This is a genomic window from Streptomyces sp. MBT53 (assembly GCF_016654115.1).
GTDB lineage: Bacteria > Actinomycetota > Actinomycetes > Streptomycetales > Streptomycetaceae > Streptomyces.
In genome coordinates, this window is the sequence record NZ_JAEQAZ010000029.1 from 56,792 (window position 1) to 109,858 (window position 53,067).

The window sequence follows — 53,067 nt, forward strand, 5'->3', positions numbered from 1 at the left end:
CGGTCAAGCACAAGTGCGCGGACATGCTCGTGCAGGTGGAGCTGGCCGAGGCCGCCTCCCGGGAGGCGGCGCGACTGGCCGACGAGGGCTCCGCGGAGTTCCCCGTCGCCGCTGCTGTGGCGCACGCGTGCTGCTCACGGGCGTACATGTTCGCGGCCATGGAGAACATCCAGGTCCACGGCGGTATCGGGTTCACCTGGGAGCACCCGGCGCATCTGTACTTCCGGCGTGCGAAGTCCTCGCAGCTGCTGTTCGGCGGGCCCGCCGTGTACCACGAGCGGCTGCTGGACCGGCTCGGGATCTGAGCCTGGGTATGCGTGAAGACGAAGGCCTCGGGGTAGCCCCGAGGCCTTCGTCTTCGGCTTGGGTCAGCCCCGGGCCGCCTCGCCCAGCAGCGCCTTCGCGATGATGACCTGCTGGATCTGGCTCGTCCCCTCGTAGATGCGGAAGAGGCGTGCGTCGCGGTAGAAGCGCTCGACGGCGACCCCGCGCATGTAGCCCGCGCCGCCGTGGACCTGGACCGCGCGGTCGGCGACCCGCCACACCATCTCGCTGGCGAAGTACTTGGTGCAGGACGGGCCGATCTTGGTGTCCGTACCGGCGTCGAACGCGCGGGCGGCCTCAAGGACCGTGGCGCGGCCGGCGTAGTAGTCGGTCATGGAGTCGGCGATCAGGCCCTGTACGAGCTGGAAGGAGCCGATGAGCTTCCCGGACTGGCGGCGGGTGCGGGCGTACTCGACGGACTCGTCGACCAGCCGTTCGGCCATGCCCACGCACAGGGACGAGATGTGCACCCGCCCGTGCGCGATACAGCCCATCGCCGTGCCGAAGCCCCGGTTCAGCCCGCCCTCGCCGCCGACGAGGGCGGACGCCGGTACGCGCACGTCGTCGAAGTACACGTCCGCGGTCCACGCGCCGAACTGGCCCATCTTGTGGTCCTTGGGAGCCACGGTGAGGCCCGGGGTGCCGGCCGGGACCAGGAAGGTGGAGATGCCGCGGGTGCGCGGGGCGTCGGGATCGGTGCGGGCGAAGACCATGAAGACGTCGGCGAGCGGGGCGTTGGTGATGTACCGCTTCGCGCCGTTGATCACCCAGGCGTCGCCGTCCAGATGAGCCCTCGTGGTCAGGGTCGAGGGATCGGAACCGGCCTCCGCCTCGGTGAGCGCGAACGACGCCAGGACGTCGCCCGAGGCGATCCTCGGCAGCCAGTCCGCCTTCTGCTCCTCGGTGCCGCCGACCATCAGGACATGTCCGGCGATGCCGTTGTTCGTGCCGAACATCGAGCGCAGGGACGGGGTGGTGTACCCCAGCTCGAACATCAGTTGGGCTTCCTCGTACATCGACAGCCCGAGCCCGCCGTACTCCTCGGGCAGCGCGAAGCCGAACAGGCCCATCTTCTTGGCCGCCTCGCGGATCTCCGCGGGCATCTCGTCCTTCTCGTCGATCTCCGCTTCGAGCGGCACGACGCGTTCGCGCACGAAGCGCCGGACCTCGGACAGCACCGCGCTGAAGTCAGCCGCGTCCATGTCGACTCCCTATTGCTCTTGGCTATCTGTTTGTGTCTCGTCCGGCTTCCGCTCCGGCCGATAGCACACGGCCAGCAGCGCGGCGGCGCTCGCCGTGCCGACGCCCAGGGCCAGCAAGGCGGGCCCCGCGCCCGCGCGTTGGCGGCGCAGGACTCCGTCCAGCGAGTACCTGCCGGGGCCCAGCGCCGCCAGGGCGACGGCCGCGCCGCCCACGACACCGACGTACTCCCAGCCGCCCTTGAAGACGAAGAAGCCCTTGCCGCGATGGTCGGTTCGGGCCGCCACGGTCATCAGACCGACCGCTGCCGCAGCCGGGAGGGGGTTGGCCGCGCCCAGCGCGATCCCCACGCCGGCCGCCATCTCCGTCCCGGCCGCCATGCGCGCGTGCACCTGCGCGGGCCGCAGACCGAGCGCCTCGAACCAGCCCGTCGTGCCCTTGAGCCCGCCCGGCCCGGCGACCTTGTTCCAGCCGTGCGCGAAGAGCATCGGGCCGAGCGTCGCCCGCAGGACGAGCGCGGCGATGTCATGGCCCCGTGCCCTCACTGGCCGACTCCGGTGGCCCGCCCCGCAGGCGCGACGCCGTACAACTGCGGTACGGCCTCCACGAGTTCGTCGTAGGTGAGCGCCTGTCCCGATGCGCTGGGGTGTACGCCGGCGACGGTCCAGCCCTGGAGCCGGTTCAGCCGGTTGCCCTCGATGCGCAGGACCTGGCCGGTCAGCCAGGCCGCGCTGTCGGAGGCCAGGTAGACGACGACGCCCGAGGCGTTGGCGGGGTCGCGCGGGTCGAAACCGTCGACGGCCCGCAGCGATTCACCGACGGACAGGCCGTCCGTCATCCGTGTGGCCGCGATCGGTGAGATGGCGTTGGCGGTGACGCCGTACTTGCGCATCTCCAGGGCGGTGAGGACGGTGAGCCCGGCTATCCCGGCCTTCGCGGCGCCGTAGTTGGACTGCCCCTGGTTGCCGAACAGGCCTGTCCCCGAGGTCGTGTTGATGACGCGGCCGGTGACGCGCTCACCCCGCTTCGATGCCTCGCGCCAGTACGCGCACGCGTGTCGAGTGAGGGCGAAGGTGCCCTTCAGATGCACCGCGATCACGGCGTCGAACTCCGCCTCGGTCATCGAGAACAGCATGCGGTCGCGCACGATCCCCGCGTTGTTCACGACGATGTCCAGGCGTCCGAACTCCGCGACCGTGTCCGCGACCAGGGTCTCGGTCGCCGACCAGTCCGTCACCGAGGCGTGGTTGGCGACCGCCTGCCCGCCCAGCTTGGTGATTTCGGCGACGACCTCGTCGGCGGGGGAGTCGCCGGTGCTCTCGCCGTGCACGCCGGAGCCGAGGTCGTTCACCACCACGGTCGCGCCGGCCTCGGCCAGCGCCAGGCAGTGCGCCCGGCCAAGACCGCGGCCGCCGCCGGTCACGACGGCGACCTTGTCGTCGAGGATGCCCACCTGCTACCTCCCGGTTGTGTCGAGTTCGCGGAGTACGTCGTCGGTGTGCTCGCCGAGCGTCGGCGCCCCGCTGCGTGGTTTGTCGTCAACGCCCCAGAAGCTGACGGGTGTTGCCACGGTCCGTAGCGGTGGCGCGTCACCCATGCCGGGCTGTTCGACGAACGCCCCCACCGCCTCGGCCTGCGGATCGGCCGCGACCTCCGCGAGCGTCTGCACCGGCGCCCACCACACGCCCTCGGCGTCGAACCGCGCCGCCCACTCGTCCAGTGGTCGCCGAGCGAACTCCTCGTCGAACTCGGCGATCAGTTCGCGTACATGGCCTCGCCGTGCTTTGCCGGTCGCGAACCGTTCGTCCGTCTCCAGATCCGCGCGGCCGAGCGCCTTGACGACGCCGGGCCAGTGCCGGTTGCCCTCCAGGCCGACCAGCCAGAACCAGCGGTCGTCGGCGGCCCGGTAGGAGTTGTAGAGCGGCGACTCGTGCTCGGTGCGGTGGCGGGTGCGGCCGCGCCTGCCGAAGAAGTTCTGAAGGGCGAGGTCGTTTCCGTTGGCGTAGGTGCCGGACCGCAGCAGCGACACGTCCACCACCCCGCCCTCGCCCGTGCGTTCGCGGCGCAGCAGCGCGGCCAGGACACCGGCGACCAGGTTCGCCGCTGCCGTACGGTCACCAAGTCCCGGTCGGATGCCCGGTGGTGGCTCACCCGCCGGATTGAGCATGGCGGCGATGCCGGGCCGTGCCCAGAAGGCGGAGACGTCGTAGCCGGCCCGGTCGCGCTCCGCGCCCGTCCAGCCGTAGCCGGTCAACGTGCCGACGACCAGGCGGGGATGGCGGGCGCGCAGCTCGTCCGGGGCCAGGCCCAGGCGTTCCAGCGCGCCGGGGCGGAGGTTGGTGACGAAGACGTCGGCGCGCTCCAGTAGCCGTTCCAGTACGCCCTTTCCGTCCTCCGAGCGCAGGTCGAGGACGATCCCGCGCTTGCCGCGGTTGTCGGTCTCGAACGGGGGCGCGCTGTCGATGTCCTGGCCGACATGCCGGAGCGTGTAGCGGTTGGGGTCGCCGGTCGGCGCCTCCACCTTCACCACGTCCGCGCCCCAGTCCGCGAGCATGGTGGCCGCGGCCGGAGCCGCCACCCACATGCCCAGTTCGACGACCGAAATGCCCTCAAGTGGCCGCACAACCCACCTCCCTGTCTGTCGGTCCGCCCGCTAGTTGCCCTGGAAGTCGCCGGGTCGGCGCTCCCGGAAGGCCTTCAGTCCCTCGACCCGGTCCTCGGTGGAGAACAGCACCGAGACGGTCTCTCGCTCGTAGGAGATCGCCGCCTCCAGATCCATCCCGAGGCCGTAGTCGATCAGCCGTTTACCCGCCGCGAGTGCCAGCGGCGCCCCGGCCGTCAGCGCGGCGGCGAGTGCCTCGGCGACGCCCAACGCCTCGCCGGGCCCGGCGAGTTCGTTGACCAGTCCGAGCGCGTGGGCCCGTTCCGCGTCGATGGGTTCGCCGGTGAGGATCATCTGCTTGGCGATCGCGGGCGGGATCAGACGCGGCAGCCGCTGTGTGCCGCCCGCGCCCGGCAGCACGCCGAGCTTCATCTCGGGCAGGCCCAGCCGCGCGCCCCGCTCCGCGACCCGCAGGTCGCAGGCGAGCGCGAGTTCGAGGCCGCCGCCGAAGGCGAACCCGTGGACGGCCGCGACCGAGGGCTTGGGGAAGTCCTCCAACAGCGCGTACGCGTCGGTGAGTCGCTGGACGAAGGAATGGAACTGCCGGGGTGCCGTGAACGACTCGATCTCACCGATGTCGGCCCCGGCCGAGAAGGCCCGGCCCGCGCCGGCCACGACCAGGGCGCGTACGTCGTCGTTGTCGCGCAGTTCGTTCAGCGCACGCGTGAGCCGGTCCACGGTCCCGGAGCCGATCGCGTTGAGCCGCTCGGGCCGGTCGAGGGTCAACACGGCGATTCTGTCCCGGAGTTCGACACGCAGCACGGTGCTCACCTCAGACCATCGTGAGGCCGCCGCTGACCGAGAGCGTCTGCCCGGTCATGTAGGCGGCGTCGTCGGACGCGAGGAAGGCCACCACACCGGCGATGTCGGCGGGCTGGGCGACGCGGCGCAGCGGGATCGCCCGTACGGTCGCGTCGTACATCTTCTGGCTGTACTCGGCGACCTGCCCGAGCAGCGCGGTGTCGGTGGGTCCAGGGCAGACGCTGTTCACGGTGATGCCGTGCCGGGCGACCTCGCGGGCGAGGGCCTTGCCGAAGGCGATGACACCGCCCTTCGTCGCGGAGTACACGACCTCGCCGGAGGAGCCGACCCGGCCGGCGTCCGAGGCGATGTGGACGATCCGGCCGCCGCCGCGCTCGATCATCGGGTCGAGGACGGCCCGGGTCATCGTGATCGTCCCGCGCAGATTGACGGCGATGATCCGGTCCCAGGTCTCCTCGGCGCTGTCGACGAACCGGCCGATGACGTCGACGGCCGCGTTGTTCACCAGGACGTCCACCGGGCCGAGTTCGGCGGTCACGCGGTCCACGGCCGTGCGTACGGCCGCGCTGTCGGAGATGTCCGCGCCGACTCCCGTGGCGCGCACGCCGTACCGCTCCGCGAGCAGGCCCGCGACCTTGCCGGCCGCCTCCGCGTCGAGATCGCAGACGGCGACCGCGGCTCCCTGGGCGGCGAGCCGGTCGGCGATCGACTCGCCGATGCCGCGGCCCGCTCCGGTGACGAGTGCCACCTTGTCCCGTACGCTCACGCGCCCTCCCTCGCTCGGCTGCCGATACAGCGCTATCGTATAACTACTTCAGCTAAATAAGCGAGATGCCTGAGTGGAGTAGAGCATGCGCCGAACGATCTTCACCGAGGAGCACGAGCTGTTCCGGGAGACCGCCCGCTCCTACTACCTGCGGGAATGCGCGCCGTACGCCGAGCAGTGGGAGCGGGACGGGCAGGTGAGCCGGGCCGCGTGGGCGGCGGCGGGCAAGGCCGGACTCATCGGCTGGCAGTTCCCGGAGGAGTACGGCGGCCAGGGGATATGGGACTTCCGCTACAACGCCATCATGGCGGAGGAGATGGCGGCCACCAGCTCGGTCGGCATCGGGCTCGGGCTGCAGAACGACGTCATCCCGCCCTACCTGACGAACCTCACCACCCCTGAGCAGAAGGCCCGTTGGCTGCCCGGAGTGACCAGCGGCGAGACGATCTGCGCGCTCGCGCTCTCGGAGCCGGCCGCCGGTTCCGACCTCAAGGCCATCCGCACCACCGCCCGCCGCGACGGCGACGAGTGGGTGATCGACGGCTCCAAGACCTTCATCACCAACGGCATCCTGGCCGACCTGGTCGTCGTCGCCTGCAAGACCGACCCCGACGCCGGGCACAAGGGCATCAGCCTGATCGTCGTCGAACGGGACACGGAGGGCTTCGAGCGCGGACGCAAGCTCGACAAGGTCGGCATGAAGGCGCAGGACACCGCCGAACTCTTCTTCCACGAGGTCCGCGTCCCCGCCGAGAACCTCATCGGGCAGGAGAACCGCGGTTTCTACCACATGATGGGCAACCTCCCCACCGAGCGCCTCGCCATCGCCGTCTCCTCGCTGGCGGCCGCCGAGCGGGCGTACGAACTGGCGCTGGACTACGCCAGGACCCGTACGGCGTTCGGGCAGCCCATCGGCGAGTTCCAGGCCAACCGCTTCGCCCTCGCCGACATCAAGGCGAAGCTGGGCGCCGCCCGCGTCTACGTCGACGGCTGCATCATGGGCCTGTTCCAGGGCGAGTTGACGGCCGAGGAGGCCGCGGCGGCCAAGTACTGGACCTCGGAGACCGGCTGGGAGGTCATCGACCGCTGTATGCAGTTGTTCGGCGGCTACGGCTACGTCAACGAGTACGAGATCGCCCGGATCTGGCGTGACAGCCGGGTGCAGCGGGTGTTCGGCGGGACCTCGGAGATCATGCAGGAGATCATCGGGCGCTCGCTGGGCCTCTGATACCAGCCGAACTCATTGACTGGCTTGGATAAATAGGTTAGCTATTTAAGCGAGATGTGCGAGATGTGGGATGCGGCTCAAGGAGGCAACCGTGGTCACGGTCGACGTGAAGCTGCACCAGGACAGAGCCAAGCACGACCTGCCGCGCCCCCGACTGGTCATCGGCGGCAAGGACGTCACCGACACGAGCGGCGGCCGGTACGAGCACCGCAACCCGGCGACCGGCCTCGTCCAGGCGCACATCCCGCTCGCGGGCCCCGCCGAGGTGGACCGGGCCGTCACCGCCGCCCGCCAGGCCTTCGAGGTGTGGGGCACCATGCGCCCCGCCGAGCGACGCCGCCTGCTCACCCGCTTCGCGCAGCTCCTCCGCGACCACATCCCCGACTTCGCGGCGATCTGCCCGCTGGAGAACGGCATCTGCGTCGGCGGCTGGGCTTCGAACGTCGGACCGCACGTCGCCGAGTGGACCGAGTACTACGCCGGCTGGGCCGACAAGATCGAGGGCATGGTCGGCGCGGCCTACAGCCCGCACGAGAACGTCGAGTACACCCTCGCCGAGCCCTACGGCGTCATCGGCCACATCATCACCTGGAACTCACCCGCACTGTCCCTGGCGATGAAGGTCCCGCCCTCGCTCGCCGCCGGCAACACCGTGGTCATCAAACCGGCCGAGTCCACGCCGTTCTCCGCGCTGCTCTTCGCCGACCTGGCCCGCGAGGCGGGCATCCCCGAGGGGGTTGTCAACGTCGTCACCGGACTCGGCGACGCGGGATCGGCCCTGGTCACCCACCCCGGCGTGGACAAGATCTCCTTCACCGGAGGACCCGCCACCGCACGCCGCATCATGGCCGACGCCGCGCTGAGCCTCAAACCCGTCCTGTTCGAGCTCGGCGGCAAGTCTGCCAACCTGCTCTTCGCCGACACCGACCTCGACACCGTGGTGCCGTACTGCGCGGCCTTCGCCATGAGCAACACCGGCCAGGGCTGCGCACTGCCGACACGGCTGCTGGTCGAGCGGTCGATCTACGACGAGGTCGTCGCGCGCGTCGCCGGTGTGGTCGCCCACCTGCCCGTCGGCGACCCGCTCGACCCGACGACGTACATCGGACCCCTCATCGACGAAGCCGCCCGGGACCGCGTCCAGGGCGTGATCGACAAGGCCGTAGAAGGCGGTGCGGGGCGGCTCGTGCACGGCGGTGAACGCATCGACGCCGACGGGTACTTCGTCTCCCCGACCGTCTTCGCCGACGTCGACAACCGCAGCGACCTCGCCCAGCAGGAGATCTTCGGCCCGGTCCTGGCCATCACCCCCTTCGACACGGAGGACGAGGCCGTCGCCCTCGCCAACGACACCGAGTACGGCCTGTCCGCCTACATCCAGTCCCGTGACATCGGGCGCGTGAACCGTCTGGTGCCACGTCTGAAAGCCGGGACGGTCTACGTCAACCCGGGCCCGAACCCGATCAGTTCGCCCGCCACGCCGTTCGGCGGCGTCGGGACGAGCGGGTTCGGCCGGGAGGGCGGCAAGGCGGGTCTCGACGAGTTCGTCCACGTCAAGGATGTCGGCATCAGCCGCGTCTGACACCCGTCTTCCGAAAGCCCTGGGAGCCAAGAGCATGCATTCCGCCCGCCGCCTGACGTTCGGCGACACCATCCGCGAGCACCGACGGTCCTTCCCCGAGGGCATCGCCCTCGTCGACGGCGAAGTCCGGCTGACCTGGCCGCAGTTGGACGAGCGCACCAACCGTCTCGCCAACGCCCTCACGATCGCCGGGGTCGGCCCCGGCGACCGCGTCCTGTGGCTGGGACAGAACTCCTTCCGCATCTGGGAACTGCTCGGCGCCGCCGCGAAGATCGGCGCCATGGTCTGTCCCGGCTACTGGCGCTGGGCCGCCCCCGAAATGGCCTTCGCCGTCGAGGACTTCGACCCCCGGGTGGTGATCTGGCAGGACGAGGAGATCGGCGACACGGTCGGCAAGGCGCGGGCCGAACTGGGCAGCGACCACCGGGCGTTGTGGCTGCGACACGACTCCGAGGGCCCCGGCTCCTACGAGTCCTTCCTGGCCTCCGGCGCGGCCGAGGACCCGGCCCTCGACATCGACCCGGACTCCGCGCTCCTGGTCATCTACACCGCGGCGATCTCCGGACGCCAGTCCGGCTCGATGCTCTCGCACCGCAACCTCCTCGCCATGGGAGCGAGCGCCGCCTGGATGGGAGACATCGGGACGGAGACCGCCTTCCTCGGCGCCGGACCGATGTTCCACATCGGCAACTACCAGTTCTGGGGCGTCCCGGCCTTCGTGCACGGCGGCAAGAACGTCGTCGTCCGCCGGGTCGTCGCCGAGGAACTGCTCCCGCTGCTGGCGGCGGAACGGTGCACACACGCGTACCTCATGCCCCCGACGATCGCCCAACTCGTCGCCCTCAACAGGGAAGCGGGCCACGACCTCTCGCACCTGCGCGCCAGCGTCGCCGCCCCCCTGTGGCAGGGCACGGTCCCCACCGACACCAGCCGCTTCACCCGCAACGGCGGCGGCGAGGGCCGCGGCTACGGCCAGACCGAGGTGACCGGCTTCGCCGTGACCGGCGCCTACGGCGGCACGGGCACCGGCAACGCCGGACGCCCCGGCCCCTTCACCGCCGTACGCATCCTGGACGGCACCGGCAAGGAGTGCGAGATCGGCCAGGCCGGCGAGATCTGCGTCCGGGGCGACCTCGTGCACCTCGGCTACTGGAACCGGCCCGAGATCAACGAGGAGCGTTTCCGCTTCGGTTGGTGGCACACCACCGACCTCGGCCGGCGCGAGAGCGACGGCACGATCAGCTTCCTGGGCACCACGACCCGCATGCTCAAGTCGGCCGCCGAGAACATCTTCCCGGCCGAGGTGGAGAACTGCGTCGAGTCCCACCCGGCGGTGAAGGAGGCCGCCGTGATCGGCGTCCCGAACGAGCGCTGGGCGCAGGACGTCAAAGCGGTCGTCGTCCTCCACCCCGACGCCGAACCGGTCACGGCCGCGGACCTCATCGAGCACTGCCGGGCCCGGATCGCCTCGTACAAGAAGCCGAAGACGGTGGAGTTCGTCGAGGCGCTGCCGCGCACCAAGGACTTCGCCAAGGACTACGAGGCGCTCGACGAGCGCTTCGGCGGGGGCGGCTATCCCGGCGGCGACCAGCTCGGCGCGGGACGGTGACGCCGTGAACGACCGGCAACCCGTCGTCGTCGGCGTCCACGCCACCGAGCAGGCACTGTCCCTCCCGCACCGTGACGCGATGGGCCTCGCCCTCGAAGCGGTGCGCGGCGCGATCGAGGACGCCGGACTGACTCCGGCGGACGTCGACGGCGCCCAGGTCGACTGGCCCGGCCCCGGCGGCGTACCCGGAGAGGGCAGCTCCTGGGCGCGGATGCTCGGCCGGGACCTGCGCTGGACCAGCGACTCGATGCTCGACAACGCCGGCTCACGGGGCCTGCTGAAGGCGGCGGCGGCCGTGCGGGCGGGGTTCGCCGACACCGTCGTGGTCGGCGGCTGCAAGCTGGTCTCGCGCGGCGCGGGCCCTGTCGGCGCCGGAGTCCAGCTGGAGTTCGCCGACGTCTGGGGCAGTTACGTCGTGGCCCAGTTCGCGCTGGTGGCGGCCCGGCACATGCACCAGTACGGGACGACCGCCCGCCAGCTCGCGGAGGTCGCCGCCACCGTCCGCAACAACGGCGCCACCAACCCGGAGGCGATGATGTACGGCCGCGGCCCGTACACCGCCGACGACGTGCTCGCCTCCCGCATGGTGGCCACACCGTTCCACCTGCTGGACTGCTGCATCGTCGGCGAGGGCGGCGCCGCCCTCGTGGTGACCACCGCCGAACGGGCCCGCGACCTGCCCCACCCGCCCGTCGCCGTGCTGGGCGGTGGCATGGAGTACCACCAGGCCGCGTATGCCAACCCCGCGCTGTACCGGGAGGTCGGACAGCTCGGCCAGGACGCGGCGGCCCGCGCCTACGCCATGGCGGGCATCGGCCCGCAGGACGTGGATGTCTTCTCCCTCTACGACCCCAACTCCTTCGAGATCATCCGGCAGTTGGAGGTCCTCGGGCTGTGCGGCGAGGGCGAGGGAGGCCCCCTGGCGGCCAGTGGCGCCATCGCCGTCGGCGGCAAGCATCCCGTCAATCCCGACGGCGGCTGTCTGGCGTACGCGTGGAACGGAACCCAGCAGATGACCCTCAAAGTCGTCGAGGCCGTACGGCAGTTGCGCGGCACGGCCGTCCACCAGGTGGAGGACGCTGAGCTGGCGGTGGTCGGCAACGCCGGCTCCGGCGCGCAGCACTACGAGATGAGCGTGCTGGGGAGGACCCGATGAGCCGCCCGGTGCCCGAACCCACTCCACTGTCCCAGCCGTTCTGGGACGCGGCCCGGCGCGGTGACCTCGTCGTCCCGCACTGCCCGGGCTGCGGGCTGCGCTTCCTCGTGCCCGAACCCGCCTGCCCCGGCTGCATGTCGGCGGACTGGCGGTACGTGCCCAGTGCCGGCCGGGGCACCGTCTACTCGGTGACCGTGGTCCACCGCGCACCCGGCCCCGGCTTCGACACACCGTTCGCGCTGGCCGTGGTCGACCTGGACGAGGGCGGCACCCTGCTCACCCACATCGACGCGGGTGACCCGGACGACGTGAGCATCGGCATGCGGGTGCGCGTGGACTTCCGGCGCCTCACCGACGAGATCAGCCTTCCGTACTTCGTGCCGGTCCCAGGTGACTGAAGGAGATGGATGCCGTGGCGAACACGCCGGTGCGGGTTCCCAAGATGGCCGAGCTGGTGGCGGCACAGCTGCGCCGCAAGATCGTGCGCGGGGAGCTGGCCGAGGGGGAGGCGCTGCCCGCCGAGACCGCCCTGATGGCGGAGTTCGCCGTCTCCCGGCCGACACTGCGCGAGGCGTTCCGGGTGCTGGAGTCGGAGTCGCTGATCAGCGTGCGCCGGGGCGCCAGGGGCGGGGCACGGGTGCAGGTCCCGGAGGGCACGGTCGCCGCCCGCTACGCGGGAGTCGTCCTCGAGTACCGCGGCACGACCCTCAAGGACGTCTACGACGCCCGTACGGTCATCGAGGCGCCGTGCGCCGGTCTGCTCGCCCAGCGCCGCACGGACCGGGATCTGGAGCGGCTGCGGGCCTCCGTCGCCGAGGCCGAGGCACTCATGGACGACCCCTCGGCCTTCATCCGCGCCCACATGGAGTTCCACGCCCTCGTCGTCGAACTCGCCGGCAACGAGACGCTGAGCGTCCTCAACGGCATGGTCCGGCACATCATCGACCAGGCGAACTGGTCCCACGTCGACCTCGACGCCGGCAGCTCCGAGAACATCCGGGCCAACCGCCGGGGCTTCCGTGCCCACGGCGCCCTCGTCGAACTGGTCGCCGGGCGCCGCACCGAGGCCGCCGAGGAGCTGTGGCGCCTCCACCTCCAGGAGGCCGAGGACTACTTGCTGCAGAGCAGGTCCATGACGACGGTCCTGGACCTGCTCGGCTGACGGACCGTCAACTCCCGTGCAGTTCCTGCACGATGGGCTCCCACACCTCGGCGTCGATCTCGTACGCGGTGTAGAAGGACACTCGGTCCACCAGACTCCCGTACCGGCGCCTGATCTCGCCCGCCACCCGCTCCGGCTCCGCGACGACCGCGAAGGTGTGCAGCACCTCGTCGTCGACCAGTCCGCCCATCGCCTCCCACCTGTCCTCGCGGGACGACTTCGACAGCGCGTTCAGCTCGTCGCCGAGTTCGCCCCAGCCGTGCAGCTCCAGGACTCCGCGATAGGCGGGTGTGCTGCCGTAGAAGGCGATCTGGCGGCGGGTGCCGTCGATCGCGCGCGCCAGTTCCTCCTCGGTGCGGCCGGTCGCGGTGAGGAGCAGATGGGAGACGGAGAAGTCGCCGCGCGTGCGGCCGGATCGCTCCAGGCCGAACTCGACGGTCGGGAGGGTCACTTCCCGCAGATACCGCTCGGTGGTGAAGCCGTGCGCCAGGAGTCCGTCGGCGACCTCGCCCGCGACCCGTGTCATCGCCTCACCGACCGCCGCCACGAAGACCTTCGGGGCGCCGCCGGGAGCGGGCGGGGGTGAGAAGAAGGGGGACATGAGCGTGTGGGTGTAGAAGTCGCCGCGGAAGTCGAGCTTCTCGCCCTCGTTCCAGGCGGCCCAGATGGCGCGCAGCGCGCTCACGTACTCCCGCATCCGGGCGGCGGGGCGGCTCCACGGCATGGCGAAGCGCCGCTCGATGTGCGGTTTGATCTGACTGCCCAGGCCGAGCGAGAACCGCCCGCCGGAGTAGGCCTGCAAGTCGTGTGCCGTGTAGGCGAGTTGCATGGGGGAGCGGGCGAACGCCACCGCGATCGCCGTGCCCACCTCCAGCCGTTCGGTGTGCTCGGCCGCGAGCAGCAGCGGCAGGAACGGGTCGTGTTTCGACTCCGAGGCCCACAGACCGTCGTAGCCCGCCTTCTCGTGGTGCAGGGCCTCCGCCACGACCTCCGCGGTACCCCACACGCTGAGCTTTCCGTCGACCTTCATGCCGCTCCGTCCACTGTGACCGCGTCCAACCCGATGCGCCGCGCGAGCAGTTCGCGGTGGTACGCCGGGTCTCCGAACAGGAGTTGAGATGTCTTGGCCCGTTTCAAATACAGGTGGGCCGGGTGCTCCCAGGTGAAGCCGATGCCGCCGTGGACCTGGATGTTCTCCGCCGTCGCCTGTAGACACGCGTCCGAGCAGAACGCCTTGGCGAGGCTCGCCACCGCGGGCAGGTCCGGGTCCTCGTTCGCCGCCGCGAGCAGTGCGTAGTGCGCGGCGGCACGCGCGGACTCCACTTCGAGGAGGACGTCGGCGAGCAGGTGCTTCACGGCCTGGAAGGAGCCGATGGGCCGCCCGAACTGGTGTCGCACCTTGGCGTACTCCACCGCCATGTCCAGCGCGCGGGAGGCCACTCCCACCTGCTCGGCGGCGAGTGCCACCGAGGCCCGGTCGAGTACCTGCGAGATCAGATCCCAGCCGTCTCCGTGCGTACGCAGCCTGGTCGCCGGTACGTCGTCGTAGTCGAGGCGGGCCTGTCGGCGGGTCGGGTCCATGGTGGGGAGGGGGACGCGGGTCAGTCCCGTCGCGTCGCCGTCCACCCAGAACACGCCGATCCCGTCGTCGGTCCGCGCCGCGGTGAGAACGACATCGGCGGAGGCGCCGTCCAGGACGAACATCTTGTGCCCGGTCAGCAGCCAACGCCCGTCTGATGCACGGGCGTTGAGCTGAATCCCGGTCATGTCCCAGCGGGCCGAGTCCTCTGTGAGGGCCAGTGTTCCGACCAGTTCGCCGGAGGCGAGCCCCGGCAGCAGGCGCTTGCGGGCGTCCTCGTCGTCGCAGCGCAGCAGGGTGGTCGTCGCCAGCACGGCCGAGGAGAGGAAGGGCGTGCATGCGAGCGTGCGGCCCAACTCCTCCATGACCGCGCCTACTTCGACCGGCCCGCACCCGGCACCGCCGTACTCCTCGGGGACGGCCAGCCCCTGAAGGCCGAGTTCCGTCCCCATCCGGAGCCACAGTGCCCGGTCGAAGCCCTCCGGCGTCTCCATCAGCCGCCGTGTCTCGGTCTCGGGCGACGTGTTCGCGAGGAACGCCCTTACCGTGCGCCGCAGTTCCTCCTGCTCGTCACTGAACGCGAAGTCCATGGCGTTCAGCCCTCCGCTCCGGCGCGGCGACGCCCGCGCGAGGCGATGATCTTCTCCACTGCGCCGATGTGGTCGGGGTCGTGCATGCTGTCCCGTTCGGCGAGCAGCGCCGGCTCCAGTACGGCGGCCATGGCCTGCTCCAGATGCAGGTTCACCGCCCGCTTGGTGCCGCGCAGCGCCTGTGGGGGCAGGGCGGCCAGGCGTCCGGCCAGGTCCATGGCCTCGTCCAGGAGCTTGTCCTTGGGTACGACGCGGTTGGCGATGCCGAGCCGGACGGCTTCCTCGGCGCTCACCCGGTCGCCCAGGAAGAGGAGTTCCTTCGCGCGGGTCAGGCCGACGAGCAGGGGCAGGACGAGCGCGCCGCCGTCGCCGGCGACGAGACCGACCTGGACGTGCGGGTCGGCCACATAGGCGTCGTCCGCGATCAGGACGAGGTCGCTCAGCAGGGCCAGGCTGCAACCCAGGCCCACGGCAGGCCCGTTGACCGCCGCGATCACCGGCAACGGGCAGCGGACCAGGCCGGTGATGATCCGCCGGGCCTCGTCGACGTTCTGCTGCCGGAAGACGGGGTCGCGTTGTACTCGGGTCATGATGTCGAAGTTGCCGCCCGCGCTGAAGGCCCTTCCCCGGCCGGTGAGCACGACCACCCGTGCGTCGGGGTCGTCGGCGATCGCGTCCCAGACCGACGCGAGGCCCGAGTGCAGTTCCTCGCTCATCGCGTTGAGCTGGTCGGGCCGGTTCAGCTCGATCAGCCGGACCGGCCCGAGGGCCGTCACCACCAGATCCATCATCTCCACCGCCACCATCCAGGAACAGTTCAGTAGAGTTGAATGCTATAACTAATTGAGCTTTATGAGAACCAGGTCGCGGAGTGATGAGCCCGACGGAGGACGCGCATGCCGGAGCAGGAGTACGAGACCGTGCGAGCCGAGGTGGCGGACCGGATCCTCACCGTCACGCTCAACCGGCCCGAGAAGCTGAACGCCTTCAACCCGCAGATGATGGGCGATCTGCTCGACGTCCTGGACGCGGCCGACGCCGACGACGACGTACGGGTGATCGTGGTGACCGGAGCCGGGCGCGGATTCTGCGCGGGCGCCGACGTCAGTTCCGGCGGGTCGTCGTTCGACCACCGCAAGGCGGGCGCCTGGCACCGGGACACCGGCGGCCGGGTCGCGCTGCGGATCTTCTCCAGCACCAAGCCGGTCATCGCCGCGGTCAACGGCCCCGCGGCCGGCGCCGGCGCCAGCATGACCCTGCCCATGGACATCCGGCTCGCCTCGACGTCGGCGAAGTTCGGCTTCGTCTTCGCCCGGCGCGGCATCGTGCCGGAATCCGCGGCGAGCTGGTTCCTGCCGCGGGCCGTGGGGATGCAACGGGCCATGGAATGGGTGGCCACCGGCCGCGTCTTCGGCCCCGACGAGGCCCTGTCGGCCGGGCTGGTCCGCTCCGTCCACCCGCCGGAGGAACTGCTGCCGGCGGCGTACGAACTCGCCCATGAGATCGCCCGGAACACCTCTGCGATCTCGGTCGCCCTCTCCCGCCAGATGATGTGGCGGATGCTCGGCGAGCCGCACCCGATGGCCGCGCACCGCCTCGACTCGCGGATCATGAGCCAGATCGGCGGCGGCCCGGACCCGGTGGAGGGCGTCGAATCGTTCCTGGCCAAGCGGCCGCCCGAGTTCCCGGGCCGGGTCAGCAAGGACATGCCGACGGTCTACCCCTGGTGGCGGGACGAGGAGTTCCGGCCCTTCGGGGAGTAGGCGGCACTGGAGCAGGGGGAGCGCGCGCTCGCTTGCGGACTCCGTTGCGCGAACGGGTAGTTGGGCCGACTGGAGCGCCCTCTCCCGTCGGATGCCCTCAGCTCTTCTGGTCTGATCAGAAGGGATCGGTGTACGAGATCGGCTTGCCGGTGGCGTGGGCGTACGCGATCTCCCTGCTCGTGGACTCGCCGATATACCCGCCCGGGTTGACCACCAGAACCCGGTCGGCCAGGTCGATCTTGCGCAGGTGGAGGGCGCCCAACGCGGTCTTCTGCTCGTTGGTGATCACCTCGTCCGCTCCCTGATCTTCGGCGCGCAGGAAGATGCCCGGCGCGACGACGATGACCCCTGCGAAGGTCAGGTCACGGTTGGCCGCGCTCATCTCGTCCACGAACCGCGTGGAGCCGCAGATGCAGACGATCTCGGGTCGGTCGGGCACGGCTCACTCCTCGGCTCGAACGGGAAACCGTCAGTACGCGCGCAGCCATCGAGGGCGGGCACAGGAGCCAGCAGTTTACGCAGCGAGATGGACGCACCGCGGCTGGACCGGCGCAGGCGGAAGGCGTGGCCCGTGCCGCGAATGACACTGCTCGACGCCGGAGTCCGTGGTGCGCCCGGCTCCCCATCCTCCTTCGGTGACACGGCCTGGGGACCGCTCCGATCGCCGACCGGATCATGGCCGAAACGCGCCCCGGCCCCACCGCCCGCGACGACCGGGCCATCATCGAGGCGGCCCTCGCCCGCTGCCGCCGCGGCCACCACACGGTCGGAACCCGCCCGGCGCGCCCCGCCGTGGACGATCTCGTGGATGCCCGACCGCATGTGCGAGGGACCGCCGGCCTGCGGATCGTCTGCTGCCCGCCTCCGCCGGCCACGGTCTCCGGTATTCCCGACGGGCCGATCATGGCCACGATCCGACGGCCCGCAGCCTCCGCCCTGGACACGGCCCGGCCTCGCCCCGACCCTTTGACGGATCAATGAGATCTGTCCGAAACATTGTCGTCGTTTCCCCGAAGTGTTAGCGTCCGAACGGCGGGCATTCAGTTGAATGCGTTAGCTATTCCGCCCGGGACGGTGACCATGAGCGATGGTTTCCTGCAGGTTTCTTTCCACGGTGTCGACTGGGGAGTCGCCACCGCGGACGCCATCGCGGCCCCGCCGCCGCCGATGGCCGAGCGCGGGGGCCACTTCCGCCAGTGGACCGACGACATCGGCGAACTGGTCGGCGTCACACCCGACACCCACCGCATGGTCGCCGGATGGCCGCTGCTCCAGCCCGACGGCCCCGGCAGCTGGGACCACGCGGCCCTGGACCGCTGCGACCGCGAACTCGACTCCCTGCTCGCCCTCGGCCTGCGCCCCTGCCTCACCCTGTTCGACCGGTCGCTGCCGTCCTGGCTGGAGGAGCACGGGGGCTGGCTGGAGCGCGACACAGCCGAGCACTTCGCCGCCTACGCCGCCGAGCTGGGCCGCCGCTACGGCGACCGCGTCACCCGCTGGATCACCTCCACCGACCTGGCCGGGCCCACCCTCGCCGACCACGTGGCCGGGATGTACACCCCCGGCCGGGGCATCGGCCGCGCCGGCCTGCCCGCCGTCCACCACATCCTGCTCGCCAACGGACTCGCCACCCGCGCTCTCCGCGCCGCCGGCGTCAGCGGGCGGATCGGTACCACGGTCACCCTCGTCGGCGGCTACGCGGCCACCGAGGACCCCTTCGACCGGCTCGCCCTGGACCGCCTGCTGAGCTGGACCAACCGCCTCTTCCTCGACCCCCTATTGCTCGGCGAGCACATGGTGACCGAGGACGACGTCTCTCCGATCGAGGACACCGACTGCGTACGCCTCGGTGACCTGGACGTCATCGCCACGCCGCAGGATCTGCTCGGTCTGTCCTGGCACACCCCGTTCCGCGTCACCGCACCGGAGAACCTCGCCCGCGCACTGCCGGCCGACAAGTGCCAGAGCAGGCTCAACGAGGTCAACCGCCTGCTGGTCGGCCTGGGCTTCGCGATCGTCCCGTTCGACGACGTGGAGACGACGGCGTACGGCTGGCCCATCCTCCCCGAGGGCCTGGCCGACGCCGTCGCGGACCTCCACGACCTCTACGGCGACCTGCTGCCGCCGCTGTCCGTCGTCGACAACGGCATGGGCGACCTGGACCTCGTCGACGACACCGGCCACAGCGACGACGCCCGCCGCCGGGCCCTGCTGCGCGCCAGGCTGTCCTGGCTGGGCCGGGTCATCGAGCGCGGTGTGGACGTCTGCGGCTACGAGTACTGGTCGGTGCTCGACAACCTGGAGGCGAAGTTCCGCTACACCCGCCTCTACGCGATGGCCGTCCCCGACCACGAGCCCCCGCCGCGACCGCCGATGCCCTCGGACTGGCTGCGGGCCGGAGCCTTCCCCGGTCCCGAGGCGCCGGGTCCGACGGCCGGGCTGACCCTGGTCCCGCCCGGCGGCCCCCGGGATCAGCGCGTCGGAGCCTCGTAGTCCCGGCCCCGGATCAGCCGTACCGGCGTGTAGACGAGCACGTCCTCGTCCCGCTGGTTGCGTACGGTGATCCGGCTGGTCACCACGCCCCGGCCGGGCTTGCCGGACGGCCGGGAGCCGGTGGTCTCCACGACGGCGTACAGCGTGTCGCCGACGTAGACCGGTCCCCGCACGGTCAGTTCCATGTGCAGGAAGGCCAGGCCCGTGCCGTGCAGCACGTTCGTCTGCAGGACGAGTCCCTCGGCGATGCAGTACGTCAGCGCGCCCGGGACCAGCCGCCCGGTGTAGCCGCCGTCGGCCGCGTGCGAGGCGTCCCAGAAGAGCGGCTCGTTGAAGCCGCCCCAGGTGACGAAGTTGACGAGGTCGGTCTCGGTGACCGTACGGCGGGCGGTACGGAAGACCTGCCCGACAGGCATCTCCTCGAAGGTCAACCCCTTTACCAGCGGGGGGATTTCGGTGTGGGTGTGCTTTGCCGTCATCGCGCGCTCCTCGTGCCTCGTGCGTCCGTGGTTCACAGGTCGATCGGGTGCTTGCCGCCCACGCCCTCGAAGTCCGGGGCGCGCTTCTCGCGGTGGGCGGCGAGTCCCTCGACGACCTCGTGCCCGCCGAATCCGAAGAACTCAAGCCCCAGCGAGGCCTCGAAGAGCGGCTGGGCCGTGCGGTACCAGTGGTTGAGGGACCGCTTGGTCCAGCTCAGCGCGCTGGCGGGCCCGGCGGCCAGCAGGGTCGCGACCCGTAGTCCCTCGGCGTGCACGTCCTCGTCGTCGACGCACTTCGACACCAGGCCGATCCGCTCGGCCTCCTCGCCGGTCAGCGCCTCGCAGGTCAGCAGGTAGTACTTGGCCTTGGCCATCCCGCACAGCAGCGGCCAGCAGATCGCCGCGTGGTCGCCGGCCGCCACCCCGAGCCGCGTGTGCCCGTCGACGATCTTCGCCTTGCGCCCGGCGATCGAGATGTCCGCGAGCATGCCGATGACCAGCCCCGCACCGACCGCCGGACCGTGGATCGCGGAGACCACCGGCTTCGAGCAGTTGATCACCCCGTAGACCATGTCCCGTGCCTCCCGCATCGTCCGGGCCCGAACGGCGTAGTCCTCGGTCATGGCCTCGATGGAGTCGAAGGTCCCGCCGGCGGAGAAGGCCTTGCCGGCCCCCTGGACCAGCACCGCGCGGGTCTCCTCGTCCCGGTCGACGACCGGCCAGACGTCGGCCAGCTCACCGTGCATACGCGGATCGACGGCGTTGAGGTGCGGCGCGTCGAGCACGATGCGCAGCACACCGGGCGCGGACCGCTCGAAGGTCAGGCTCGTGAACGGGGCGTAGGGATCGGTCACGTCGCGCTCCTGGTGTAATCGGTGCGGATACTATAATTATCTAACTGTATCGAGAGGCGGTCGGCAAGCGTCCGGCACATGGGCGCACCGAGGACGGGAAGCTCGGCATGGATCTCACCTTCAGCGAGGAACAGGACGAACTGCGCACAGTCGTACGGTCGTTCCTCACCCGGCACGCCACCGAGGCCGACGTGCGCCGCCTGGCCGCCGACCCGCACGGACACGACCCGTGGATCTGGCGCCGGATGGCCACGGAGATCGGACTCCAGGGACTCGCCGTACCGGAGGAGTACGGCGGCTCCGGCTTCGGCTACGTCGACCTCGGCGTCGTCTTCGAGGAGACGGGCCGCGCCCTGCTGTGCGCCCCGTACTTCGCCACCGTCGCCCTGGCCGCCGAGGCGCTGCTGCGCTGCGACGACGAGGCCGCCCGCGCCGACCTCCTCCCGGGCATCGCCTCCGGCGACACGGTGGCCACGCTCGCCCTCACCGAGGACGACGGGCGCTGGGACGAGCAGGGCATCCACCTCACCGCCCGCGAGGAAGCGGGCAGTTGGCGACTCACGGGCACGAAGACCTACGTCCCCGACGGACACCTCGCCGACCTGATCCTGGTCGCCGCCCGCACCCCCGCCGGCTTCAGCCTCTTCGCGGTCGAGGTCGCGGACGCCACCGGCCTCACCCGGACACCGCTCCCCACCCTCGACCAGACCCGCAAACAGGCCCGCGTCACCTTCACGGACACCCCGGCCCGTCTGCTGGGCACCGACGGCACGGCCTGGCCCGGGATCGAACGCACCCTCGCCACGGCCGGCGTCCTCCTGGCCGCCGAACAGGTAGGCGGAGCCGCCGCAGCTCTGGACGCATCGGTCGCGTACGCCAGGATCCGCGAGCAGTACGGCCGACCCATCGGCTCGTTCCAGGGCATCAAGCACAAGTGCGCCGACATGCTCGTCGAGATCGAGTCCGCGCGCTCGGCCGCGTACGCCGGACTGTGGGCCCTGGACGCCGGCGACGAGACGGAGATCGCCGTCGCGGCGGCCCTCGCCCAGGCCTTCTGCTCCGAGGCGTTCACCAAGGTCGCCGGCGACACCATCCAGGTCCACGGCGGCATCGGCTTCACCTGGGAACACCCCGCGCACCTCTACCTGAAGCGGGCCAAGAGCTCCGAGGTGCTGCTCGGTACACCCGCGTACCACCGGGAACTGCTCGCCGCCCGGCTCGGCCTCTGACACCCAGGAGAAGCAGACATGGAAGTGGACTTCGGGCCCGCCGTACGCGACTTCCGCGACGAACTGCGGGACTGGTTCGCGGACCACCTCGTGGGGGAGTTCGCCGAACACCGGGGCGTGGGCGGCCCCACTGACGGCGCGGCCTGGGACGTACGCCTGGCCTGGGACCGCGAGCTGTCGGCCGGGAACTGGCTGGGCGTGGGCTGGCCGACGGAGTACGGCGGACGCGGCCTCGGACTCCTGGAGGAGATCGTCTTCGAGTACGAGTACGCCCGCGCGAACGCCCCCTACCGCGCCACCGTCAACGCCCTGGACCTGCTCGGCCCGATGCTCCTCGCGATGGGCGACGAGGCCCAGAAGAAGCGCTTCCTGCCCCCGATCCTCGCCGTCGAGGAACTGTGGGGACAGGGCTTCAGCGAACCCGGCGCGGGCTCCGACCTGGCCTCCGTCCGCACCCGCGCCGAACGCGACGGCGACCAGTGGGTGGTCAACGGACAGAAGGTGTGGACCTCGTTCGGCATCCACGCCGACTGGCTCTACGTCCTCACCCGCACCGACCCCGACTCCCGGCGCCACAAAGGCCTGACGCTGCTGCTCCTCCCCACCGACCAGCCCGGCGTGGAGATCCGCCCCATCCGCAACCTCGCCGGCCAGGACGAGTTCGCCGAGGTCTTCCTCTCCGACGCGCGTACCGGCGCGGACATGGCCGTGGGAGAGGTCGGTCAGGGGTGGCGCACCGCCATGGCCACCCTCGGCATCGAACGCGGTACGACCCTGCTGCCCCAGCAACTCGGTTTCGAGCGGGAGGCCGAGGCGCTGATCGAACTGGCCCGTGCCCGGGGCGCGTTGGACGACCCCATGCTGCGCCGCCGGATCGTGGACGCCTGGATCTCCGTACGCATCATGCGCACCACCAACCTGCGCACCCTCGCCGAACTGACCGCCGGCCGCACACCCGGCGCCCAGGCCACCACGGCGAAGCTCTACGCCTCGACCCGCCACCAGCAACTCGGCCATCTGGCCATGGAGTTGGCCGGGCCCGCCGGGCAGATCGTCGGCGAGGACTACGAACTCGACACCCGGCAGCGCTCATTCCTCCTATCCCTCGCGGAGACGATCTACGGCGGTTCCAGCGAGATCCAGCGCAACATCATCGGGGAGCAGATCCTCGGGCTGCCCAAGGAGCCGCGGCCATGACCTCGGTCGAGGACCGCCTCGACCGCGTCGAGTCCCACCAGGCCATCCAGCAACTGCCCATCCGCTACGCCCTGGCCGTCGACTCCCGCGACCTCGACGAATGGGTGGGCTGCTTCCGCCCAGACGTCGACATGGGACGCCACGGGCGAGGGCGACACGTCCTGCGGCAGCACATCGAACCTCTCGTACGCGGCTTCCACCGCTCGGTGCACCAGATCTGCGGCCACCGCGTCGAGTTCACCGGCCGCGACACCGCGACCGGCGCGGTCTACTGCCGCGCCGAGCACGAGGTCGGGGACCGGTGGATCGTGATGGCGATCTGCTACTTCGACGACTACGCGCGCGTGGACGGCGACTGGTACTTCTCCCGGCGCCGCGAACAGCACTGGTACGCGGCCGACGTGACCGACCGCCCCCAGGCGGTCGGCTTCAACGGCTGGGAGGGCGCAGGAGATCCGGCGCTGCCCGACGCCTTCCCCTCATGGACGGCCTTCTGGAAGGAGACGTGATGACACGGTTGTCGGGCAGGACGGCGCTGGTCACCGGCGGAGGACAGGGTGTGGGCCGGGGCATCGCACTCGCGCTCGCTGTCGAGGGCGCGGCCGTGGTCATCACCGGCCGCACCGGGAGCAAGCTGAAGGACACCGCCGAGGAGATCGCCGAGCGCGGCGGGCGGGCGTACACCGTGGTCGGGGACGTGGGGGAGCGGGACGACGTCGACCGCATGGTGGCCGAGACGGTACGGGAGTTCGGCGGCCTCGACGTACTCGTCAACAACGCGCAGTCCTCGGTGCAGCGACCGCTGGAGAAGACGTCGTACGACGATGTCGAACTCACCTACCGCAGCGGGCCGTTGGCCGTCTTCCACGCGATGCAGGCAGCCCTGCCCCATCTGCGGGAGAGCCGGGGCAGTGTCGTCAACCTCGGTTCCTCGGCGGCCGTGCAGGGCGAGGCCACCTTCGCGGCGTACGCCATGGCCAAGGAGGCGATCCGCGGTCTGAGCCGGGTCGCCGCGCGGGAGTGGGGGCCGTACGGGATCCGCGTGAACGTCGTCTGCCCGGCCGCGCTCAGCCCGGCGGCGGAGGACTATCTGGCCGCGCATCCGCGGAAGGCGGAGGAACTCGCGCGGGAGATTCCGCTGGGGCGGCTCGGCGCGCCGGAGGCGGACATCGGCCGGGCGGTGGCCGCGTTGGTGAGTGACGACATGGCGTATCTGACGGGCGCGACGCTGATGTTGGAGGGCGGCCGGACCCTCATCGGGTGACCGCGTCAGACGACACCTCGCGCTCGCAGTCCCGCCAGCTGATCCTCCGTCACCCCCGCGAGCCCGCACAGGACTTCGGCGGTGTGCTCGCCCAGCGCGGGCGGTGGGGCGTAGCCCTCGACCGGGGTCGCCGTGAGCCGTATCGGATTGGCGAGCAGGGGCAGCGGGCCCGACACCGGGTCGTCGACCTCGACCAGCATCCCCCGGTGTTGGATCTGGGGGTCGGCGAAGACCTCGGGCATCTCGTTGAACGGGCCCGCCGGCACGTCGTGTTCGTCCAGGAGGGCCAGCCACTCGTCCCGGGTCCGGGTCCGCATGACGGCTTCGAGGACCGGCAGGATCTCCTCCCGGTGGGTGATTCTGGCGGAGGTGGTCGCGAACCGGGGGTCCTGGAGCAGGTCGGTGCGGTCGGCCGCCGCGCAGAACGCGGCGAACTGCTTGTCGTTGCCCGCGACGAGGAACAGCGGCTTGTCCGCGCAGTGGAAGGCCTGGGAGGGGATTCCGCCGTAGCCGCCGTTGCCGCGCCGGCGCGGAACCTCCCCGGAGACCAGGTAGTTCATCGCGAAGTGCGACAGCGAGGCCAGCCCGCAGTCCAGCAGGGAGAGGTCGACGAACTGGCCCTCGCCGGTGGCGTCCCGGTGCCGCAGCGCCGCCAGGACGGCGGTCGAGGCGTACAGGCCGGTGAGGATGTCGACCATGCTGACACCGACCTTCATCGGCTCGTCGGGATGCCCGGAGACGCTCATCATCCCGGACATGGCCTGGAAGATGCCGTCGTAGCCGGGGCGCCCGGCATATGGGCCGGTCTGGCCGAAGCCGGTGACCGACAGATAGACCAGGCGCGGGTTGAGCGCCAGCAGGCTCTCGTGGTCGAGGCCGTACTTGGCCAGCGTCCCCGCGCGGAAGTTCTCCACCAGGACGTCCGAGCGGGCAGCGAGCGAACGGATCAACTCCTGCCCCTCGATGGTGGCGTGATTGACCGTCACGGACCGCTTGTTGCGGTTGCAGGAGAGGTAGAAGGCCGCGGTGTCCGTCCCGGGGGCGAACGGCGGACCGTACGTCCGTGAGTCGTCCCCGGTGCCCGGCCTCTCGACCTTGATGACCTCAGCTCCGAGATCGGCCAGCATCTGGGTGGCCAGCGGTGCCGCGAGGACGCGGGACAGGTCGAGGACGCGGATCCCGGCCAGGGCGGTCGACGGCATCGGGGTCTCCCTCTGTTCACAGGCATCGAATGAGTTATATAAATAATACATCTGGCGCCCTGGCTGCGTCTCGGATGATTGCTTCAACTATCCAATTCATGTAACTATATGGATCGGCTGACCGGCCGAGACCGGAGGGTGTGCGGATGACCGTCGCGGCGAGAACCCTCACCGACCAGGAACAGCGCGAACGCCGCGAGTGGTTCCGGGTCCGCTGGGAGCGCGGCGTCGCGTTCAACCGCCTCTGCCGGGTGCGCATGGTCCGCTGGGACCCCGACGGCGTGGAGGTCGTCCTTCCCTACGTCGAGGCCCTCTCCGCCCACGAAGGCGTCTTCCACGGCGGAGTGATCTCCGCGCTCATCGACACCGCGGGCGCGGGAGCCGTGATCGCCGGGCACGACTTCCAGAAGGGGAGTCTGCTCAGCACCGTCTCGATGTCGGTGCAGTACCTCGCGCCCGCCCGGGGCCCGGAGGCGGTCGCCTACGCGCGCTGCGTCCGGCGGGGCCGCAGGCTGCACTTCGCCGACGTCGACGTGATGACCGACGGGGTCGTCTGCGCCCGGGGGCAGGTCGTGGTGACCATCTCCGGGGAGCGCCCGGGCGTGGGCGACCCCATCGAACCGCTGACCGAGGAGTGACGCGATGCCCGACGAACCCGACCGGGACCTGGTGCTCTACGAGGTCGACGAGGACGGTGTCGCCACCGTCACCCTCAACCGGCCCGAGCGCAAGAACGCGTGGAGCCTCCCCATGGAGAACCGCTTCTTCGCCCTCCTGGACGAGGCCGCCGCCGACCCCGCCGTCCGCGTCGTGATCGTCACCGGCGCCGGCCGGGCGTTCTGCCCCGGCATGGACGTCCAGCGCCTGGAACAGAACGCGCAGCCCGGCCAGTCCCTGAACCTCCAGGCCCGCGTGCCCATGTACAGCAGGCGCAACATGCCCAAGCCGCTCATCGCGGCCGTCAACGGCGCCTGCGCGGGCATCGGCCTGGTCCAGGCACTGATCTGCGACGTACGCTTCGCCGCCCGCGGGGCGCGCTTCACCACCGCCTTCACCCGCCGCGGGCTCGCCGGCGAGTACAACCTCCCGTACGTGCTGCCGCGCGTCGTCGGCCTGGAGAACGCCCTCGACCTCCTCCTGTCCGGCCGTGTCTTCGACGCCGACGAGGCGAAGCAACTCGGCCTCGTCAGCAGGGTCGTGGAACCGGCGGACCTGCTCGACGCGGCCCGCGCCTACGCCCGCGACATCGCCCGCAACTGCTCACCGCGCGCCATGGCCGTCGTACGCCATCAGGTGTACGGCGACCTCGACCGGCCCTTCACCGAAGCGCTCGCCCGCTCCTACTCCGCCATGGAGTTCTTCGCGGGCTCCCCGGACTTCCGCGAAGGCGTGGCCAGCTTCGTGGAGAAACGGGAGCCCAAGTTCGAGGGACTGCCCCCGGACTTCGACCCGGACGAGGCCACCCGCGACGCGTTCCTGCCGTACTGACAGAGGAGCATGAAGATGACAGGGCAGCCGTTCCCCGTCGAGGGCGGGCACATCCTGATGTTCGCCCGCGCCATCGGCGACGAGAACCCGGCCTACGTCGGCGAGAGCGCGCTCGCGCCGCCCACGTTCACCATGGCGAGCGCCCACCACGATCCCGACTACCGGCTGCGGCCCAAGCCGGGGGAGGAGTGGTTCGGGTCCGGCGCGGGGCCCGGCGTGATGCCGGAGGGGGGTGGCGGGCTGCACGCCGAGCAGCACTTCGAGTACCACCGGCCGGTGCGGGCGGGGGAGACCCTGTACGCCACCACCGTCGCCGGACGCAGCTGGGAGAAGCAAGGCCGGACGGGCCGGCTGCTGTTCAGCGAGCGCATCACCGAGTACCGCGACGCCGACGGCGAACCGGTCGTCAGCGCCCGCACGGTGGCCGTCGTACCCGAGGGCCCCGCCACCCGGAAGGACGCCCGATGAGCCTGAGCATCGACGACGTCAAGGTCGGCGAGACCCGCGAGAGCGTGCTGGTCGACGACCTCAAGCGCACCCGGATCGTCCAATACGCGGGCGCGTCCGGCGACTTCAACCCGCTGCACACCGACGAGAAGTTCGCCTCCGAGGTCGCGGGCTACCCCGGTGTCTTCGCCCACGGCATGCTCACGATGGGCATGACGGGACGCGTCCTGACCGACTGGGTCGGCGTCGAGGCGCTGCTGACCTTCGGGGTGCGCTTCAAGGCCCAGGTGTGGCCCGGCGACACCCTGACCGCCACGGCGACCGTCGAGTCGGTCGAGGACACCCCGGACGGCCCGGTCGTCCACTTCTCGCTGCGTACCGTCACCCAGGACGGCGCCGAGGTGGTCAGCGGCACCGCTTCGGCCCTGCTGGAGCCCTGAACCGGTGGGCGGCGAGGCGGAGTTCACCTGGACGGCGACGGTGGTGGCCGCCTACGACCACTCCCGTCCCGCCGTCCGGTTCGGGGACCTCACCTGGACCGGACACGAACTCCTCGACCGGGCGGCCGGCGCCGCGGACTGGTTGGACACACTCGGCCTTCGCCCCGGCGCCCCGGTACCCGCCCTGGCTGCCACCTCCGCCGACGCCCTCGCGCTCGTCATCGGCGGCGCGGGGTCCGCCCACCCGCTCGCCCCGCTCGGCGTCCGCATGACGCCGTACGAGATCGCGGCCGTGGTCGAGGCATCCGGAACCCAACTCCTCCTCGCACAGCCCGAGTTCGCCGAACTCGGCGAACAGGTCGCCGAGCTGTCCGGCCGCCGCTCCGTCGTCGTCCCCGAACTCCGGCCGAGCACAAGGCCGTTGACCGCCGAGCAGGACGATCTCGCCGTCGTCCTGCACACCTCCGGCACGACAGGCCTCCCCAAACCCGTCCGCATGACCCAACGCCGCCTGGCCGCCCGCGCCCGCGTCAACGGGCGCCTCTGCGCGCTCGATCCGCACAGTTTCTACGGGGGCAGCGCCCCCTTCCACCACATCGCAGGACTCGGCAACATCGCCGTCGCCCTGGCCGCGGGCGCGCTGATCACCGGTCTGCCCCGCTTCACTGTCGAGGGCTGGGGCCTGCTGCGCACCGCCGGCGTCACCCACACCAGCATGGTCCCGGCGATGCTGGAGACCCTGCTGAGCGCAGGGCAGGCACACCACGAGACGCTGCGGGTCCTCCAGTACGGTGGCGCGCCGGTCCGTCCCGGCACCCTGCGGCGGACGTACGAGGCGATGCCCGGCGTCCGGATGCTCAACATGTTCGGGCAGACCGAGGGCTCGCCCATCAGCGTGCTCACCCCCGAGGACCACCGGGAGGCGGTCGCCGGACGCACCGAACTGCTGCGGTCCGTGGGACGGCCGGCCCCCGGCGTCGAGCTGCGGGTGCGGGAGGCCGGCCCGGACGGCGTCGGCGAGATCCACGCCCGCGCCGACCACTTCTTCCGGATCGACGCCGAAGGCTGGTTGCACAGCGGCGACTTGGGCCGAGTGTCGCCGGACGGCTATCTCTACCTGTACGGCCGGGGCACCGACATGATCATCCGGGGCGGTGAGAACGTCCACCCGCTGGAGGTCGAGACCGTCCTGGCCGCACACCCCGGCGTCGCGGACGTCGCAGTCACGGGCGCCCCCGACGAACGGCTCGGCCAGACCGTCGTCGCCTTCGTCGTACCGGCCGACCCCGAGGCCCCGCCCGAACCCGCCTCGCTCAGGGCGCACGCCCGCACCCGGCTGTCCGGATTCAAGGTCCCCGTCCGCTGGTGGTTCGTGAACCACCTGCCGCGCAACGCCAACGGCAAGGTCGTACGACAGCGGCTGCGCGAGCCCGGCCAAGGAGAAGCAGAAGATGACTGATCACTCCGTCGTCGACCCGGAGAGTGTGGGGGTGGATCCGTACCGGCTGGATGTTCTGCTGCGCCGCATCCGTCTGGAGGTCGAGCACGGACCGCTGCCGTCCGCGCAGGTCGCTGTCGCCCGGGGCGGTCGCCTGGTGGCGTTCGAGACCTGGGGGGACGCGGGACCGGACACGCGATACGTCCTGCAGTCCGTCGGGCGGTCGATCGTCGCCGGTGTCGTGTGGAAGCTGCTCGGCGAGGGCCTCCTGCACCTGGACGAGCAAGTCGCTGCGATCATCCCGGAGTTCGCGCCGAACGGGAAGGAGACGGTGACCGTCGAGCAGGTGCTCACACACACCGCGGGCTTCCCCTTCGCGCCCCTCGGCTACCCGAAGATGCTGGACCGCGAGCAACGGCTCGCCGCCTTCGGCCGCTGGCGGCTCGACACCCCGCCGGGCACCCGCTTCCAGTTCCACCTCACCGCCGCCGCCTGGCTGATCGCCGAGATCGTCGAGCGGCGCACGGGGCTGCCCTTCGCGGACTACCTCCACGAGCGGATCGTCCGGCCGCTGGGCCTCACCTCGATCGAACTCGGTGTCCCGGTCGATCGCCAGCGCGGCACCGTCGCCCCGATGACCGCCACCGACCGCACCGACGACACCCAGGAACCCGACCCCTGGGGGCCGTGGTACCTCTCCGACCCCCGCGTCCTGGCTGCCGGCGAGCCCAGCCATGCCCTGGTCGCCACCGCCGCCGATGTCGCCCTGTACTTCCAGGCACTGGAGCACACGGGCCTGTGGAAGCCGGAGGCGGTGGCGGAGGGCACGCGGATCCGCTTCACCCAACTCCCTTACGGGGAGCAGATATACGGGGGTGGCGGCAGCCGGCGTACCGGCATGGGGCTGTTCGTGACGGTGGCCGGTCCGGACGCCGGCAGCCAACTGCCGTCCACCGGCTCGCCGTCGCTCTTCGGCAGCGCGGGCGCCGCCTATCAACTCGGCTTCATGGACCCGGAGTCCGGCCTGTCCTTCGCCTGTCTGAGCAACGGTTATCCGCTGGCCGGCTACGACCATTCCCGGCGGGGCACGGCGCTGCTCACCAACATCGCGAATCTGGCGGCGGACCTGGTCGGTTGACCTGGTCCGCCGCCAACGGGGGCGTGCGGGGTTCAGCGGCTGATCAGCTGCTGGGCGTTGTTGTACATGATGTCGTCCTGGACCGACTCGTCCAGCTCCGCGAGGAGCTTGCGGTAGTCGGCCGGGTTGGCGATGCCCTCCGCGTGCGGGAAGTCCGAACCCATCACGATCGACTCGTGGTAGCCGAGCCGCTTGACCAGGCTCGGGATGTCGTCCTCCGGATACGGCACCACACGGATGTGCTTGCGGAACACCTGGCTCGGGCGCTCCGCCAACTGGCCGCCGATCCAGGGGCCGTTGCGGCCCATGCCGCGGCTCTTGTCCATGTGCCGCACGAAGTGGGGCACCCACTCGGCGCCGAACTCGGAGACCAGGACGTTTATGTCGGGGAAGCGTCCGAAGAGGTTGTCGAAGATCAGCGCGGACAGCGTCTCCTCGATGGGGCGCTGGCCGTAGGTGTTCATCCACTGCCAGGCCGACATGCGGAAGTGGATCGGGCTGGCGTCGTGTCCCCAGGCGGGGGCGACGTGGGAGTTGTAGTAGAACTCGCTGATGTGATAGCAGACGCTGGCCTTGGCCTCGTTGACCAGTTTCCAGAACGGGTCGAAGTACGGGTCGCCCGGTGAGCGGCCGTACTGCGGCCCGGTCGGCAGCATGATGAAGCGGGCGCCCTTGTCCAGGACGTACTCCAGTTCCTTGACCGCGTGGTCCAGGTCGCGCAGCGACAGCAGCGCGGGGGAGTAGATGCGGTCCTGGTGGTTGAAGCCCCACACCTCGTTCATGTAGCGGTTGAACGAGTGGTAGTTGGCGTAGAGCGGCTCGACGCCCTGTACGTACTCCTCGGCGACCAGTGCCCAACCGCCGGGGTAGATGATCGTCTGGTCCAGACCCTGCTCGTCCATGACGCGCAGCCGCGCCTCGCGGTTCTGGTACGACTCGTGCATCGGCTCGAACTGGTAGGTCTCGTCGGGGTTGCCCGAGGCCATGGCCTTGAGCATCTCCTTGAGCGAGCCGGGCCGGTAGACCTGCCCGAACTCCGGCTCCAGACAGACCACGATCCGGTCTCCGGCGAGGATGACCTCGCGGCCGTCCGGGAGTGTCACCGGGGCCACCGCCTGGCCGAGGAACTCTTTCGGGAGGTAGCGGGTGAAGGAGTCCCGTTCCTCGTACATGTGCTGGTCGCAGTCGAAGATTCGCTTGCGCTGTTCGGCCATGGCCGTCGCCTCCGGACCCCAGATCTATTCAGTACGCCTCCTATAATTATCTAACTATTTCGGAGACGCAAGGGGTGAGGGCGGAAACGGCTCGGCGAACGCCCGGTGGTCCGGTCAGTCGATGAGTTCGAGCACCGTCTTGGGTCCGGCCCCGTTCACCACGTCGTCGGCGCCGCTGATGTGGCGCTGCCACAGCTTCTCGGCCTCGTCGGCCTTGCCGGACTCGATCAGGCCGACCAGGCGCACATGGGCCCGGTGCCCCTTCAGGGCCTGCGCCTTCTGGGTCTCGGCGTCGGTGGCCGCCGCGGTGTACGAGGCGTTGGCCCGGTCGATGATGTTGCGGAGCATGCCGCACAGGAGGATCAGCGTCTGGTTGCCGGTCAGTTCGACCAGCAGGGCGTGGAAGGTGTCCTGCGCCTCGACCAGGCCCAGCGGGTCGTCCAGGACGGTCTTCTCGGCCGCCACCGCGTCGCGCAGTCGCTTGATGTCGTCGGCCGTGTGCTTGGCGGCCAGTTGACGCACGCACGGCGGCTCGATGACGGCCGCGGCGCGGTAGACGTCGCCCAGTGTGGCGCCGCGGTATTCGAGGATCAGGCCGGCGAAGCGGGCCGCGACATCGGAGTCCGGCGCGCTGACCCGGGCGCCGCCGTGCGCGCCGCGCCGCACGGTGATCAGCGACTCCGACTCCAGGACGCGGAACGCTTCGCGCAGCGTCGGCCGCGAGATGCCGAACTGCTCCATCAGGCCCGATTCGGGCGGCAGGGCGTCGCCCGGCTTCAGTTCGCCCCGTACGATCTGGCGGCGCAGCTCCGCGGCGACCAGTTCGGCGGTCTTCGGGACACGCACCTGACGTCCGACGCGGCCACGCGCGGGGACGGGCACGATGGGCGTTTCTGCGCGGGCTGCCTCGGCCACGGCGGGCTCCTCCGTCATATAGCAAAATGAATCGTCTTAGTGCATCGAGGGTACCAGGTCAAGGTCTGGATGATCTTTCCTCGGCGGAACCCGATCTGGTGCCCGGGCCATGGTTGGGTATATAGATGATTCATCTAGCTATAAAGCCAACGGGCTCTGGGAGTGACCTCGATGAACGAGCATGCGGCCCCGGTGATCCTCAGCGAGCTGACCGGCGACGGGGTCATGCTGCTCACCCTGAACCGGCCCGAGCGGCACAACGCCTGGACGCTGGAGATGGAGCTGCTCTACAACGAGCTCTTCGACCGCGCCGAGGCTGACCCGTCGGTACGGGCCGTCGTCCTCACCGGCGCGGGACGCAGCTTCTGCCCGGGCATGGACATGAGCGTGCTCGACGGCGCGTCCTCCGGGGCGCGCCCGTGGCCGACCGACCGGCTGCCGCCCCGCACCCGGCCCATGTCGTTCCCCAAACCCCTGGTGGCGGCGGTCAACGGCGCCTGTGCCGGCATCGGCTTCAACCAGGCACTCATGTGCGACGTGCGGTTCGCCGTGCCGGGCGCCAAGTTCGCCGCCGCGTTCAGCGCGCGCGGCCTGGTGGCCGAGGACGGCGTCTCGTGGCTGCTGCCCCGGCTCGTCGGCTACGGCAACGCGAGCGACCTTTTGCTGTCCTCGCGCCGCGTCACTGGCACCGAGGCGGAGGCGATGGGCCTGGTCAACCGTCTCGTCCAGCCGGAGGAACTGCTCCCGGCGGCCCTCGCGTACGCCACGGAACTCGCCCGCTCGGCCAGCCCGTACGCGATGTCCCTCATCAAGCGGCAACTCGCCGACGACCAGGCGAGAAGCTTCACCGAGAGCCGCGACACCGCCGCCGCACTGCTGGCCACGGCGAAACGCGCCCCGGACTACCGCGAGGGCGTGCGCAGCTTCATCGAACGCCGGCAACCGGAGTTCGCCGGGCTGGGCGAGAACGTGCCCGAACCGGCGCAGGCCTCGTCGTGAGCCGCGCCCAACTCCCGCTGCACCGCCGCACCATCACCGTCACCGCCCACCAGGAGCCCGGCGGCGAGGAGATCTCGGTCGAGGCGGAGCTGCGCGACGAGCGGCCGTGGTCCGAACCGGAGGCCGCCGACATCCACCGGATGGTGCTGGCGGTGCGGGTCCGACTCGCGGACATGACCATCGTGGCCGCCGACGCGGAGATGCTGACGTTTCCGCACGCAGAGTGCCCGTTCATCACCCCGGTCTTCGACAGCCTGATCGGCCTCGGCGTCGCCGCCGGATACAACCGGGCGATCCAGGAGCGGTTCCGCGGCGTCCTGGGCTGCTCCCACCTCTATGAACTGGCCCGGGCGCTCGGCCCCGCAGTGGTGCAGGCGGCCATGTCCGCCAACGCGCGCCGCCGTGACGCCGGCGAGTCCGCCAACGGCCCGCGCGCCACGGCCGGGGTGCTGAACAGCTGCCACATCTGGGCACCGGACGGCGTGGGCCTGCGCAAGCTGGACGCGGGCTGGCGCCCGGGGACCGGGCCGCGTCCGGTTCCCGGACTCGGGGCGTTCGAGGCCCGCGAGTGAGTCCGCGAGGCTGAGGGGCGGCTGCGTGAAGGCGGGGGCGGGGTGGTCGACCACGCGGATGCGGAGTCGGCCCCGGCCGGACCTACTTGGAGCCGACCGGCGCGGCGACAGCCGCTGCTGACCGCGACCTGGGTGTCGCCGAGCCGGCGTCGGCCAGCCCCGCTGCCGTGACCAGCCGTCCCTGAACCGGTCGCGACCACCCGTCACCGGCCCTGCCTCAACCAGCCGTCGCCCTCGGCTCGCGCGGCAGCCCCAGCACCTTCTCCGCGAGGATGTTCCGCTGCACCTGCGAGGTGCCCGCGTAGATCGTGCCGGAGCGGGCGATCAGGTACGTCGTCGACCAGGACGCCGAGGAGTTCGCGGCGCCAGGGTCGTCGGTGCGGTAGGTGCGCAACGGCGGGCGGCCGACCGGCACTTGGCCGTGCAGGCCCATGATGTCCATCGCGAGATCGGTGACCTTCGTGTGGTACTCGCTCCAGTACAGCTTGGCGATCGACGACTCGGGCCCCGGCTCCGCGCCCTTGAGCCAGCCGGTGAGGATCCGGTAGCCGAGATACCGCATGATCTCGACCTTCGACCAGCACCAGGCGATCCGCTGCCGGATGACCGGATCCTGGTCCCTGCCGTACAGGCGGGCCAGTTCCACCAGGCGTTCCACCTCCGCCCGGAACAGGATCGGGTTGGTGGCCGCCTCCTCCCCGCGCTCCACGCCCAACAGGCTCTGGGCGACCGTCCAACCGTTGTCGACTCCGCCCACGACGAGGTCGGCGCGGGTGCGGGCGCCGTTGAAGAACACCTCGTTGAAATGGAGTTGGCCGCTCATCATGCGGAACGGCCGTACCTCGACGCCGGGTTGGTCCAACGGGACGAGGAGGAAGGAGATCCCGCGGTGCTTGGTCGCGGCGCGGTCCGTGCGGGCCAGGACGAAGATCCAGTCGCTGTGGTGGGCGCCGGACGTCCACACCTTCTGGCCGTCGATCACCCACTCGTCGCCGTCACGGACGGCACGCGTCGTCAGCGAGGCCAGGTCCGAGCCCGCGTCGGGCTCCGAGTACCCCTGGCACCAGGTGTCCTCGCCGCTGAGGATGCGCGGCAGGAAGTGGCTCCGCTGCTCGTCCGTGCCCCAGCGCAGCAGCGTGTTCGCCAGCATCTTCACGCCGAAGGTGTCCTGCGGCAGCCCGAACGGCACACCGGCCAGGGCCAGTTCCTCCATCAGGACCACCTGGTGGAGCTTGGACAGGCCACGGCCGCCGTACCGCTCGGGCCAGGCGAGGGAAAGGTAGCGGTGCTCGGCGAGCAGGCGCCGCCAGTCCCGGGCGAAGGCCCAGGCGGATTCCTCATCGAGTGCGCCGATGCCCTGCCAGTCCGACGGCAACGCCTCGGCGAGGAACCCCTTGACCTCGGTGCGGAACATCTCGGTCTCCGCGGGATAGCTGATGTCCACCCGTGCGCTCTCCTCGCCCGGCTGCGCCCGCCCAGCCGATCGCTGTATTGATTGTTTCAGCATAATAGGTTATCTATTTAGAAGGAATAGTGGAGGACGGCGTCGAGCCAAGGGCGGGCTGACATGGGACTGCTGGACGGCCGCAACGCGGTGATCACCGGCGGCGCACAGGGCATCGGCTTCGAGATCGCCGGAGTCCTCGGCGCCGCGGGGGCGTCCGTCGTCCTCGGCGACATCAACGAGGCCGCCGCCGCGGAAGCCGCCGAGCGCCTCGCCAAGAACGGCGTCGCCGCCACCTCGCTGCGCTGCGACGTCACCGACGAGGACGAGGTCGCCGCCCTGGTCGCCCACTGCTCCGACACCTTCGGCCCGGTCGGCGTCATGGTCAACAACGCCGGGATCACCCGCGACGCGACCCTGCGCAAGATGGCCCTGTCCGACTTCCGCGCGGTCGTCGACGTCCATCTGACCGGCGCCTGGAACGGCACCCGGTACGCCGCCGAGGCGATGCGCGCGCACGGACGCGGCGGCAGCATCGTCAACATCTCGTCCATCGCCGGCAAGGTCGGCAACTTCGGCCAGACGAACTACAGCGCCGCCAAGGCGGGACTCGTGGGTCTCACCAAGGCCTCCGCCAAGGAGCTCGCCAAGGCGGGCGTCCGCGTCAACGCCGTACAGCCGGGTCTGATCCGCACCGCCATGACCGAGGCGATGCCGCCGGCCGCCTGGGACGCGAAGCTCGCCGAGATCCCCCTGGGCCGCGCGGGCGAACCCGCCGAGGTCGCCCAGGTCGTCCTCTTCCTCGCCTCCGACATGGCGAGCTACGTCACCGGAGCCGTGGTCGAGGTGACCGGCGGCCGGTACATGTGACCCCTCATGAAAGGCCTGGCCGATGCCCGCCCTCCTGCGTGACGCGGTGATCTGTGAACCCGTGCGTACCCCCGTCGGTGGCTACGGAGGCGTCTTCCGCGACGTGCCGGCGACCGAGCTGGCCGCCGCCGTCGTACGCGCCGTACTGGACCGCACCGGTATCCCGCCCGCCGCCGTCGACGACGTGCTGCTGGGCCAGTGCTACCCCAACGGCGAGGCCCCGGCCATCGGCCGCGTCGCCGCCCTCGACGCCGGGCTGCCGGTGGAGGTACCGGGACTCCAGATCGACCGCCGGTGCGGTTCCGGACTCCAGGCGATCATCACGGCGGCGATGCAGGTGCAGACCGGCGCGAGTGACCTCGTGCTCGCCGGTGGCGTCGAGTCCATGAGCCAGGCGGAGTTCTACACCACCGGCGTCCGCTTCGGCGTGCGCGGTGCGGGCACCACCCTGCACGACCGGCTGGCCCGCGGCCGGGTCACCTCGGGAGGCGTCAACCACCCTGTCCCCGGCGGGATGCTGGAGACCGCCGAGAATCTGCGGCGCGAGTACGCGATCCCCCGCGAGGAGCAGGACCGACTTGCCCTGAGCTCTCACGAGAAGGCGGTAGCCGCCCAGCGCGAGGGCCGCTTCACCGACGAGATCGTGCCGGTCTCCGTGCGGACGAGGAAGGGCGAGATCGTCGTCGACACCGACGAACACCCGCGCCCCGACTCGACGTTGGAGAAACTCGCGAGCCTGCGCCCCGTACTCGGACGGCAGGACCCTGAGGCGACCGTCACCGCCGGCAATGCCAGCGGACAGAACGACGGCGCTGCCCTCTGCGTCGTCACCCACCCCGAGCGCGCCGCCGAACTCGGCCTGCGCCCCCTGGCCCGCCTGGTCTCCTGGGCCGTAGTGGGCGTGCCGCCGGAGACGATGGGCATCGGCCCGGTACCCGCCACGGCCAAGGCACTTGAACGCGCGGGACTGAAGCTCGCCGACATCGACCTGATCGAACTCAATGAGGCCTTCGCCGCCCAGGTGCTCGCCTGCACCCGTGAATGGGCCCTGACCGAGGCCGACTTCGAGCGGTTCAACGTCAACGGCTCCGGCATCTCGCTGGGCCACCCCGTCGGCGCCACCGGCGGCCGCATCCTCGCCACCCTGCTGCGCGAACTCGACCGCCGCCAGGCCCGCTACGGCCTGGAGACCATGTGCCTCGGCGGCGGCCAGGGCCTGGCAGCGGTCTTCGAACGGTCCACGCACACCACCGACCCCAAGGGAGGACGCTGATGCCCGGACTGATCGCATACGGCGCCTACGTGCCGTACCACCGCCTCGCCCGGGCGGACATCGCCGCCACCCTCGGGACGGCCCCGTCCCGGGGCACGCGCGCGGTCGCGGGCTACGACGAGGACACCACCTCGATGGCCGTCGAGGCGGCCCGGTCCACCCTGGCCAGGGACGGGCTCCGGACCCGCATCGGCCAGCTCTTCCTCGCCACCGCCGCGCCCGCCTACCTCGACAAGACGAACGCGACCGCCGTCCACGCGGCGCTCGGCCTCGACCCGCACGTCCTCTCCGTCGACATGGTGGGCTCCGTCCGCTCCGGCCTCGGCGCGCTGCTCACCGCCGCGCGCTCCCCGATACCGACCCTCGCGGTACTGTCCGACCTGCGCACCGGTCTGCCCGGCGGCGGCGAGGAGAGCGCGGGCGGCGACGGCGCGGCGGCGTTCGCCTTCGGCGGCCACCGCAACGGAGCCCCCGTCCTCGCGGAGCTGCTCGCCCACGACACGGTCAGCGACGAGATCCTCGACCGCTGGCGGCTGCCCGGCGCCCCCGCCTCCCGCGTCTGGGAGGAGCGCTTCGCGGAGGAGATCTACGTCTCCCTCGCGGACAAGGCACTGACCGCCGCCCTCGACCAGGCGGGCCTGGACCGTGACGCCATCGACCACCTCATCGTCTCGGGCCTGCACGCGCGCGCGTGCGCGACGGTGCGTCGTACCTCAGGCGTACGTCCCGAGGCGGCGACCGCCGACCTCACCGCGGAGATCGGCAACGCCGGCACCGCCCAGCCCGGCCTGCTCCTCGCCGATGTCCTCGACCGGGCCGAACCCGGCCGGATTATCGCGCTCGTCGTCCTCGGCGACGGCGCCGGAGTGCTGCTCCTGCGCACCACCGACGCCCTCCCCGCACACCGCGCCGCCCGCCCGGTCGCCGCGCAGATCGCCGCGGGCGGCACCCCGATGCCGTACGCCACCTACCTCTCCTGGCGCGGACTTCTCGACCGTGAACCGCCGCGCCGCCCGGATCCCGAGCCGCCCTATGCCCCGCCGGCGCACCGCCGCAACAGCTGGAAGTACGGCTTCGTCGCCTCCCGTTGCGAGAAGTGCGGGACCCGGCATCTGCCGCCGGACCGGGTGTGCGCCTCCTGCCGGAGCGTCGACGCCATGACCGACGAGCCGATGGAACACGTGCGGGGCACGGTCGCCACGTTCACCGTGGACCGGCTGGCCCACACACCGAGCCCGCCGATGCTCGTCGTGGTCGTCGACTACGACGGCGGTGGTCGCTTCCGCTGCCAGCTCACCGACGCCACCGAGGCCGACGCCGTCATCGGCGCCCGGGTCGAGATGACCTTCCGGCGTACGGTCACCGCCGCCGGAGTCCACAACTACTTCTGGAAGGCCCGGCCGGTACGCGCCGGCGAGACCGAGGGGACAGGCGCATGAGCTCGCACGGAATCCGGGACCGGGTCGCGATCGTCGGCATGGGCTGCACGCCCTTCGGTGAACACTGGGGCCGTTCGGCGGACGACCTGCTGGTCGACGCCGTGGGCGAGGCGGTCACCTCGGCCGGCATCACGCTCGACGACATCGACGCGTTCTGGCTCGGCACCCAGGCCTCCGGAGTCTCCGGACTGACCCTCAGCCGCCCGCTGCACCTGCCGTACAAGCCGGTCACCCGCCTGGAGAACATGTGCGCGACCGGCTCCGAGGCGCTGCGCAACGCCTGTTACGCGGTCGCCTCGGGCGCCTACGACGTGGCGATGGCCGTCGGCGTGGAGAAGCTCAAGGACTCCGGCATGTCCGGGCTCTCGGGCACCACGATGCCGGGCGCGGGCGACGACAGCCGCGGCGAGATCACCGCCCCGGCGAACTTCTCCCTCCTCGCCCCCGCCTACGCGGCCAAGTACGGCCTGGATCAAAGTGAGTTGAAGGACGTCATCACCCGTATCGCCTGGAAGAACCACGTCAACGGCGCCCGCAACCCCCGTGCCCAGTTCCGCAAGGAGGTGCCGCTGGAGCGCATCCGGTCGGCGCCGATCGTCGCTGGCATGCTCGGCGTGTTCGACTGCTCGGGGGTCTCCGACGGCTCGGCGGCGGCGATCGTCGTACGCGCCGAGGACGCCTACAAGTACACGGACAAGCCGATCTTCGTGAAGGCACTCTCCTTCGTCGCGGGCCCGGCGGACGGACTCCTCGACCCCGACTACGACTTCACCACCTTCCCCGAGGTCGTCGTCTCCGCCCAGGAGGCCTACCGGCAGGCGGGCATCACCGACCCGCGCGCCGAACTGGCCCTCGCCGAGGTCCACGACTGCTTCACACCAACGGAGTTGGTGCTGATGGAGGATCTGGGTTTCTCGGAGCGCGGGCAGGCATGGAAGGACGTCACCAGCGGTGCCTTCGACCTGGACGGCTCACTGCCGGTCAACCCGGACGGCGGCCTGAAGGCCTTCGGCCACCCGATCGGCGCCTCCGGGCTGCGCATGATGTTCGAGGCCTGGCTCCAACTGCGCGGCGAGGCACCGCCCGAGCGGACGGTCGCGTCTGTGGCCGAAGGACGCTCGCTCGCCCTGACCCACAACCTCGGCGGCGGTCCCGGCGAATGCGTCTCCTTCGTCTCCGTCGTCGGCAGCGAACTCACCGACTGAGAAGGGTGGTTGAGTCATGGGACGACTCGACGACAGGATCGCGATCGTGACCGGGGCCGCATCCGGCATCGGGGCCGCCACCGCCCGCCGCCTGGCGGTCGAGGGCGCCCACACGGTCGTAGCGGATCTGAACCTGGACGGCGCCAAGGCGGTCACGGAGGAGATCCGGGCCGCCGGGGGATCCGCCACGGCGGTCCCGGTCGACCTGGGCGACATCGACTCCGTACGGGTCATGGTGGCCACGGCAGTTGACATCTACGGCGGTCTCGACGTCCTGCACAACAACGCGGCGGCCACCCACCTCGCCGCCCGCCAGGACCTCGCCGTCCTGGAGGCGGACCCGGCGGTCTGGGACGACACCATGCGGATCAACCTGCGCGGCACCATGGTCGCGATCCAGGCCGCCGTCCCGCACATGATCGCCCGTGGCGCCGGCTCGATCATCAACACCTCGTCCGGCGCAGGTCTCGCGGGTGACCTGCGCAATCCCGCGTACGGCGCCTCGAAGGCCGCCCTCATCAATCTCACGAAGTACGTCGCCACCCAGTACGGCAAGCAGGGCGTGCGCTGCAACGCCATCGCCCCGGGGTTCATCGTCACACCGGCGAGCGCCGGTTCGGCGCACGGGGCGATCCGGGAGAAGATGCTCCGCCATCACCTCACCCCGCGCCTCGGCAGGCCCGAGGACGTCGCGGCGGCGGTCGTCTTCCTCGCCTCCGACGAGTCCGCCTTCGTCACCGGACACACCCTGCGGGTGGACGGCGGACTCCTGTCCCACCAGCCGTACGTGGCGGACCTGCGCGAGGCGTGACGCAGTGCGGATCGCGTCGTTCGACCGGCCCGCGGCGCGAGACGCCACGGGCCGGTCGTGTCGTGCCGCCGTACCGTCGGAGCGTGCGACGCACGCCATCTCCCCGGCCTCGGCGCCGCCCGCTCTCAGACCGTCGTCTCCGGTTCCAGGTCGCCCAGGTAGGCGGCTCGGACCGCCGGATCGCGGCGCACCTCGTCCGGGGTGCCGGCGCAGATCAGGCGGCCGAAGTCCAGCACCACGACTTGGTCGCAGACGCTCATCACCATGTCGACGTCGTGCTCGACGAGCAGCACCCCCATGCCCCAGTCCTCGGCCAGCCGCCGCACCAACTGGGCCAATTCCTGTGTCTCGTCGTCGGACAGCCCCGCCGCCGGTTCGTCCAGCAGCAGCACGGACGGCGAGGTCGCCACCGCCCGCGCGATCGCCAGCAACCTCCGCTCGCCGTACGACAGATCGCCCACAGGCCGGTCCAGACTGTCCTGGAGCCCGAACTCCCTTACGGCGACGAGTACTTGGGCGGGCAACGGACGGCTGCCCGGACGGACCAGGTCGGTGAGCCAGGTCCACCGGCCCGGTCGCTCGCAGGCGGCGTAGAGGTTGTCCAGGACCGTCATGTCCTCGAACAGTTCCAGTGACTGGAAGGACCGGCTCAGGCCGGCCCCGGCCCGCCGGTGCACCGGCGCCCGGGTCACGTCCCGCTCACCGAGGCGGACGCTCCCGGACGCGGCCCGGGTGAAGCCTGTGACGGCGTCGATGGCGGAGGTCTTGCCGGCGCCGTTGGGGCCGATGAGGCCCACCACTCGGCCCGGTTCGACGTCCAGCGAGAGTCCGTCGACGGCGACGACACCGCCGTAGCGGACGGTGAGGTCGCGCACGTGCAGGGGGAGAGGTGCGGCGCGCGGTACGTCCGGCAGGGATTCCGGCTCCGCCTCGGGTACGACGGCAGCGCGCTGCGGGCGCAGCTTTCGCTCAAGTCCCCTCGCCTGCCTGCCGAGTTCCTTGCCGATGCCGTCCTGGTTGCCCACCAGGGTCAGCACCAGGACTATCCCGCCGATCAGCGGCATCCACTCGCTCAGCCCGGGCAGCACCAGGTCCCCGAACCGGGCGCCGACCGTGCCCGCGGCGAACGTGGCGCCGAACAGCGGGCCGACGAGGAAGCCGACGCCGCCGATGACGGCGAGGCCGAGGGCGGTGACGGAGTCGAAGCTCGCGAAGTCGGAGAAGACCACCGACGTTGAGCGGAAGCCGGTCAGCACTCCGGCGAGCGCGGCGATGGCCGAGGACAGGCCGAAGGCGTAGAGCTTGGCCGCGCGGACGTCGATACCGAGGGCCGCGGCGGCCCGCTCGTTGGCCCGTACGGCGACGAGGCGGCGGCCGGTGCGGCTGCGGCGGACGTTGGCGACCACGAGTGCGGCGGCGACGAACAGGAGCAGCACCACGGCCGCGTAGCGCTGCGGATGGTCGACGCCGGAGATGCTGATGCCGAAGAGCGTCTGGTTGCCGACCGCGATGCCGTCGCTGCCGGGCGTCGTCGACAGGTCGGTGTTCTGGAAGACCATCGCCTCCAGGGTGGTGCCGAGCCCGAGTGTGATGATCGCGAGGTTGACCCCGCGCGTGCGCACGGCCGGCAGCGCGAACAGCAGGCCGATCGGCACGGTCCCCAACACGCCTGCCAGCAGGGCGAGTTCGAAGGGCCAGCCCCAGTCCGCCGCCGCGTGCCCGGCGATGAAGGCGCCGGTCCCGGCGAGGGCGTAGGCCGCGAGCGAGACCTGCCCCGCGTAGCCGGTGACCACGATGATCGACAGGATGATGAGGGAGAGCACCAGGGTGCTGGTGATCGCGTCGGCCCACAGCGGGGTGGAGAGACTCACCAGCACCAACCCGAGTACGACGGCCAGCGCGAGGGGGACGGGACGCACCCTGCCGGTGCCCAGGGCCGGTAGCCGGTCGAGGAACGTGCCGCGCAACGGCAGCGCCCGGCCGCGCGCGACCAGCACCAGGGCGATGAACAGGAACGGCACCGACGAGGCGAGTCCGGTGACACCCGAGCCGAAGCGTGTCAGTTCGGACTGCGCGACCCCGATGACCAGACCGCCCGCCAGGGTGATCGGGAACGACGAGAACCTGCCGACCAGGGCGGCGGCCAGCGCGCTCAGCAGCAGCGTGGTCAGCCCGGTCACCGACAGGCCGATCACCGGCACGATCAGGATGGCGGTGAGGCCCGCGAGCGCGGAGCCCAGTGCCCAGTTGCCGGCGGCGATCAGGTCGGGGGACCAACCGAGCGAGGCGGCGATGCCCTCGTTCTCGGCGACCGCGGTGGTGCCCAGGCCGAACAGGGTTCGCTTGTAGAGGAGATGGAGTACCGCGGTCACGGCGAGCGCGATGGCGAGCAGCCAGACGCGGTCCTCGGAGACCGTCGCCCCGGCGATCGTCAGCAGCCGGGTGGGCAGCTTGCCCGGTACCAACTGCAGGCTGTCGCCGTAGCGTTTGACGGCGATCGCGGTGAGCACGATGAACACCGCGAGGGTGCCGACCAGTCGGGCCAGGGTGGACGCCCCGCGCAGCGGGCGGATCACCAACAGGTGGGTGAACACGCCCAGTACGGCGGAGGTGAGGACGCCGCACGCCGTGGCGGGCCAGTACGGCACGCCGTGGTTCGTGGCGAGCTCCCACTGGACGTAGGCACCGGCCATCCCGATCGCGCCGTGCGCGAAGTTGAGGACGCCGGAGCCCCGGTAGACCAGCACGATGCCGTGCGCCGTGAGCGCGTAGAGGGCGCCGAGCCCCAGGCCGAGCAGCGCGAAGCGCAGGACGTCGTCCATCCGAGGAACCTCCCAGACGCGGGCCAGATACAGCACGAGACAGTGCATTCATTTAAATAATTGTGCCGAGAGTACTTCACTAACCCAAAAATGCACCCCATGCTGTTCGGCATCTCGACGACGCCCACTTGGGCGCGAGCCCCGCGGAGGGACCATGAACGACTCACGCCGACGCAGAAGCGTCGCGGCCGGCTGTCTCACGGCGACCGGAGCCCTGCTCCTGGCAGGGTGCGGGGGAGAGGCGGCAAGCAGTTCGGCCGAGACCTCCTCGCTGAAGGGCACCCCGGTGAAGGTGATGGTCTGGGCGCCGGAGAACACCCAGGGCAGCGCCCAGCCCGGGATCCACCTCACCGCCACGGCCTACGAGAAGTGGATCAACGCCAACGGCGGGATCAAGGGCGGACCCCTCAAGGTCGAGTTCTGCAACGAGAAGGGCGACCCCGACGAGGCCGAGAAGTGCGCCCAGCAGGCCGTCGCCGACAAGGTGACGGCGGTCGTCGGCTCGTACAGTCTCGCCGGGGACCGCTACATGCCCGTCCTCCAGAAGGCCGGCATCCCCTACATCGGCGGGACCGGTGTCTCCGCCGCGGAGTTCTCCAACCCGCTGTCCTTCCCGGTCAACGGCGGCACCCCCGTGGTGTTCGCGGCGCACGGCCGCCAGCTGGTGGAGCAGGGCTGCAAGAAGATCACCGGTGTGCGGTACGACGTGGCCGCCGCGGCCGTGGTCTCGCAGTTCCTCACCCTGGGCGTGGTCTCCGCCGGCGGCGCGGCGCCCAAGGACCTCAAGGTGCCGCTCACCGCCACCGACCTCGCCCCGCAGGTCGCCGCGACCAAGGGCAGCGACTGCGTGAGCGTCATCATGGGCACCGCCTCCGGCCTGTTCGTGAAGTCGTACGTGCAGTCCGGCGACAAGACCAAGCTCGCCAGCGTCGTCGGCAACCTCACTCCGCAACTGGCCGCGAGCACCGGCGGAAGCAGCAGCCCGCTGGAGGGTGCCGCGATCACCGGCTACTACCCGCCGACCTCCGACGCCGTCTGGAAGGACTTCGTCGCGGCGGCCAAGGGCAAGGACATCGACACCACCAACGGCGCCAACGCCACGACCTGGGTGGCCTTCAAGGTCTTCACCGAGGCCGCCAAGAAGCTGCCGACGATCTCGGCCGAGGCACTGGTGAAGGAGCTGAACACCACCTCAGGCATCGACACCGGAGGTCTGACCCCGCCGCTGAACTGGAAGGCGTCGACGGCCCTGCCGATCAAGGGACTCGACCGGATCCACAACACGACCGCCACCGAACTCACCATCCGCGACGGCAAGATCGAGTGGGCGAAGGCCGGGTCGACCTTCGTCGATGTCCGCAAGGAGCTGACGGCCGCGTCGCACGGCTGAGCCCGCTTCGGTACGGCGACTCCGCCGACCCCGGCCGACTCCGGTTGAGGAGAGACCTCGTGCACGACACAGATGTGCCTCTGATAGCGACCCGCGCCCTGTCCGCCGGTTACGGCAGCCGACCCGTCGTGAGCGACCTCGACCTGGAGGTCCGGCCGGGCGAGGTCGTCGCCCTGCTCGGCCCCAACGGCGCGGGCAAGACCACCACCCTCAGGGCGCTGTCCGGCGACCTGACCCCGATGAGCGGCGAGGTCCGGTGGCTGGGCACCCCCGGCCACGCGCCCCTGCACCGCCGCGCCCGCGAGGGCCTCGCCTACGTCGGTGAACGCGCGGTGTTCACCCGCCTCGACACCACCGACAACCTACGGGTCGGACGCGTGCCGCCCGACCGGGCCGTCGCCCTCTTCCCCGAGCTGGAAAAACGCCTGAGGACCGGAGCGGGCATGCTCTCCGGCGGTGAGCAGCAGATGCTGTCGCTGGCGCGCGCCCTGTGCCGCAGCCCCCGGCTCCTCCTGGCCGACGAACTGTCCCTGGGCCTCGCCCCGTTGGTCGTCGACCGGCTCCTGCGCGCCGTCCGCGAGGCGGCCGACCAGGGACTGGGCGCACTGCTGGTCGAACAGCACGTCCGCAAGGTGCTCGACATCGCCGACCGCGTCTACGTCCTGCGCCGCGGCCGGGTCGTCATGGCCGGCACCCCGAAGGAACTGCGCGGAGACCTCGACGCCATCGAGTCCTCCTATCTCGCGAACAACCCGACGTCATGACTGATGGAGGTGGTTGCCGTGCCCAGCGCACGTGAGCAGATCCGGGCCCTCGTCCGGTCCGGAGACACATTCGACCAACCCGCCCGGGAACTAAGGGAGTTGCAACTCGAAGCGGCGCGAGAGGCCTTCGCCGCACACCGCGAGCGCATCCCGCTGCTGCGCACCCGGGCCGCGGAGAGCGGCGTCCACGCGATCGAGAGCCCCGACGACCTCGTCCCCCTGCTGTTCTCCCACACCAGCTACAAGTCGTACCCCCTCTCCCTCATCACGGGCGGCCGGTGGGACCGGCTGCTGCGCTGGTACGCGACGGTGTCGGTGGTCGAGCCGGGCGACGTCGACGTCGAGGGCGTGACCGACATCGACGAGTGGGCGGACCGCGTAACGGCCGCCGGACACCGCCCCTACATCACCAGCGGCACCTCGGGAAAGGTCTCCTTCCTCAACTGCGACGCGAGCGACCTGGATTTCCTGCACGACATCCTCGCGAACCTCACCTGCTGGCCCGACCCGCTGCCGCCCGAGCCCACTCGCCGCGGCTATCTCCTGGCACCGGCGAGCGGCCCGATGCGCTCCATCGACGGCTACCGCTGGCACGCGGACGTCTTCGCACGGCCCGGAGAGACACGGCTGCTCACCGAGGAACCCATGCGGGTCTCGGAGTTGATGAGCAGCGCCCTGCTGCGCCGCCGGATGGCGGAGGGCACCGCGACCCCACAGGAGATCAGCTCCTTCGAGGCCGCGTCCGGGGCCCGCGAGGCCGAACTCGGCGCGGCCGTCGCACAGATCGTCGACGACATCGCCGCCCACCGGACCGAGCCCCTCCTGATCGCCGGCATGAACAACCAGCAGTTCACCCTGATCCAGGCCCTGCGGGCCCAGGGCGTACCCGACGGCAGCCTCCACCCGGACACGCTGGTCCTCAGCGGCGGCGGCAACAAGAACGGGGTCCTGCCCGACGACTACCAGCAGCAGTTCGCCGCCTTCTACGACGGCGTACGGCGGGTGCGCAGTTACGGCATGACGGAGCTTCAGGGTTCCTGCCCGGCCTGCGAGTCGGGCAACTACCACGTACCGCCGTGGGTGATCCCACTGGTCCTGGACGAGCCGGGCGAGAAGCTGCTCAACACCGAACAGGGCGTGGTGGAGGGCCGGTTCGCCTTCCTCGACGTATCGCTGGAGGGCAGGTGGGGCGGCCTGATCAGTGGCGACCGGGTCCTCGTCGACTTCTCGCCCTGCGTCTGCGGCCGGCCGGGACCGGCTGTCCTGCCGGACATCCGCCGTTACGGCGACCTGGGCGGCGAGGACAAGATCACCTGCGCCGCGACACTCGACTCCTATGTCCGGGGGATGATCCACGGATGAGCACCACGACCGGCACCGAGGTCGTGCACGTCGTGCGCGGCGAGGTCGACCACGGCTCACCCGTCGCGTACGGTCGCGCCGACGCCGCCTTCACCGCACCGGCACTCGACCTGGACCGCCTCGTCCGGCCGCGCACCGAACCCGGCCCCGCCTTCCACGTGCCCGTCGCCGAGATCGTCGACCTGCTGGTGGAGACCGGCGAGGCCCTCAAGGCGGACCGCGAGGGCCTGCTCGCCGAGGCCCTCGACCGCATGGTCCGGGTCAGCCCGCTGCCCGCCGAAGTCCTCGAACGCGCCTACGCCGTCCTGTGGCGCAGCTTCCAACGGCCCGGCCTGTACGCCCAGATTGACCACGAACTCGGCGGAGCGGACGTGCTCGACGGCTGGCGTGAGGTACGCCTGCCCGCCAACCGGACCGCGGCCATCCGCGCGTTCCCGCCGCGCCTGGTGCATGTCATCGCCGGCAACGCCCCCGGCGTCGCCGCGATGTCCGTCGTGCGCGGCGCCCTCACCAAGGGCGTCAACCTGCTGAAACTGCCCTCGAACGACCTGTTCACCGCGACCGCGATCCTGCGCACGATGGCGGCGGTGGCCCCCGGTCACCCCGTGGTCCGCTCGTTCTCCGCGGTGTACTGGCGCGGCGGCGACGAGACGGTGGAGAGCGTACTGTTCCGCCCCCAGTTCTTCGACAAACTGGTCGCCTGGGGCGGCGAGGCCACGATTCGCGGGGCACTGCGGTATGTCGGCCCGGGCTTCGAACTCGTCTCCTTCGACCCCAAGACCTCCATCTCGCTCATCGGCCGTGAGGCGTTCGAGTCCGCCGAGACCCTTGCCCGAGCCGCCGACGCGGGCGCCGCCGACGCCACCTTCTTCAACCAGCAGGCCTGCGTGGCCAGCCGCTTCCAGTTCGTCGAGGGCTCCTGGGCGGACGCCGACCGCTACGCCGCCCTGCTGTGCGAACGCCTGGGCGTGGCGAGGGAGTTCAGCTCGGCCGACGGCCCCCGGGTCGCCGCCGAACTCCGCGAGGAGATCGACGTCTTGCGCTCCCTGGCCCCCGACTACCGGGTGTGGGGCGGCTACGACGGCCGGGGCCTGGTCATCCGCTCGCCCGAACCGGTGGACTTCCACCCCGACGGAAAGATGGTCAACGTCGTCCCGGTCACCGAGTTGTCCGAAGCCGTAGCTCACGCAGGGGTCGCCACACAGACGGTGGGCGTGTATCCCGGCATCCGCAAAACGGGGTTGCGCGACGCCCTCGCCTGCGCGGGGGTTCAGCGGGTGGTGTCCCTCGGCGGGGCGGGCGGTATGCCGCCGGGGCTCTCCCACGACGGCTTCTACCCGTTGCAGCGGCTCCTGCGGTGGGTGAACGACGAGTGAGGGGGGATTGTCGGCTGGTGGTCGACGGCGCGGATGTGGCCGGTCGGTGAGAATGCGATCCTCGAAACAGAGAGGGCGGGGCCGCGCGGGGTATCGGTGATGGACTCCAGCGGAGCCCATGAACTGTCCGCGGCCCGCAACAGCCGCCTTGACCAGGGCGGTTGGACCCGTGCCGTGTACGACTGGCCCCCGTTCCGGTCCCGCTGTCGGTGCTACGCCTCAACGGTGGGTCTCCGGTCCGCGCGGAACGCGAACCGGGCTCTGCCGTCCCCGCGCTGCGGTTCCCGGACGAGAGGGGGTCTGCTCTTCGGCTTCGGGGGCAGACGGCGATAGATCGGGTGTGAGCGTCGCCCGGTCGTGGACCGCCGCGAGGCGCCGAGCCGTGGGAGCGCCGATGTCGACCGCAGTGCCGGGAAGAGCAGCAGGAGCGACCGGTGACGAATCCGAGTCGGTGCGGCCGGGCCGCTCGCCCCTGCTGCCCCGCGGAACCGGGAGCACCGCGGCGCGCATCGGCGTACTGACCGTCTGTCAGGCCGCTCTGCTGGTGGGCTTCGGGCTCCTGATCACGGGCCCCGCCCGCGATGTGTGGCCGCTGACGGCCGAGGACCACGTCAACGAGGGCTTCGAGCGGATCCGCACGGGCCCCCTCAACGCCCTCTCGTACCTCGGCTCGGAGGCGGGCAACACCCTCACGGTGATCGCCGTCACCCTGGTGAGCTGCGTGGCGCTGCTGCTCGTCCCGCGGTTGCCGATGTGGCGTCACGCGGTCTTCCTCGCCGTCGCCGTCTCACTCCAGGCACTGGTGTTCCTGACCGTCACCGAGTCGGTGGACCGGACCCGCCCGCACGTGCACCGTCTCGACTCCTCCCCGCCCACGTCCAGTTACACCTCGGGCCACACCGGCGCGGCCACCGCGCTCTACGCCGGACTGGCGGTGCTCGTGGTGGCCCGCGTGCGCAGGCCCTGGCGGTGGCCGCTGGCCGGGCTCCTGCTCCTGATACCGCTGGTCGTCGGCGTCTCCCGCCTCTACCGGGGCATGCACCACCCCACTGACGTGATCGGCGGACTGGCCAACGGCGCCCTGTCCCTGCTGATCGCCGGCCGCGCCCTGCTGACCGACGGATCCGTGACCGCCGCTCCCGCGTCGCGCACCGGGCGCGGTGACGCGACATCCGGAGTCGAGGAGCGCGCGCCCGGCAGCACTGCCGTGATCCTCAACCCCACGGTGACCGGAGCGGCGGACCGGGAAAAGCTGCGCCGTATTCTCGAACAACACGGCCACCGAGCACCGGAGTTCATCGAGACCACCGCCCAGGACCCCGGCTCCGGGCAGACGGCCGGTGCCGTCCGGGCGGGCGCGGAACTGGTCGTCGTCTGCGGTGGAGACGGAACCATCAGGTCGGCCGCCGACGCACTGGCCGGCACCGGCGTTCCGCTCGTCGTGGTGCCCTGCGGCACCGGCAATCTGCTGGCCCGCAACCTCGGCCTGCCGCTCACCCCCGCCGACGCGCTCACCGCGGCGCTGTCCGGCACCCCGCACCGCCTCGACCTGGGCCGCATCGAGGGCGACGGCCTCGCCTCCACCCACTTCGCCGCGATGTCCGGGGCGGGGCTCGACGCCGCGATGCTGGAACACACCGACGACCGCGCCAAGTCCGCCGTCGGCTGGCTCGCCTACGTACTCGCCACGTTCGGCACGCTGCGCACACCCCGTATGCGGCTCACGCTCCGTCTCGACGACGGGCCCGTCCTGCACCGTACGGCCCGCATGGTGCTCCTCGCCAACGTCGGCACCGTACAAGGCGGTCTGACGCTCCTTCCGGCGGCCCGCCCCGACGACGGTCTGCTCGATCTGCTCATCCTCGACCCGCGTGGTCCCGGCGGCTGGCTGAGTGCCCTGGGCACCCTGATACGCGGCCGCCGGCGAAGCACGCGGCCGACAGCCCCGGACGCAGTCGTCCCCGTCGGCACCGGCACGAAGGGCGTACCGGTGGAGTTCCGTACCTTCCGGCGGGCCGAACTCACCTTCGCCGTACCGCAGTCGCGTGAGCTCGACGGGGACCCGGTGTCCCACGGCCGGCGTCTCACCGCCGAGGTCAGGCCCGGCGCACTGACGGTGCTGCTGCCCACCGGGGAGAAGTGAATGGGCACCGCCACCAAGGTCCCCGAGACCCGTGACATGACCGGCGACGACCTCTCGGCCGATGAGGCCCTGGCCTCGCTGCGCCGCTACGGCGGCTGGCCGCTGCTGCGCGACTCCTTCGTCCGGTTCCGCTACGCCGACGGCTTCAGCCACTCCCGAGCGCTCGCGCTGCAGACGGTGCTGGCGGTGATCCCGCTGGCCATCGCCTTCGTGGGCCTCTCCACAGCGCTGCACACGGAGAACATCGGCAGACTCGCCGAACTGACCATCCACCGCATCGCGCAGGGCCCCAGCGCCGACGTCGTCGACGACGCCCTGGACCGCGGTCGCCACAGCGCGGGCGACGGCGATCAGATCGCCCTCTGGTTCGGCCTGCTCTTCTCCCTGGTCAATGTGACCACCGCGATGTGCCAGATCGAACGCGGCGCCAACCGGATCTACGGAAACGAACGCGACCGCCCCTTCCGCCAGAAGTATCTGCGCGGGCTGGTGATGTCGCTGAGCGCGGGGATTCCGCTCGGCCTCGGCTTCATCGTGATGGTGGCAGGCGGCGAGCTGGCCGCCGCGGCGGCGACGGTGTACCACCTCGACGGCGACGCCAGGACCGCCTGGGAGATCCTGCGCTGGCCGTTCGGCCTGCTGCTGGTCCTCCTCTCGGCCAGCGCGATCTTCCGCCGTTCCCCGCGGCGCCGCCAACCCGGTTACACCTGGCTGGCCTTCGGCGCCGCCGTCTACCTGGTGCTGTGGACGACTCTGACCTGGCTGCTGAGCCTGTACCTGGACCTCAGCGGGTCCTTCGACGCGGTCTACGGCCCGCTCAGCGCCTTCATGTCCCTGTTGCTGTGGGCCTACCTGACCTCCATCGCCCTCTTTCTGGGCCTCTCCTTCGCCGCGCAGCTGGAGGCCGCGCGGGCACTGCGGCCCGGTCCCGTCACAGCCGATCCGGGGGTGTGAACGGTGGTCCGCGCCACGGCCCGGCGCCTTCGCGACCTCCGTCGCCGGACGGCCGACCGGCGGTTCGGCATCCACCTGCTCGGCTCGGCAGCCGTCGCGGCCGTGGCGGCCGTCCCCTTCGGCCTGCTGCTCGTCCTGGTCGAGGGACAGTGGCAGCCGCTGCGCCGGCTCGACGCGGGCGCGGCACGGCGGTTGCACGAGACCGCCCTCGACCACCCGGCGTGGACGGACACCCTGCGCTTCCTGTCCGACCGGGTGTGGGACCCGTTCACGCTGCGGACGGCAGTCGCGCTGCTGACCGGGTGGCTGCTCTACCGGCGGGCGTGGCGGCTCGCCGCGTGGTCCGCCGTGACGGCCACGGCCGGCGGGTTCATCGGGCTGCTGGTCAAAACGGTGGTCGAACGGGCCAGACCGGCCTTGGAGGACCCGGTCGCGCACGCACCGGGATTCTCCTTCCCCTCGGGACACGCGATGACCGCGACCACCTCGTTCGCCATCCTCCTGCTGGTCCTGCTCCCCATGGTGCCGCGCCCCCTTCGGGCACTGTGCTGGTGCGCCGCGGTCGGGTCCGTCCTCGGCGTCGGCTTCACCCGCGTCGCGCTCGGCGTGCACTGGTTCAGCGACGTCGTGGGCGGCTGGCTCCTGGGCCTCGCCGTCGTCGCCCTCACCACATGGGCCTTCGAGGCCTGGCGCACCGACACGGGCCGCGGACACGCCGGATTGAGCGAGGGCCTGGAGCCCGAACTCACCGACGCCCGACCCGAACCCGGCCCCTCCGCCCGCAGGCACGGCGACGGATCCGGGCGCGGCTGACGGACACGTCCGCAGATCCCGAACCGGGCTGTTCCGAACGTGAGCCGCTCTCCCGCCGTGGAGAGCGGCTCACGCCGGGACGCTTTCGGGTCAGGCCGGCTGCCAGGAGAGGATGGACTGGTACTGCGCCTCGATGCCGCCGGCCGCGATGATGCTCGACGGGACCTGGTCGGCTGCGGTGATGTTGTGGTTGTCCTGGATCAGGACGCCCTTGCTGTCGTAGTCCGAGGGACCGCTCGGCCAGTAGTTGCCTTCGATGTCCGTCGGGTCGTAAGTCCCGTCCCCCGCGGTGTAGTTGCCGTGTTTGCTGCCCCAGGGCGAGACGTTGATGTTCCACACGGCGTTGCCGAGGATCGACACGTAGGTGGCGCCGTTGTCGGTGTACAGGACGTGGCCGCCGGAGGTGTTGAGCTGGTCGTGGACCACGTTGCCGCTGACGTGCTCGCCGGTGGCCATGGAGGTGCCGGTGATCCCGTTCGTGTAGACGGCTCCGCCGTCGCCGAGGAGCGACATGTGGTCGTGGACGAGGTTGTTGGAGACGGTGTTGTTGTTGGAGTAGTTGGGCTGCGCGGGCAGGCTCACCTTGTCGGGCCAGCCACCCCAGCCGATGGAGATGGCCGTGTAGGGGACATGGTCGATCTGGTTGTGG

The 53,067-nt window shown here is 71.0% G+C and carries 51 protein-coding genes and 1 pseudogene (1 of these 52 running past the window's edge); 34 read left to right on the plus strand and 18 right to left on the minus strand.

Features of this window, described 5'->3' with window-relative positions; genetic code table 11:
* Positions 1-305, plus strand: partial view of an acyl-CoA dehydrogenase family protein gene (locus JHN45_RS13515; protein WP_200709505.1) — the end only. It extends 811 nt beyond the left edge of the window; only the last 305 of its 1,116 coding nucleotides appear in the window; its start codon lies off the left edge, out of view; it ends in the stop codon at positions 303-305.
* A gap of 63 nt (positions 306-368) precedes the next feature.
* On the opposite strand, the gene JHN45_RS13520 is transcribed toward JHN45_RS13515, so the two are convergent.
* Genes JHN45_RS13520 through JHN45_RS13545 form a run of 6 tightly spaced genes read right to left on the minus strand, consistent with a single transcriptional unit; the run spans position 369 to position 5,714 of the window.
* Entirely contained in the window at positions 369-1,526 is a 1,158-nt protein-coding gene (locus JHN45_RS13520; RefSeq protein ID WP_200709504.1) for an acyl-CoA dehydrogenase family protein, read from the minus strand.
* Positions 1,527-1,535: 9 nt separating this feature from the next.
* Entirely contained in the window at positions 1,536-2,069 is a 534-nt protein-coding gene (locus tag JHN45_RS13525; RefSeq protein ID WP_200709503.1) for a DoxX family protein, read from the minus strand.
* Positions 2,066-2,977, minus strand: coding sequence for an SDR family NAD(P)-dependent oxidoreductase (locus JHN45_RS13530; RefSeq protein ID WP_200709502.1), 912 nt, complete (start codon positions 2,975-2,977; stop codon positions 2,066-2,068). Before JHN45_RS13530 ends, JHN45_RS13525 begins: the two co-directional genes overlap by 4 nt.
* Before the next feature lie 3 nt (positions 2,978-2,980).
* Positions 2,981-4,147 carry a CaiB/BaiF CoA-transferase family protein gene (locus JHN45_RS13535; protein WP_200709501.1) on the minus strand — a complete coding sequence of 389 codons (1,167 nt, stop codon included), beginning with the start codon at positions 4,145-4,147 and terminating at the stop codon, positions 2,981-2,983.
* 30 nt (positions 4,148-4,177) lie between these two features.
* A complete protein-coding gene (locus tag JHN45_RS13540; protein WP_200709500.1) occupies positions 4,178-4,957 on the minus strand; it encodes an enoyl-CoA hydratase/isomerase family protein in 780 nt (259 codons plus the stop codon).
* A 1-nt stretch (position 4,958) separates the two neighbouring features.
* On the minus strand, positions 4,959-5,714 hold the full coding sequence (locus JHN45_RS13545; protein ID WP_200709499.1) for an SDR family NAD(P)-dependent oxidoreductase: 756 nt from the start codon (positions 5,712-5,714) through the stop codon (positions 4,959-4,961).
* 85 nt (positions 5,715-5,799) lie between these two features.
* Here JHN45_RS13545 and JHN45_RS13550 point away from each other — a divergent pair, with 85 nt between their 5' ends.
* The 6 genes from JHN45_RS13550 to JHN45_RS13575 all read left to right on the plus strand — a co-directional run bounded on the left by JHN45_RS13550 (position 5,800) and on the right by JHN45_RS13575 (position 12,451).
* The gene (locus JHN45_RS13550) at positions 5,800-6,942 is read left to right on the plus strand and encodes an acyl-CoA dehydrogenase family protein (RefSeq protein ID WP_200709498.1); all 1,143 of its coding nucleotides are present in this window, start codon (positions 5,800-5,802) and stop codon (positions 6,940-6,942) included.
* Positions 6,943-7,033: 91 nt separating this feature from the next.
* A complete protein-coding gene (locus JHN45_RS13555) occupies positions 7,034-8,524 on the plus strand; it encodes an aldehyde dehydrogenase (RefSeq protein WP_200709497.1) in 1,491 nt (496 codons plus the stop codon).
* Between the two features lie 34 nt (positions 8,525-8,558).
* Positions 8,559-10,133: an AMP-binding protein gene (locus tag JHN45_RS13560; protein WP_200709496.1), complete on the plus strand. Its 1,575-nt coding sequence runs from the start codon at positions 8,559-8,561 to the stop codon at positions 10,131-10,133.
* A gap of 4 nt (positions 10,134-10,137) precedes the next feature.
* Positions 10,138-11,289, plus strand: a complete 1,152-nt coding sequence (locus JHN45_RS13565) for a thiolase family protein (RefSeq protein WP_200709495.1) — start codon at positions 10,138-10,140, stop codon at positions 11,287-11,289.
* Positions 11,286-11,687: a Zn-ribbon domain-containing OB-fold protein gene (locus tag JHN45_RS13570; RefSeq protein ID WP_200709494.1), complete on the plus strand. Its 402-nt coding sequence runs from the start codon at positions 11,286-11,288 to the stop codon at positions 11,685-11,687. The genes JHN45_RS13565 and JHN45_RS13570 overlap by 4 nt, the downstream gene beginning before the upstream one ends.
* Positions 11,688-11,692: 5 nt before the next feature.
* Positions 11,693-12,451 carry a FadR/GntR family transcriptional regulator gene (locus tag JHN45_RS13575; RefSeq protein WP_200709493.1) on the plus strand — a complete coding sequence of 253 codons (759 nt, stop codon included), beginning with the start codon at positions 11,693-11,695 and terminating at the stop codon, positions 12,449-12,451.
* Positions 12,452-12,458: 7 nt separating this feature from the next.
* Here the strand turns inward: JHN45_RS13575 and JHN45_RS13580 are convergent, their stop codons facing one another.
* Genes JHN45_RS13580 through JHN45_RS13590 form a run of 3 tightly spaced genes read right to left on the minus strand, consistent with a single transcriptional unit; the run spans position 12,459 to position 15,426 of the window.
* Positions 12,459-13,481 (minus strand): LLM class F420-dependent oxidoreductase, encoded by a 1,023-nt coding sequence (locus JHN45_RS13580; protein WP_200709492.1) that lies wholly within the window; start codon positions 13,479-13,481, stop codon positions 12,459-12,461.
* The gene (locus tag JHN45_RS13585) at positions 13,478-14,620 is read right to left on the minus strand and encodes an acyl-CoA dehydrogenase family protein (protein ID WP_200709491.1); all 1,143 of its coding nucleotides are present in this window, start codon (positions 14,618-14,620) and stop codon (positions 13,478-13,480) included. Before JHN45_RS13585 ends, JHN45_RS13580 begins: the two co-directional genes overlap by 4 nt.
* A gap of 5 nt (positions 14,621-14,625) precedes the next feature.
* Positions 14,626-15,426 carry an enoyl-CoA hydratase/isomerase family protein gene (locus JHN45_RS13590; protein ID WP_234467671.1) on the minus strand — a complete coding sequence of 267 codons (801 nt, stop codon included), beginning with the start codon at positions 15,424-15,426 and terminating at the stop codon, positions 14,626-14,628.
* A 90-nt stretch (positions 15,427-15,516) separates the two neighbouring features.
* On the opposite strand from JHN45_RS13590, the gene JHN45_RS13595 reads away from it, so the two are divergent.
* A complete protein-coding gene (locus JHN45_RS13595; protein WP_200709490.1) occupies positions 15,517-16,383 on the plus strand; it encodes a crotonase/enoyl-CoA hydratase family protein in 867 nt (288 codons plus the stop codon).
* 115 nt (positions 16,384-16,498) lie between these two features.
* Here the strand turns inward: JHN45_RS13595 and JHN45_RS13600 are convergent, their stop codons facing one another.
* A complete protein-coding gene (locus tag JHN45_RS13600) occupies positions 16,499-16,822 on the minus strand; it encodes a hypothetical protein (protein WP_200709489.1) in 324 nt (107 codons plus the stop codon).
* A gap of 236 nt (positions 16,823-17,058) precedes the next feature.
* On the opposite strand from JHN45_RS13600, the gene JHN45_RS13605 reads away from it, so the two are divergent.
* Together JHN45_RS13605 and JHN45_RS13610 are read left to right on the plus strand one after the other, a co-directional pair.
* Entirely contained in the window at positions 17,059-17,364 is a 306-nt protein-coding gene (locus tag JHN45_RS13605) for a hypothetical protein (RefSeq protein WP_200709488.1), read from the plus strand.
* A gap of 99 nt (positions 17,365-17,463) precedes the next feature.
* Complete coding sequence (locus JHN45_RS13610) at positions 17,464-18,876, plus strand: glycoside hydrolase family 1 protein (protein WP_200709487.1); 1,413 nt, start codon at positions 17,464-17,466, stop codon at positions 18,874-18,876.
* Here the strand turns inward: JHN45_RS13610 and JHN45_RS13615 are convergent.
* Together JHN45_RS13615 and JHN45_RS13620 are read right to left on the minus strand one after the other, a co-directional pair.
* Positions 18,855-19,355, minus strand: a complete 501-nt coding sequence (locus JHN45_RS13615; protein WP_200709486.1) for a MaoC/PaaZ C-terminal domain-containing protein — start codon at positions 19,353-19,355, stop codon at positions 18,855-18,857. The two genes, JHN45_RS13610 and JHN45_RS13615, sit on opposite strands and share 22 nt — an antisense overlap.
* Positions 19,356-19,387: 32 nt before the next feature.
* A complete protein-coding gene (locus JHN45_RS13620; RefSeq protein ID WP_200709485.1) occupies positions 19,388-20,209 on the minus strand; it encodes an enoyl-CoA hydratase/isomerase family protein in 822 nt (273 codons plus the stop codon).
* 107 nt (positions 20,210-20,316) lie between these two features.
* Here JHN45_RS13620 and JHN45_RS13625 point away from each other — a divergent pair, with 107 nt between their 5' ends.
* From JHN45_RS13625 to JHN45_RS13640, 4 genes are read left to right on the plus strand one after another with little or no spacing between them, the layout of a single operon-like run.
* Positions 20,317-21,438, plus strand: coding sequence for an acyl-CoA dehydrogenase family protein (locus tag JHN45_RS13625; RefSeq protein WP_200709484.1), 1,122 nt, complete (start codon positions 20,317-20,319; stop codon positions 21,436-21,438).
* An 18-nt stretch (positions 21,439-21,456) separates the two neighbouring features.
* A complete protein-coding gene (locus JHN45_RS13630) occupies positions 21,457-22,635 on the plus strand; it encodes an acyl-CoA dehydrogenase family protein (RefSeq protein WP_200709483.1) in 1,179 nt (392 codons plus the stop codon).
* Positions 22,632-23,144: a nuclear transport factor 2 family protein gene (locus tag JHN45_RS13635; protein ID WP_200709482.1), complete on the plus strand. Its 513-nt coding sequence runs from the start codon at positions 22,632-22,634 to the stop codon at positions 23,142-23,144. The genes JHN45_RS13630 and JHN45_RS13635 overlap by 4 nt, the downstream gene beginning before the upstream one ends.
* Positions 23,144-23,899 carry an SDR family NAD(P)-dependent oxidoreductase gene (locus JHN45_RS13640; RefSeq protein ID WP_200709481.1) on the plus strand — a complete coding sequence of 252 codons (756 nt, stop codon included), beginning with the start codon at positions 23,144-23,146 and terminating at the stop codon, positions 23,897-23,899. Before JHN45_RS13635 ends, JHN45_RS13640 begins: the two co-directional genes overlap by 1 nt.
* Positions 23,900-23,904: 5 nt before the next feature.
* Here the strand turns inward: JHN45_RS13640 and JHN45_RS13645 are convergent, their stop codons facing one another.
* Complete coding sequence (locus tag JHN45_RS13645; protein WP_200709480.1) at positions 23,905-25,101, minus strand: CaiB/BaiF CoA-transferase family protein; 1,197 nt, start codon at positions 25,099-25,101, stop codon at positions 23,905-23,907.
* Positions 25,102-25,247: 146 nt separating this feature from the next.
* Between JHN45_RS13645 and JHN45_RS13650 the strand changes: the two genes are divergently transcribed.
* Genes JHN45_RS13650 through JHN45_RS13675 form a run of 6 tightly spaced genes read left to right on the plus strand, consistent with a single transcriptional unit; the run spans position 25,248 to position 30,052 of the window.
* Complete coding sequence (locus JHN45_RS13650; RefSeq protein ID WP_200709479.1) at positions 25,248-25,739, plus strand: PaaI family thioesterase; 492 nt, start codon at positions 25,248-25,250, stop codon at positions 25,737-25,739.
* A gap of 4 nt (positions 25,740-25,743) precedes the next feature.
* Positions 25,744-26,589: an enoyl-CoA hydratase-related protein gene (locus JHN45_RS13655; protein WP_200709478.1), complete on the plus strand. Its 846-nt coding sequence runs from the start codon at positions 25,744-25,746 to the stop codon at positions 26,587-26,589.
* A 15-nt stretch (positions 26,590-26,604) separates the two neighbouring features.
* The gene (locus tag JHN45_RS13660) at positions 26,605-27,057 is read left to right on the plus strand and encodes a MaoC family dehydratase N-terminal domain-containing protein (protein WP_201049165.1); all 453 of its coding nucleotides are present in this window, start codon (positions 26,605-26,607) and stop codon (positions 27,055-27,057) included.
* Positions 27,054-27,476 (plus strand): MaoC/PaaZ C-terminal domain-containing protein, encoded by a 423-nt coding sequence (locus tag JHN45_RS13665; protein ID WP_200709476.1) that lies wholly within the window; start codon positions 27,054-27,056, stop codon positions 27,474-27,476. The genes JHN45_RS13660 and JHN45_RS13665 overlap by 4 nt, the downstream gene beginning before the upstream one ends.
* Positions 27,477-27,480: 4 nt before the next feature.
* A complete protein-coding gene (locus JHN45_RS13670) occupies positions 27,481-28,935 on the plus strand; it encodes a class I adenylate-forming enzyme family protein (RefSeq protein WP_200709475.1) in 1,455 nt (484 codons plus the stop codon).
* On the plus strand, positions 28,928-30,052 hold the full coding sequence (locus tag JHN45_RS13675) for a serine hydrolase (RefSeq protein WP_200709474.1): 1,125 nt from the start codon (positions 28,928-28,930) through the stop codon (positions 30,050-30,052). Before JHN45_RS13670 ends, JHN45_RS13675 begins: the two co-directional genes overlap by 8 nt.
* A gap of 32 nt (positions 30,053-30,084) precedes the next feature.
* On the opposite strand, the gene JHN45_RS13680 is transcribed toward JHN45_RS13675, so the two are convergent.
* Both JHN45_RS13680 and JHN45_RS13685 read right to left on the minus strand, forming a co-directional pair.
* Complete coding sequence (locus JHN45_RS13680) at positions 30,085-31,266, minus strand: amidohydrolase family protein (protein ID WP_019071890.1); 1,182 nt, start codon at positions 31,264-31,266, stop codon at positions 30,085-30,087.
* Positions 31,267-31,380: 114 nt separating this feature from the next.
* Positions 31,381-32,199, minus strand: a complete 819-nt coding sequence (locus JHN45_RS13685; RefSeq protein WP_234467670.1) for a FadR/GntR family transcriptional regulator — start codon at positions 32,197-32,199, stop codon at positions 31,381-31,383.
* 153 nt (positions 32,200-32,352) lie between these two features.
* On the opposite strand from JHN45_RS13685, the gene JHN45_RS13690 reads away from it, so the two are divergent.
* Both JHN45_RS13690 and JHN45_RS13695 read left to right on the plus strand, forming a co-directional pair.
* A complete protein-coding gene (locus tag JHN45_RS13690; RefSeq protein WP_200709472.1) occupies positions 32,353-33,180 on the plus strand; it encodes an enoyl-CoA hydratase-related protein in 828 nt (275 codons plus the stop codon).
* Positions 33,177-33,752, plus strand: a complete 576-nt coding sequence (locus JHN45_RS13695; protein ID WP_200709471.1) for a DUF2889 domain-containing protein — start codon at positions 33,177-33,179, stop codon at positions 33,750-33,752. Before JHN45_RS13690 ends, JHN45_RS13695 begins: the two co-directional genes overlap by 4 nt.
* Positions 33,753-33,969: 217 nt before the next feature.
* Here JHN45_RS13695 and JHN45_RS13700 read toward each other — a convergent pair whose 3' ends face one another.
* Positions 33,970-35,196, minus strand: coding sequence for an acyl-CoA dehydrogenase family protein (locus JHN45_RS13700; RefSeq protein WP_200709470.1), 1,227 nt, complete (start codon positions 35,194-35,196; stop codon positions 33,970-33,972).
* Positions 35,197-35,319: 123 nt separating this feature from the next.
* Here JHN45_RS13700 and fabG point away from each other — a divergent pair, with 123 nt between their 5' ends.
* The 5 genes from fabG to JHN45_RS13725 are packed head-to-tail and all read left to right on the plus strand — an operon-like array spanning position 35,320 to position 40,794.
* Complete coding sequence (fabG, locus tag JHN45_RS13705) at positions 35,320-36,066, plus strand: 3-oxoacyl-ACP reductase FabG (protein ID WP_200709469.1); 747 nt, start codon at positions 35,320-35,322, stop codon at positions 36,064-36,066.
* A 22-nt stretch (positions 36,067-36,088) separates the two neighbouring features.
* Complete coding sequence (locus JHN45_RS13710) at positions 36,089-37,339, plus strand: acetyl-CoA C-acetyltransferase (protein ID WP_200709468.1); 1,251 nt, start codon at positions 36,089-36,091, stop codon at positions 37,337-37,339.
* Positions 37,339-38,778, plus strand: a complete 1,440-nt coding sequence (locus JHN45_RS13715; RefSeq protein WP_200709467.1) for an OB-fold domain-containing protein — start codon at positions 37,339-37,341, stop codon at positions 38,776-38,778. The genes JHN45_RS13710 and JHN45_RS13715 overlap by 1 nt, the downstream gene beginning before the upstream one ends.
* Positions 38,775-39,983, plus strand: coding sequence for an acetyl-CoA acetyltransferase (locus JHN45_RS13720; protein ID WP_201049166.1), 1,209 nt, complete (start codon positions 38,775-38,777; stop codon positions 39,981-39,983). The genes JHN45_RS13715 and JHN45_RS13720 overlap by 4 nt, the downstream gene beginning before the upstream one ends.
* A gap of 16 nt (positions 39,984-39,999) precedes the next feature.
* Entirely contained in the window at positions 40,000-40,794 is a 795-nt protein-coding gene (locus JHN45_RS13725) for an SDR family NAD(P)-dependent oxidoreductase (RefSeq protein ID WP_201049167.1), read from the plus strand.
* 125 nt (positions 40,795-40,919) lie between these two features.
* On the opposite strand, the gene JHN45_RS13730 is transcribed toward JHN45_RS13725, so the two are convergent.
* Positions 40,920-43,664 carry an ATP-binding cassette domain-containing protein gene (locus JHN45_RS13730; RefSeq protein WP_236583647.1) on the minus strand — a complete coding sequence of 915 codons (2,745 nt, stop codon included), beginning with the start codon at positions 43,662-43,664 and terminating at the stop codon, positions 40,920-40,922.
* A 106-nt stretch (positions 43,665-43,770) separates the two neighbouring features.
* On the opposite strand from JHN45_RS13730, the gene JHN45_RS13735 reads away from it, so the two are divergent.
* From JHN45_RS13735 to JHN45_RS13765, 7 genes are all read left to right on the plus strand, one after another.
* Positions 43,771-45,006: an ABC transporter substrate-binding protein gene (locus JHN45_RS13735; protein WP_200709464.1), complete on the plus strand. Its 1,236-nt coding sequence runs from the start codon at positions 43,771-43,773 to the stop codon at positions 45,004-45,006.
* 59 nt (positions 45,007-45,065) lie between these two features.
* On the plus strand, positions 45,066-45,770 hold the full coding sequence (locus JHN45_RS13740; protein ID WP_200709463.1) for an ABC transporter ATP-binding protein: 705 nt from the start codon (positions 45,066-45,068) through the stop codon (positions 45,768-45,770).
* An 18-nt stretch (positions 45,771-45,788) separates the two neighbouring features.
* Positions 45,789-47,132, plus strand: a complete 1,344-nt coding sequence (locus JHN45_RS13745; protein WP_201049168.1) for a hypothetical protein — start codon at positions 45,789-45,791, stop codon at positions 47,130-47,132.
* Complete coding sequence (locus JHN45_RS13750) at positions 47,129-48,508, plus strand: acyl-CoA reductase (RefSeq protein WP_201049169.1); 1,380 nt, start codon at positions 47,129-47,131, stop codon at positions 48,506-48,508. Before JHN45_RS13745 ends, JHN45_RS13750 begins: the two co-directional genes overlap by 4 nt.
* A gap of 394 nt (positions 48,509-48,902) precedes the next feature.
* Positions 48,903-50,651, plus strand: coding sequence for a diacylglycerol kinase family protein (locus tag JHN45_RS13755; protein WP_201049170.1), 1,749 nt, complete (start codon positions 48,903-48,905; stop codon positions 50,649-50,651).
* Positions 50,652-51,605, plus strand: a complete 954-nt coding sequence (locus JHN45_RS13760) for a YihY/virulence factor BrkB family protein (protein ID WP_200709459.1) — start codon at positions 50,652-50,654, stop codon at positions 51,603-51,605.
* Between the two features lie 3 nt (positions 51,606-51,608).
* Complete coding sequence (locus JHN45_RS13765; RefSeq protein ID WP_200709458.1) at positions 51,609-52,418, plus strand: phosphatase PAP2 family protein; 810 nt, start codon at positions 51,609-51,611, stop codon at positions 52,416-52,418.
* 90 nt (positions 52,419-52,508) lie between these two features.
* On the opposite strand, the pseudogene JHN45_RS13770 reads toward JHN45_RS13765, so the two are convergent.
* Positions 52,509-53,067 (minus strand): annotated as a pseudogene (locus JHN45_RS13770) (fibronectin type III domain-containing protein); the annotation flags it as partial.

What these genes read in the sequence shown, in the direction of transcription:
- JHN45_RS13650 (WP_200709479.1), top strand. Translation starts at nt 25,248, where the DNA reads ATGACCGTCGCGGCGAGAACCCTCACCGACCAGGAACAGCGCGAACGC.
- JHN45_RS13625 (WP_200709484.1), top strand. Translation starts at nt 20,317, where the DNA reads ATGGATCTCACCTTCAGCGAGGAACAGGACGAACTGCGCACAGTCGTA.
- JHN45_RS13645 (WP_200709480.1), bottom strand. Translation starts at nt 25,101, where the DNA reads ATGCCGTCGACCGCCCTGGCCGGGATCCGCGTCCTCGACCTGTCCCGC.
- fabG (WP_200709469.1), top strand. Translation starts at nt 35,320, where the DNA reads ATGGGACTGCTGGACGGCCGCAACGCGGTGATCACCGGCGGCGCACAG.
- JHN45_RS13605 (WP_200709488.1), top strand. Translation starts at nt 17,059, where the DNA reads ATGGCCGAAACGCGCCCCGGCCCCACCGCCCGCGACGACCGGGCCATC.
- JHN45_RS13630 (WP_200709483.1), top strand. Translation starts at nt 21,457, where the DNA reads ATGGAAGTGGACTTCGGGCCCGCCGTACGCGACTTCCGCGACGAACTG.
- JHN45_RS13685 (WP_234467670.1), bottom strand. Translation starts at nt 32,199, where the DNA reads ATGACGGAGGAGCCCGCCGTGGCCGAGGCAGCCCGCGCAGAAACGCCC.
- JHN45_RS13520 (WP_200709504.1), bottom strand. Translation starts at nt 1,526, where the DNA reads ATGGACGCGGCTGACTTCAGCGCGGTGCTGTCCGAGGTCCGGCGCTTC.
- JHN45_RS13615 (WP_200709486.1), bottom strand. Translation starts at nt 19,355, where the DNA reads ATGACGGCAAAGCACACCCACACCGAAATCCCCCCGCTGGTAAAGGGG.
- JHN45_RS13655 (WP_200709478.1), top strand. Translation starts at nt 25,744, where the DNA reads ATGCCCGACGAACCCGACCGGGACCTGGTGCTCTACGAGGTCGACGAG.
- JHN45_RS13730 (WP_236583647.1), bottom strand. Translation starts at nt 43,664, where the DNA reads ATGCACTGTCTCGTGCTGTATCTGGCCCGCGTCTGGGAGGTTCCTCGG.
- JHN45_RS13735 (WP_200709464.1), top strand. Translation starts at nt 43,771, where the DNA reads ATGAACGACTCACGCCGACGCAGAAGCGTCGCGGCCGGCTGTCTCACG.
- JHN45_RS13720 (WP_201049166.1), top strand. Translation starts at nt 38,775, where the DNA reads ATGAGCTCGCACGGAATCCGGGACCGGGTCGCGATCGTCGGCATGGGC.
- JHN45_RS13560 (WP_200709496.1), top strand. Translation starts at nt 8,559, where the DNA reads ATGCATTCCGCCCGCCGCCTGACGTTCGGCGACACCATCCGCGAGCAC.
- JHN45_RS13590 (WP_234467671.1), bottom strand. Translation starts at nt 15,426, where the DNA reads ATGGTGGCGGTGGAGATGATGGATCTGGTGGTGACGGCCCTCGGGCCG.
- JHN45_RS13585 (WP_200709491.1), bottom strand. Translation starts at nt 14,620, where the DNA reads ATGGACTTCGCGTTCAGTGACGAGCAGGAGGAACTGCGGCGCACGGTA.
- JHN45_RS13690 (WP_200709472.1), top strand. Translation starts at nt 32,353, where the DNA reads ATGAACGAGCATGCGGCCCCGGTGATCCTCAGCGAGCTGACCGGCGAC.
- JHN45_RS13660 (WP_201049165.1), top strand. Translation starts at nt 26,605, where the DNA reads ATGACAGGGCAGCCGTTCCCCGTCGAGGGCGGGCACATCCTGATGTTC.
- JHN45_RS13715 (WP_200709467.1), top strand. Translation starts at nt 37,339, where the DNA reads ATGCCCGGACTGATCGCATACGGCGCCTACGTGCCGTACCACCGCCTC.
- JHN45_RS13680 (WP_019071890.1), bottom strand. Translation starts at nt 31,266, where the DNA reads ATGGCCGAACAGCGCAAGCGAATCTTCGACTGCGACCAGCACATGTAC.
- JHN45_RS13760 (WP_200709459.1), top strand. Translation starts at nt 50,652, where the DNA reads ATGGGCACCGCCACCAAGGTCCCCGAGACCCGTGACATGACCGGCGAC.
- JHN45_RS13635 (WP_200709482.1), top strand. Translation starts at nt 22,632, where the DNA reads ATGACCTCGGTCGAGGACCGCCTCGACCGCGTCGAGTCCCACCAGGCC.
- JHN45_RS13580 (WP_200709492.1), bottom strand. Translation starts at nt 13,481, where the DNA reads ATGAAGGTCGACGGAAAGCTCAGCGTGTGGGGTACCGCGGAGGTCGTG.
- JHN45_RS13575 (WP_200709493.1), top strand. Translation starts at nt 11,693, where the DNA reads ATGGATGCCGTGGCGAACACGCCGGTGCGGGTTCCCAAGATGGCCGAG.
- JHN45_RS13750 (WP_201049169.1), top strand. Translation starts at nt 47,129, where the DNA reads ATGAGCACCACGACCGGCACCGAGGTCGTGCACGTCGTGCGCGGCGAG.
- JHN45_RS13550 (WP_200709498.1), top strand. Translation starts at nt 5,800, where the DNA reads ATGCGCCGAACGATCTTCACCGAGGAGCACGAGCTGTTCCGGGAGACC.
- JHN45_RS13675 (WP_200709474.1), top strand. Translation starts at nt 28,928, where the DNA reads ATGACTGATCACTCCGTCGTCGACCCGGAGAGTGTGGGGGTGGATCCG.
- JHN45_RS13610 (WP_200709487.1), top strand. Translation starts at nt 17,464, where the DNA reads ATGAGCGATGGTTTCCTGCAGGTTTCTTTCCACGGTGTCGACTGGGGA.
- JHN45_RS13665 (WP_200709476.1), top strand. Translation starts at nt 27,054, where the DNA reads ATGAGCCTGAGCATCGACGACGTCAAGGTCGGCGAGACCCGCGAGAGC.
- JHN45_RS13755 (WP_201049170.1), top strand. Translation starts at nt 48,903, where the DNA reads ATGTCGACCGCAGTGCCGGGAAGAGCAGCAGGAGCGACCGGTGACGAA.
- JHN45_RS13640 (WP_200709481.1), top strand. Translation starts at nt 23,144, where the DNA reads ATGACACGGTTGTCGGGCAGGACGGCGCTGGTCACCGGCGGAGGACAG.
- JHN45_RS13570 (WP_200709494.1), top strand. Translation starts at nt 11,286, where the DNA reads ATGAGCCGCCCGGTGCCCGAACCCACTCCACTGTCCCAGCCGTTCTGG.
- JHN45_RS13710 (WP_200709468.1), top strand. Translation starts at nt 36,089, where the DNA reads ATGCCCGCCCTCCTGCGTGACGCGGTGATCTGTGAACCCGTGCGTACC.
- JHN45_RS13725 (WP_201049167.1), top strand. Translation starts at nt 40,000, where the DNA reads ATGGGACGACTCGACGACAGGATCGCGATCGTGACCGGGGCCGCATCC.
- JHN45_RS13595 (WP_200709490.1), top strand. Translation starts at nt 15,517, where the DNA reads ATGCCGGAGCAGGAGTACGAGACCGTGCGAGCCGAGGTGGCGGACCGG.